Source organism: Pseudomonadota bacterium (assembly GCA_016711215.1).
Classification (GTDB): Bacteria; Myxococcota_A; Polyangia.
Window position 1 is genome coordinate 57672 of sequence record JADJTL010000004.1, and the last position, 57671, is coordinate 115342.

The 57671-nt window shown below is 70.0% G+C and carries 47 protein-coding genes, 10 tRNA genes, 1 other RNA gene and 1 pseudogene (2 of these 59 cut by a window edge); 17 read left to right on the forward strand and 42 right to left on the reverse strand.

The features are described 5' to 3' along the window. From rpoC to ccoS, 16 genes are all read right to left on the reverse strand, one after another. On the reverse strand, positions 1–881 hold the start of the coding sequence (gene rpoC / locus IPL40_12225; GenBank protein ID MBK8481927.1) for a DNA-directed RNA polymerase subunit beta'. The gene continues 3340 nt to the left of window position 1, outside the view; 881 of the gene's 4221 nt are visible here — the first part of the coding sequence; its start codon is at positions 879–881; the stop codon falls past the left edge of the window. A gap of 49 nt (positions 882–930) precedes the next feature. Further along, on the reverse strand, positions 931–5124 hold the full coding sequence (gene rpoB, locus IPL40_12230) for a DNA-directed RNA polymerase subunit beta (GenBank protein ID MBK8481928.1): 4194 nt from the start codon (positions 5122–5124) through the stop codon (positions 931–933). Positions 5125–5278: 154 nt separating this feature from the next. Then, positions 5279–5659, reverse strand: coding sequence for a 50S ribosomal protein L7/L12 (gene rplL / locus IPL40_12235; protein ID MBK8481929.1), 381 nt, complete (start codon positions 5657–5659; stop codon positions 5279–5281). A gap of 170 nt (positions 5660–5829) precedes the next feature. Beyond that, positions 5830–6381 (reverse strand): 50S ribosomal protein L10, encoded by a 552-nt coding sequence (locus IPL40_12240; protein ID MBK8481930.1) that lies wholly within the window; start codon positions 6379–6381, stop codon positions 5830–5832. 9 nt (positions 6382–6390) lie between these two features. Further along, complete coding sequence (locus IPL40_12245) at positions 6391–7101, reverse strand: 50S ribosomal protein L1 (GenBank protein MBK8481931.1); 711 nt, start codon at positions 7099–7101, stop codon at positions 6391–6393. Positions 7102–7159: 58 nt separating this feature from the next. Further along, entirely contained in the window at positions 7160–7564 is a 405-nt protein-coding gene (rplK, locus tag IPL40_12250) for a 50S ribosomal protein L11 (protein MBK8481932.1), read from the reverse strand. A 42-nt stretch (positions 7565–7606) separates the two neighbouring features. Continuing rightward, positions 7607–8290 carry a transcription termination/antitermination protein NusG gene (gene nusG, locus IPL40_12255; protein ID MBK8481933.1) on the reverse strand — a complete coding sequence of 228 codons (684 nt, stop codon included), beginning with the start codon at positions 8288–8290 and terminating at the stop codon, positions 7607–7609. Positions 8291–8393: 103 nt separating this feature from the next. Beyond that, complete coding sequence (secE, locus tag IPL40_12260; GenBank protein MBK8481934.1) at positions 8394–8726, reverse strand: preprotein translocase subunit SecE; 333 nt, start codon at positions 8724–8726, stop codon at positions 8394–8396. Between the two features lie 48 nt (positions 8727–8774). After that, a tRNA-Trp gene (locus tag IPL40_12265) sits at positions 8775–8847 on the reverse strand. Between the two features lie 156 nt (positions 8848–9003). Further along, positions 9004–10209: an elongation factor Tu gene (gene tuf, locus IPL40_12270; GenBank protein ID MBK8481935.1), complete on the reverse strand. Its 1206-nt coding sequence runs from the start codon at positions 10207–10209 to the stop codon at positions 9004–9006. Positions 10210–10293: 84 nt separating this feature from the next. After that, a tRNA-Thr gene (locus IPL40_12275) sits at positions 10294–10366 on the reverse strand. Positions 10367–10488: 122 nt separating this feature from the next. Then, positions 10489–10564: transfer RNA gene (locus IPL40_12280), tRNA-Gly, on the reverse strand. A gap of 32 nt (positions 10565–10596) precedes the next feature. Next, a tRNA-Tyr gene (locus IPL40_12285) sits at positions 10597–10681 on the reverse strand. A 34-nt stretch (positions 10682–10715) separates the two neighbouring features. After that, positions 10716–10787, reverse strand: a tRNA-Thr gene (locus IPL40_12290). Between the two features lie 335 nt (positions 10788–11122). Then, positions 11123–11863 (reverse strand): hypothetical protein, encoded by a 741-nt coding sequence (locus IPL40_12295; protein ID MBK8481936.1) that lies wholly within the window; start codon positions 11861–11863, stop codon positions 11123–11125. Then, positions 11860–12075, reverse strand: coding sequence for a cbb3-type cytochrome oxidase assembly protein CcoS (ccoS, locus tag IPL40_12300; GenBank protein MBK8481937.1), 216 nt, complete (start codon positions 12073–12075; stop codon positions 11860–11862). The genes IPL40_12295 and ccoS overlap by 4 nt, the downstream gene beginning before the upstream one ends. Before the next feature lie 157 nt (positions 12076–12232). On the opposite strand from ccoS, the gene IPL40_12305 reads away from it, so the two are divergent. Beyond that, positions 12233–13423 (forward strand): alkaline phosphatase family protein, encoded by a 1191-nt coding sequence (locus tag IPL40_12305; GenBank protein MBK8481938.1) that lies wholly within the window; start codon positions 12233–12235, stop codon positions 13421–13423. 10 nt (positions 13424–13433) lie between these two features. Here IPL40_12305 and IPL40_12310 read toward each other — a convergent pair whose 3' ends face one another. Further along, a complete protein-coding gene (locus IPL40_12310; GenBank protein ID MBK8481939.1) occupies positions 13434–15959 on the reverse strand; it encodes a heavy metal translocating P-type ATPase in 2526 nt (841 codons plus the stop codon). A 733-nt stretch (positions 15960–16692) separates the two neighbouring features. Further along, complete coding sequence (locus tag IPL40_12315; GenBank protein MBK8481940.1) at positions 16693–17451, reverse strand: TSUP family transporter; 759 nt, start codon at positions 17449–17451, stop codon at positions 16693–16695. A 238-nt stretch (positions 17452–17689) separates the two neighbouring features. Here IPL40_12315 and IPL40_12320 point away from each other — a divergent pair, with 238 nt between their 5' ends. The 3 genes and pseudogenes from IPL40_12320 (at position 17690) to IPL40_12330 (ending at position 20048) form a co-directional block, all read left to right on the forward strand. Continuing rightward, complete coding sequence (locus tag IPL40_12320) at positions 17690–18697, forward strand: hypothetical protein (GenBank protein ID MBK8481941.1); 1008 nt, start codon at positions 17690–17692, stop codon at positions 18695–18697. Positions 18698–18700: 3 nt separating this feature from the next. Continuing rightward, positions 18701–19363, forward strand: a complete 663-nt coding sequence (locus tag IPL40_12325; GenBank protein ID MBK8481942.1) for a hypothetical protein — start codon at positions 18701–18703, stop codon at positions 19361–19363. A 61-nt stretch (positions 19364–19424) separates the two neighbouring features. Next, positions 19425–20048: pseudogene (locus IPL40_12330) on the forward strand (glutathione S-transferase family protein). Positions 20049–20145: 97 nt separating this feature from the next. Here the strand turns inward: IPL40_12330 and IPL40_12335 are convergent. The 3 genes from IPL40_12335 to IPL40_12345 form a co-directional block, all read right to left on the reverse strand. After that, positions 20146–20775: a hypothetical protein gene (locus IPL40_12335; GenBank protein MBK8481943.1), complete on the reverse strand. Its 630-nt coding sequence runs from the start codon at positions 20773–20775 to the stop codon at positions 20146–20148. Between the two features lie 146 nt (positions 20776–20921). Next, positions 20922–21848, reverse strand: coding sequence for a hypothetical protein (locus IPL40_12340; protein MBK8481944.1), 927 nt, complete (start codon positions 21846–21848; stop codon positions 20922–20924). A 175-nt stretch (positions 21849–22023) separates the two neighbouring features. Next, on the reverse strand, positions 22024–22965 hold the full coding sequence (locus IPL40_12345; protein MBK8481945.1) for a mechanosensitive ion channel: 942 nt from the start codon (positions 22963–22965) through the stop codon (positions 22024–22026). Between the two features lie 290 nt (positions 22966–23255). Between IPL40_12345 and IPL40_12350 the strand changes: the two genes are divergently transcribed. Next, positions 23256–23897, forward strand: a complete 642-nt coding sequence (locus IPL40_12350; protein ID MBK8481946.1) for a LysE family transporter — start codon at positions 23256–23258, stop codon at positions 23895–23897. Positions 23898–23914: 17 nt separating this feature from the next. Here IPL40_12350 and IPL40_12355 read toward each other — a convergent pair whose 3' ends face one another. The 5 genes from IPL40_12355 to mce all read right to left on the reverse strand — a co-directional run bounded on the left by IPL40_12355 (position 23915) and on the right by mce (position 31522). Beyond that, positions 23915–25216, reverse strand: a complete 1302-nt coding sequence (locus tag IPL40_12355; protein MBK8481947.1) for an outer membrane protein transport protein — start codon at positions 25214–25216, stop codon at positions 23915–23917. A gap of 42 nt (positions 25217–25258) precedes the next feature. Then, positions 25259–28465 (reverse strand): hypothetical protein, encoded by a 3207-nt coding sequence (locus IPL40_12360; GenBank protein MBK8481948.1) that lies wholly within the window; start codon positions 28463–28465, stop codon positions 25259–25261. A gap of 414 nt (positions 28466–28879) precedes the next feature. Next, positions 28880–30274 (reverse strand): 8-oxoguanine deaminase, encoded by a 1395-nt coding sequence (locus IPL40_12365; GenBank protein ID MBK8481949.1) that lies wholly within the window; start codon positions 30272–30274, stop codon positions 28880–28882. Positions 30275–30345: 71 nt separating this feature from the next. Then, positions 30346–31047, reverse strand: a complete 702-nt coding sequence (locus tag IPL40_12370) for a hypothetical protein (GenBank protein MBK8481950.1) — start codon at positions 31045–31047, stop codon at positions 30346–30348. Positions 31048–31063: 16 nt separating this feature from the next. After that, on the reverse strand, positions 31064–31522 hold the full coding sequence (mce, locus tag IPL40_12375) for a methylmalonyl-CoA epimerase (protein MBK8481951.1): 459 nt from the start codon (positions 31520–31522) through the stop codon (positions 31064–31066). 194 nt (positions 31523–31716) lie between these two features. Here mce and IPL40_12380 point away from each other — a divergent pair, with 194 nt between their 5' ends. From IPL40_12380 to IPL40_12400, 5 genes are all read left to right on the forward strand, one after another. After that, positions 31717–32721: a PilZ domain-containing protein gene (locus IPL40_12380; protein MBK8481952.1), complete on the forward strand. Its 1005-nt coding sequence runs from the start codon at positions 31717–31719 to the stop codon at positions 32719–32721. Between the two features lie 151 nt (positions 32722–32872). After that, a complete protein-coding gene (locus IPL40_12385) occupies positions 32873–33778 on the forward strand; it encodes an NYN domain-containing protein (protein MBK8481953.1) in 906 nt (301 codons plus the stop codon). A gap of 58 nt (positions 33779–33836) precedes the next feature. Continuing rightward, positions 33837–34817, forward strand: coding sequence for an NAD-dependent epimerase/dehydratase family protein (locus IPL40_12390; GenBank protein MBK8481954.1), 981 nt, complete (start codon positions 33837–33839; stop codon positions 34815–34817). Between the two features lie 13 nt (positions 34818–34830). Continuing rightward, entirely contained in the window at positions 34831–35949 is a 1119-nt protein-coding gene (locus tag IPL40_12395; protein ID MBK8481955.1) for a DegT/DnrJ/EryC1/StrS family aminotransferase, read from the forward strand. A gap of 116 nt (positions 35950–36065) precedes the next feature. Then, entirely contained in the window at positions 36066–38411 is a 2346-nt protein-coding gene (locus IPL40_12400) for a zinc-ribbon domain-containing protein (protein ID MBK8481956.1), read from the forward strand. Positions 38412–38465: 54 nt separating this feature from the next. On the opposite strand, the gene IPL40_12405 is transcribed toward IPL40_12400, so the two are convergent. After that, positions 38466–39464: a hypothetical protein gene (locus IPL40_12405; GenBank protein MBK8481957.1), complete on the reverse strand. Its 999-nt coding sequence runs from the start codon at positions 39462–39464 to the stop codon at positions 38466–38468. Positions 39465–39600: 136 nt separating this feature from the next. On the opposite strand from IPL40_12405, the gene IPL40_12410 reads away from it, so the two are divergent. The 7 genes from IPL40_12410 to IPL40_12440 all read left to right on the forward strand — a co-directional run bounded on the left by IPL40_12410 (position 39601) and on the right by IPL40_12440 (position 45234). Then, positions 39601–40422 (forward strand): N-acetylmuramoyl-L-alanine amidase, encoded by an 822-nt coding sequence (locus tag IPL40_12410; protein MBK8481958.1) that lies wholly within the window; start codon positions 39601–39603, stop codon positions 40420–40422. A 93-nt stretch (positions 40423–40515) separates the two neighbouring features. Continuing rightward, positions 40516–41337 carry a ribonuclease PH gene (gene rph / locus IPL40_12415; protein ID MBK8481959.1) on the forward strand — a complete coding sequence of 274 codons (822 nt, stop codon included), beginning with the start codon at positions 40516–40518 and terminating at the stop codon, positions 41335–41337. Then, positions 41337–41969 (forward strand): XTP/dITP diphosphatase, encoded by a 633-nt coding sequence (locus IPL40_12420; protein MBK8481960.1) that lies wholly within the window; start codon positions 41337–41339, stop codon positions 41967–41969. The genes rph and IPL40_12420 overlap by 1 nt, the downstream gene beginning before the upstream one ends. 70 nt (positions 41970–42039) lie before the next feature. Further along, positions 42040–42114, forward strand: a tRNA-Pro gene (locus IPL40_12425). A gap of 312 nt (positions 42115–42426) precedes the next feature. Next, a tRNA-Arg gene (locus tag IPL40_12430) sits at positions 42427–42500 on the forward strand. 80 nt (positions 42501–42580) lie between these two features. After that, positions 42581–42653: transfer RNA gene (locus IPL40_12435), tRNA-His, on the forward strand. Positions 42654–42954: 301 nt separating this feature from the next. Continuing rightward, positions 42955–45234, forward strand: coding sequence for a hypothetical protein (locus tag IPL40_12440; GenBank protein MBK8481961.1), 2280 nt, complete (start codon positions 42955–42957; stop codon positions 45232–45234). 32 nt (positions 45235–45266) lie between these two features. Here the strand turns inward: IPL40_12440 and IPL40_12445 are convergent, their stop codons facing one another. From IPL40_12445 to IPL40_12515, 15 genes are all read right to left on the reverse strand, one after another. Then, positions 45267–45854 (reverse strand): GTPase domain-containing protein, encoded by a 588-nt coding sequence (locus IPL40_12445; protein MBK8481962.1) that lies wholly within the window; start codon positions 45852–45854, stop codon positions 45267–45269. Positions 45855–45910: 56 nt separating this feature from the next. Continuing rightward, positions 45911–46390, reverse strand: coding sequence for a roadblock/LC7 domain-containing protein (locus IPL40_12450; protein MBK8481963.1), 480 nt, complete (start codon positions 46388–46390; stop codon positions 45911–45913). Between the two features lie 81 nt (positions 46391–46471). Continuing rightward, on the reverse strand, positions 46472–48832 hold the full coding sequence (locus IPL40_12455) for a hypothetical protein (protein MBK8481964.1): 2361 nt from the start codon (positions 48830–48832) through the stop codon (positions 46472–46474). Positions 48833–48839: 7 nt separating this feature from the next. Next, positions 48840–49334 carry an acyl-CoA thioesterase gene (locus IPL40_12460; protein MBK8481965.1) on the reverse strand — a complete coding sequence of 165 codons (495 nt, stop codon included), beginning with the start codon at positions 49332–49334 and terminating at the stop codon, positions 48840–48842. 45 nt (positions 49335–49379) lie between these two features. After that, the gene (locus tag IPL40_12465; protein ID MBK8481966.1) at positions 49380–49643 is read right to left on the reverse strand and encodes a hypothetical protein; all 264 of its coding nucleotides are present in this window, start codon (positions 49641–49643) and stop codon (positions 49380–49382) included. A 139-nt stretch (positions 49644–49782) separates the two neighbouring features. Continuing rightward, positions 49783–50394 carry a recombination protein RecR gene (gene recR / locus IPL40_12470; protein ID MBK8481967.1) on the reverse strand — a complete coding sequence of 204 codons (612 nt, stop codon included), beginning with the start codon at positions 50392–50394 and terminating at the stop codon, positions 49783–49785. A gap of 9 nt (positions 50395–50403) precedes the next feature. After that, the gene (locus IPL40_12475) at positions 50404–50736 is read right to left on the reverse strand and encodes a YbaB/EbfC family nucleoid-associated protein (protein MBK8481968.1); all 333 of its coding nucleotides are present in this window, start codon (positions 50734–50736) and stop codon (positions 50404–50406) included. Beyond that, positions 50733–52667: a DNA polymerase III subunit gamma/tau gene (gene dnaX / locus IPL40_12480; protein ID MBK8481969.1), complete on the reverse strand. Its 1935-nt coding sequence runs from the start codon at positions 52665–52667 to the stop codon at positions 50733–50735. The genes IPL40_12475 and dnaX overlap by 4 nt, the downstream gene beginning before the upstream one ends. A 143-nt stretch (positions 52668–52810) precedes the next feature. Continuing rightward, positions 52811–52905, reverse strand: an RNA gene (gene ffs, locus IPL40_12485) — signal recognition particle sRNA small type. A 102-nt stretch (positions 52906–53007) separates the two neighbouring features. After that, positions 53008–53092 (reverse strand) — tRNA-Ser (locus IPL40_12490). A 58-nt stretch (positions 53093–53150) separates the two neighbouring features. Then, positions 53151–53236, reverse strand: a tRNA-Ser gene (locus IPL40_12495). Positions 53237–53397: 161 nt separating this feature from the next. Further along, a complete protein-coding gene (locus IPL40_12500) occupies positions 53398–54204 on the reverse strand; it encodes a hypothetical protein (GenBank protein ID MBK8481970.1) in 807 nt (268 codons plus the stop codon). A gap of 195 nt (positions 54205–54399) precedes the next feature. Further along, positions 54400–54846: a nucleoside deaminase gene (locus IPL40_12505; protein ID MBK8481971.1), complete on the reverse strand. Its 447-nt coding sequence runs from the start codon at positions 54844–54846 to the stop codon at positions 54400–54402. A 794-nt stretch (positions 54847–55640) separates the two neighbouring features. Beyond that, on the reverse strand, positions 55641–57077 hold the full coding sequence (locus tag IPL40_12510) for a UTP--glucose-1-phosphate uridylyltransferase (GenBank protein MBK8481972.1): 1437 nt from the start codon (positions 57075–57077) through the stop codon (positions 55641–55643). A gap of 128 nt (positions 57078–57205) precedes the next feature. After that, positions 57206–57671, reverse strand: partial view of a 6-phosphofructokinase gene (locus tag IPL40_12515; protein ID MBK8481973.1) — the final stretch only. 794 nt of this gene lie beyond the right edge of the window; only the last 466 of its 1260 coding nucleotides appear in the window; its start codon lies beyond the right edge, outside the window; the stop codon is at positions 57206–57208.

Consider the following 57671-nt stretch of genomic DNA (forward strand, 5'->3'; position numbering starts at 1 on the left):
CGAATGATGATCTCCGGGGCGTTGAGCTCCTGCAGCCGCTTGAGTCGGTTGTTGCGGTTGATCACCCGGCGATAGAGGTCATTCAGGTCGGAGCTGGCGAAGCGACCGCCGTCGAGCGGCACCAAGGGTCGGAGGTCCGGAGGGATGACGGGCACGACCTCGAGCATCATCCACTCGGGCCGGTTGCCCGAGGCGCGGAAGGCCTCGAGGACCTTGAGGCGCTTCGCGATCTTCTTGCGCTTCGCCTCGGAGCTCGTGTCGCGCATCTCGATCCGCAGCTCGTCAGCGAGGCCCACGACGTCCAGCCCCGCCAAGAGCGCGCGGATCGCCTCTGCCCCCATACCGGCGGAGAAGGCGTCGGCACCGAGTTCCTCGGTCAGCTGCGAGAGGCGATCCTCGCTCAGCAGCTCACAGCGCGCGAGCCCGCTGTCCTTCGGATCGATGACGATGTAGGCCTCGCAGTAGAGCACCTTCTCGAGGTCTTTGAGAGCGATGTCGAGCACATTACCGATGCGCGAGGGAAGGCTCTTGAGGAACCAGATATGCGCCACCGGCGTGGCCAAATTGATGTGCCCGAGCCGCTCGCGCCTGACCTTCGACTGGATGACCTCGACGCCGCACTTCTCGCAGACGACACCGCGGTGCTTCATCCGCTTGTACTTGCCGCAAAGACACTCGTAGTCCTTCACCGGTCCGAAGATCTTGGCGCAGAACAAACCATCGCGCTCGGGCTTGAAGGTCCGATAGTTAATCGTCTCGGGCTTCTTGACCTCGCCGTGCGACCACTCGCGGATCTTGTCCGGGCTCGCCAACGAGATCCGGATCGCGGCGAAGCTCAGCGGGTCGCGCGGCTTGTCGAAAAAGTCGAAAATGCCTTTCACGGACAACTCCCTTGCAGCGGCGGCACAGGCCCACCGTCATCCAACGTGATCAGAAGCCAGGCAGGCTGAGACGCGGCGCCGAACCGGGCGACGGGACGACCGAGGGCTCGGCCGTCGGCTCACGAACGGTTCCGTCCTCTTCGATCAGCTCGACGTTCAGGCAGAGGCTCTGCAACTCCTTGAGCAGGACGTTGAAGGACTCGGGCAGCCCCGCCTCGAGCACGTGCTCACCCTTGACGATGCTCTCGTACATTCGCGTCCGACCGACAACGTCGTCGCTCTTGACCGTCAGGAACTCCTGCAGCCCATGCGCCGCGCCGTAGGCCTCGAGCGCCCAGACCTCCATTTCGCCCAAGCGCTGGCCGCCGAACTGAGCCTTTCCGCCGAGCGGTTGCTGCGTCACTAGCGAGTAGGGTCCGATCGACCGGGCGTGGATCTTGTCGTCGACGAGATGGTGCAGCTTGAGCATGTACATCACGCCGACCGTCACGTCGTGGTCGAAGGGCACTCCCGTCAGCCCGTCGAAGAGCACGGCTTGCCCGCTCCGTGGCAGGCCCGCCATCGACAGCGCCTCCTTGATCTCAGCCTCACGCGGGCCGTCGAAGACGGGCGTGGCGACGAAGATCCCGTTGCGCACCTTGGCGGCGAAGCGCCCGACGTCCTCATCGGCGAGCGAACCGATGAACTGATGCGCCTGCTCAGTCGTATAGAGCTTGCGGAGCTTTTCACGTAGCACCGCCGGGCTCCACTCGCTCCGCAGATAGCGGTCGATTTGTTGCCCGAGCTCGCGCGCCGCCCAGCCCAGATGGGTCTCGAGGATCTGTCCGACGTTCATGCGCGAGGGCACGCCGAGCGGATTGAGGACGATGTCTACCGGGGTGCCGTCGGGCAGGTAGGGCATATCCTCCTCGGGCATGATCCGGCTGATCACCCCCTTGTTACCGTGCCGGCCGGCCATCTTGTCGCCGACCGCCATCTTGCGCTTGATCGCGACGTAGACCTTGACCATCTTGATCACGCCGGGCGGCAGCTCGTCGCCCTTCGTCAGCTTGGCGATCTTCTCGTTGTAGAGCGTCTCAATCGCCGCGACGTCCGCCTCGCGTTGCGCGGCCAGGCGCTCGAGCTGCTCCTCGACCTCGCCCGCCTCGGCGACGGGAATCGTCGCCCAGTACTTGCGCGGGACCTCGGCGAGCACCTGCTCGTCGAGCGCCGCGCCACGCTGCAGCAGCACTTTCCCGCGATCGTCGACGACCCGAGCCGCGGTGCTGCGACCGCTGAGGAGACCAGCCATGCGCTGATAGTAGGAGTCGCTGATGATCTTGATCTCATCACGCTGGTCGGCCAGCAGCTTCTCCTTCTCTTGGTCGAGAATATCGCGCGAGCGATCGTCCATCTCCGTCCCCTTGCGGGCGAAGACGCGCGCGTTAATCACGATCCCCTGCACACCGGGAGGGACCTTCAGCGAGCTGTCACGGACGTCTCCAGCCTTCTCGCCGAAGATCGCGCGCAGCAGCTTCTCTTCCGGCGAGAGCTGCGTCTCGCCCTTGGGCGTGATCTTCCCCACCAACACGTCACCGGGCTGAACCTCGGCGCCGATGCGCACAATCCCGCTCTCGTCGAGATCGGCCAGCGCCTCCTCGCCGATGTTCGGGATGTCGCGCGTGATCTCCTCTTTGCCCAGCTTCGTATCGCGGGCGATGCACTCGAACTCCTCGATGTGAATCGAGGTAAAGACGTCTTCCTTGACCAGCCGCTCGCTGACGAGGATCGAATCCTCGAAGTTGTAGCCACCCCAGGGCATGAAGGCGACGAGCACGTTCTGCCCGAGGGCCAGCTCGCCCGACTCGGTCGCCGGACCATCCGCCAGCACGTCCTGCGTCCGCACGACGTCACCCTTACGGACGATCGGCTTCTGGTTCATGCAGGTGTTCTGGTTGCTGCGTTGGAACTTCGTCAGACTGTAGATGTCTGGCTTGGCAGCGAGCGGATCGCTCCCCTCGGTGACCATCGGCCGCACCACGATTCGAGCAGCATCGACCGACGCCACGACGCCGTCGCGACGCGCCACCACCGTCACGCCGGAATCCCGAGCGACGATGCCCTCCATCCCGGTGCCCACCAGCGGCGAACGCGAGCGGATCAACGGCACGGCCTGCCGCTGCATGTTCGAGCCCATCAACGCGCGGTTCGCGTCGTCGTTCTCGAGGAAGGGGATCAGCGACGCCGCCACTGACACCAGCTGATTGGGCGAAACGTCCATCAGCGTGACGTCCTCGGGGCGCACCATCACGAAGTCGCTGTCGTGCCGGCAGCTCACGAGGTCGGTAATGAAGCGATTGCCTTCGAGCTGGGCGTTCGCCTGAGCGATGTAATGGCCCTCCTCCTCCAGCGCGGAGAAGAAGCTGACCTCGGCCTCGACGCGACCGCCGACCGCCTTACGGTAGGGCGTCTCGATGAAGCCGTACTCGTTGACGCGGGCATAGGTCGAGAGCGAGGCGATCAGGCCGATGTTCGGCCCCTCCGGCGTCTCGATCGGACAGACCCGACCGTAGTGCGTCGGATGCACGTCGCGCACCTCGAAGCCCGCCCGCTCTCGCGTCAAGCCGCCCGGTCCGAGCGCCGACAAGCGGCGCTTATGCGTCACCTCGGAGAGCGGGTTGTTCTGGTCCATGAACTGCGAGAGCTGACTCGATCCGAAATACTCCTTGACCACCGCGCTGACCGGCTTGGCGTTGATCAGGTCATGCGGCATCAGATACTCGATCTCTTGCGACATGCTCATCCGCTCCCGGATGGCGCGCTCCATACGCACGAGACCGATACGATACTGGTTCTCCATCAGCTCGCCGACCGCACGCACGCGGCGGTTGCCGAGATGGTCGATGTCGTCGATCGTTCCGCGACCGTTCTTCAGCTCGACCAGGTAGCGGAGCGTCTCGGTGATGTCGCGCTTGGTCAGCACGCAGTTGTCGAGGGGCTCCTCGCTCTTGAACTTGTAGTTCAGCTTGAGCCGCCCGACCTTCGAGAGATCGTAGCGATCCGCGTTGAAGAAGAGGTTCTGAAACAGGTTGCGCGCCGTCTCGACCGTCGGTGGATCGCCGGGCCGCAGCCGCCGGTAGATCTCCATGATCGCCTCGTCGGGCGTGTTCAGCTTATCGGCGATTAGCGTGTCCCGCAGATAGCTCCCGACGTTGAGGTTATCGATGAAGAGCACCTTGAGCTCGCGGATCTTCTGATCGCGCAGGCGATCGAGGACCTCTTCGCTGACCTCCTCGTTGCACTGCAGCAGTACCTCGCCCGTCTCGGGGTCAACGATGTCGTGCGCCGCGACCTTGCCGATCAGCTCCTCCACCGCCATCGAGAGCCGGTCCATCCCGGACTCCTTGAGCTTGCGGATGGCGGCCTTGGTGAACTTGCGGTTCTTGCGAACGATGATCTCGCGCGTCTCTGGATGCCGGATGTCGCGCGTCGCCCGCTGGCCAGGGAGGATGTCGAACTCGATGCTCTTCGAGTACTTCTTGCCCTGCTCGAGGTGGATCGTCTCGGTGTCGTAGTACATGTTGAGCAGCTCCTCGGTGGAATAGCCGAGGGCGCGCAACAGTACCGTCGCATGCAGCTTGCGCCGGCGATCGATGCGTACATAAAGGAGATCCTTGGCGTCGAACTCGAGGTCGAGCCAGCTCCCGCGGTAGGGGATGACCCGCGCGCTGTAGAGCAGCTTGCCCGTCGCATGGGTCCGACCCTTGTCATGGTCGAAGAAGACGCCCGGGCTGCGGTGGAGCTGGCTGACGACGACGCGCTCCGTCCCGTTGATGATGAAGGTGCCGTGCTCCGTCATCAGCGGGATCTCGCCGAAGTAGACCTCCTGCTCCTTGACGTCGCGGACCGAATGCTCGCCGGTCTCCTCATTGACGTCGCGGAGCACGAGCTGCACGGTGACCTTGATCGGCGCGGCAAAGGTCATCCCGCGCTGACGGCACTCGTCGACGTCGTACTTCGGACGCTCGAGGTGATACTTGACGAAGTCCAGCGAAGCCGTCTCGGAGAAGTCCTTGATCGGAAAGACGCTGCGGAACACGCCCTGGAGGCCGATTTCCTCGCGCTCCTCGGGGGCCACGTCGACCTGCAGGAACTTCTGGTAGGAGCGCTTCTGGATGTCGATAAGGTTCGGGATATCGACGATTTTCGCGATCCGACCGTAGTTCTTGCGGACGCGGAAGTTGTTCTGAATCACGCTTCCCATGGATCCCCTCGGAGCGCCGCTGCTCCTCGCGCGAAGGCGTCAAGCGCGCCCGATCGTCGATCGGGGGCGTCGGTCCAACTATCAGCACAAAAAACACGGACGCGCGGCGCGAAGCCTGATGCTTCGCCCGCGGCCCGTTGCTGCGCGCTCTCGCTCAAGCCGGCTTGATTTCGGCGGTCCCGCCAGCGTCCGTCAGCTTCTTGGCGATCTCCTCGGCCTCGGCCTTGGCGACCGCTTCCTTGACGGCCTTCGGCACGCCCTCGACCAGATCCTTGGCCTCCTTGAGGCCGAGGCTCGTCAGCTCGCGGACGGCCTTGATCACCTGGATCTTGTTGGCTCCGCAGCCGGTGAGAATCACGTTGAACTCGGTGGGCTCCGCCGCCACGGCGGCCGCTGGTCCCGCGCCAGCCGCTGCGCCGGCGATGGCCACGGGCGCCGCGGAGACGCCCCACTTCTCCTCGAGGTCCTTCGTGAGCGCGGCGATATCCATCACGGATAGGTTGCTCAGGTAGTCGATAACCTGCTCTTTGCTGATCTCGGTCATGGTCCTCTCCCCTATCTTTCCCTTGCGGCGTGTCGCCCGCGTCTAAGCGGGACGTCGTGGAAACAGTCGCTCGCGTGCGATCGAGTGCGACTGCTTGATCATTTCTCGAGCGAATCGTTGCTCCGGCGTGCGAGCGCGGATTCGCGGACACTCGTCGTCGCTCAGCCCTCGCCTTCGCTCTTGCCCTCGGTCTCGCCACTGGTGAGCTTGCGCTCCCGTGCCTGAAACGCGTAGAGCAGGTTGAGCGGCGCGGCCGCCAGTAGGCGCACGAACTGCTGCGCTGGGGCAAGCAGCGTCGCGAGGAGCTCGCCACGCAGTTGGTCCTTGCCCTTCATCTCCGAGAGCTGCTTGACCCCCGCGGGGTCGAGGAGCTTCCCGTCGACGTAGCCACCCTTGATGGTCAGCTTCGGCAGGTCGCCCTCGAACTTCGCGATCACCTTGGCCGGAGCCACGGGGTCGAGATAGGAGAAGGCGATGGCGGTCGGGCCAGCCAGCAAGGGTCCCACGACGTCCATCGGCGTGTTGCCGATGGCGCGCTTCACCAGCGTGTTCTTGACCACTCGATAGTGGCAATCCGCGCCGCGCAGAGCACGTCGCAGGTCGCCGGTCTGCTGGGCGTTGAGCCCGCGGAAGTCGGCCATCACCAGCGACTGGGCCTGCGCCAGCGCTTGCTGAAGATCGGCCACCTCGGCGGCCTTTTGTTCGGTGTTCACGCTCTCCCCCTACGCCTTCGTGACCTGACCGACGACCTCGGCCGGATCGAGGCGCACGGAAGGTCCCTTGGTCGTCGAAAGCGCGATGCTCTTGACGTAGGTCCCCTTCGCCGACGCCGGCTTCAGCTTTACGAGCAATTCCATCACCGCCAGGACATTCGCCGAGAGCTTCTCCGCGGCGAAGGACGCTCTGCCGACCGGCGCATGCACGATCCCGGCCTTCTCCACGCGGAACTCGACGCGACCGGCCTTGAGCTCGCGTACGACCTTCGCCACATCGAAGGTGACCGTGCCAACCTTCGGGTTGGGCATCAGCCCGCGCGGTCCCAGCACGCGGCCGAGTCGGCCGACGACGCCCATCATGTCGGGCGTGGCCACCGCGGCGTCGAAGTCGAAGAAGCCGCCTTGAATCCGCTCGGCGAGATCCTCGGCTCCGACCACGTCGGCGCCGGCCTCACGCGCTTCATTCGCCTTATCGCCCTTGGCGAAGACGGCGATGCGGAGCGCCTTGCCCGTGCCGTGCGGCATCACCACAGCGCCGCGCACCATCTGGTCGGCATACTTCGGGTTGACGCCGAGCCGGACGGCAACGTCCACGGACTCGTCATACTTCGCGCAGGCGAGACCCGGCACCAGGGCACAGGCGTCCTGCAGTGAATAACGGCGCTGGCGGTCCACCTTGGCCGCCGCCTCGCGATATTTCTTCGATCTCTTCGCCATCGCCTGCTCCCTGCTAACCTCGGCCCCAAAAGCTGGCCGCTAGTCGATCACCTGGCTGCTAGTCGATCACGTCCAGGCCCATCGAACGTGCCGTGCCGGCGATGGTGCGCGCGGCCTGGTCCACATCCTGAGTGTTCAGATCGGGCAACTTCGTCCTGGCGATGTCGCGCACCTGCGCCATCGACACCTTGCCGATCTTGTTCTTGTTCGGCTCCCCCGAGCCCTTTTCCACCCCTGCCGCCTTCAGCAGCATGACGGCCGCCGGCGGGGTCTTGGTGATGAAGGTGAACGAGCGGTCCGAGAAGATCGTGATGACGACCGGCGTCACCGTGCCCTTGTCGCCCTGCGTGGCCGCGTTGAAGGCCTTGCAGAACTCCATGATGTTTACGCCGTGCTGCCCGAGCGCCGGACCCACGGGTGGCGAAGGATTGGCCATCCCGCCCGGGATCTGCAGCTTCACCATGCCGGTAATTTTTTTCACCTGCCGCTCCCTTTTGCCCTAGGCCTAGGCCTTCTCGACCTGCCCGAAATCGACCTCAACCGGCGTCGCACGGCCGAAGATGCTCACGAGGACCCTGATCTTCTGCTTCTCGGGCCGAACCTCTTCGACGATTCCCGTGAAGTTGGCAAAGGGTCCCTCGGTCACTCGGATGTTCTCGCCCTCGTCGAAGGTGATGCGGGGCTTCGGCTTGGTCGCCCCCTCTGTGATCTGCCGATTGATACCGGCGATCTCTTCGTCCTTGACCGGGACGGGCTTGTTACCGCCCAGGAAACCCGTGATCTTCGGCGTGTTCTTGACCAGATGGAACGCGCCCTCGTCCATCTCCATCTGCACGAACATATAGCCCGGATAAAACTTTCGGGTCATCGTGCGGCGCTGGCCACGGACCATCTCGACCACCGACTCGGTGGGGATCAGCACCTCACCAAAGCGCTCCTGCATTTCGGCGTTGCGAATACGATCGAGCAACGACAATCGGGCCTTGTTCTCGTGGCCCGAGTAAGTGTGTACGGCGTACCACTTGTGCCGTGACGGCACAGCCGGTGCGGCGGCCGCCACTTCGCCGCCGTCTGGCGCTTCGCCAGCCACCGGCTCGCCGCCAGCCACCGGCTCGCCGCCAGCCACCGGCTCGCCGCCCACTGCCGGCTCACCAGCTACTTGCTCTCCGTCCACCGCTGCGGCGGCCATCGGCGTCTCTTCGGATGCGTCGGATACCATGATTCGTTCTGCTTCGCCTTGCTGGAGCCTGCAGTCGGCTGCCGCTAGCTGAGCCTCAGGTGTAGATCGGCCCTCAGGTGTAGATGAGTGCCGTCGCCCAAGACCAAATCACATCGAAAAGGCTGAGCACCAGGGACGCCACCACCGCGGTCACGAGCACCACCAGCGTCGCCGCCTTGGTCTCCTTCCCGGTCGGCCAGGTCACCTTCGAGAGCTCACCCACAACTTCGTTGGCGCGCTCAAAGGTCTCCGCCTTGCGCCACTGGTGAACGGTGATTGCACCAGCAATCAGGCCGCCGCCCAAGATGACGACAATATCGACCGGCCGAGCGAAGAGCCCCCAGATCCAGTCGATCGTCTGCGCCAGCACAAAGGCCAGCAGCAGCCCACCGACGAGGAAGATCATGTGTACCCACTTCGAGCTTCCCATCCTGATCCTCGCTCACGTCACCGGCAGGGCAGGAGGGACTCGAACCCCCAACACGCGGATTTGGAGTCCGCTGCTCTACCATTAGAGCTACTGCCCTAGATTATGGGGGGTCCACCCGGGACCCCCCGCGGCGCCAAGACCGGGTCTCAGCGTCGGACCGACCGGCACGCGGGCCTGTTCACGCTCGCGTAGCCGCTTCCTCGCGTGGTCCCCTCCTCGTGGGCTCTGGTCCGCGCGAGCTCGTGCTGCTCCGCTACTCGATAATCTCGGTGACGACACCGGCACCGACGGTGCGGCCGCCTTCGCGAATCGCGAAGTGCAGGCCCTTCTCGCAGGCGATCGGCGCCAGCAACTCGATCACCAGGTTGATGTTGTCACCCGGCATCACCATCTCGGTACCCTCGGGCAGCAAGACCTCGCCGGTCACGTCCGTCGTGCGGAAGTAGAACTGCGGGCGGTACCCCTTGAAGAAGGGCGTGTGACGGCCGCCCTCTTCCTTCTTCAGCACGTAGACCTCAGCGCGGAACTTCTTATGCGGCAGAATCGACTTCGGCGCCGCGAGCACCATCCCGCGCTCCACCTCTTCGCGCTTGATCCCCCGCAGCAGCGCGCCGACGTTATCGCCCGCGCGACCCTCGTCCAGCAGCTTGCGGAACATCTCCACGCCGGTGCAGACCGTCTTGCGCGTGTCGCGGATGCCGACCAGCTCGACCTCTTCTCCGACCTTGAGGATGCCGCGGTCGATGCGCCCCGTGACCACCGTGCCGCGCCCCGAGATCGTGAACACGTCCTCGATCGACATCAGGAAGGGCAGGTCGATCTCTCGCTTCGGCTCCGGAATGTAGCTATCCACGGCCGCCATCAGCTCATAGATGCACTGATACTCCGGCGCCTTGACATCCTTGCTCTCGGACTCCAGCGCCTTCAACGCCGACCCGCGTACGATCGGGATGTCGTCGCCCGGGAACTCGTACTTCGACATCAGCTCCCGCAGCTCGAGCTCCACCAGGTCCAGCAGCTCCGCGTCCTCCGCGGCCATCATGTCCACTTTGTTCAAGAACACCACCAGCGCCGGCACTTCCACCTGCCGCGCCAGCAGCACGTGCTCGCGCGTCTGCGGCATCGGCCCGTCCGGTGCGCTGACCACCAGGATCGCGCCATCCATCTGCGCTGCTCCGGTGATCATGTTCTTGATGTAGTCAGCGTGGCCCGGGCAGTCGACGTGCGCGTAGTGCCGCTTGTCCGTCCGGTACTCCACGTGCGCCGTCGCGATCGTGATCCCGCGCTCGCGCTCCTCCGGCGCCTTGTCGATCTGGTCGAAGGCGATAAAGCTCGCCCCGCCCTTCAGCGCCAGCGCCTTCGTGATCGCTGCGGTCAGCGTCGTCTTCCCGTGGTCGATGTGCCCGATCGTGCCCACGTTGACGTGCGGCTTGTCTCGGACGAATTTTTCCTTCGCCATCGCTAACGGTCCTTTCTAGCTGCTCGCGTCACTACGGGCATCTCTCGTGGCCGGCGCTGGGCGCCAGGCGACCGGTAGAGGGTGAGCCCACGACCGGATTTGAACCGGTGACCTCTTCCTTACCAAGGAAGTGCTCTGCCACCTGAGCTACGTGGGCACAGACAGTCTTGCAAAACACCCCGTTCAAACCGTCTGCAGTGCTCCGCACTGCAGACGACCAAATCTTGCAGAATCTTGCAGGCGTTCCTGCCTGCCGCCGTCTCTGCGGACACGGCACCTTGGAGCGGGAAACGAGGCTCGAACTCGCGACCCTCAGCTTGGAAGGCTGATGCTCTACCAACTGAGCTATTCCCGCCTGAGCAATGCGATTGGCTTGATCACTCCGTCTGGTGGAGGGGGAAGGATTCGAACCTTCGAAGTCGTTGACAGCAGATTTACAGTCTGCCCCCTTTGGCCGCTCGGGAACCCCTCCTCGCGCTTCGAGAGGCTACGAACCCTCTGCGGAGAGCTGGCGATGGGAATCGAACCCGCAACCTGCTGCTTACAAGGCAGCTGCTCTGCCATTGAGCTACGCCAGCATAGCGTGCCGCGGATCCCGTTTTCCTCAGCCCCGCGCCTGCGCCTGATGTCAGCGGGTCGCGCGCGCGCCACCGCAGACAAAATGGCCGAACGCAGGGCACCGCCCCCGCCGAGCGCACAAGCGCCCGAAGCGCCGAGGGTGTGCCACAAGACGCTCGCCCGATCAAGATCAAAAGCATGCACGGCGGGATCCAACCCGCGGCGGTAGGCCGCACAAACCCATCCAATGCGGCGCGCAGGGTAGCCGCGGCGGGCGCCTCGGGTCAAGGCCGCCCCCAGCGACGCCCCCAGCAGCGCCCCCAGGGAAGGGGTCAGCCGGCGGGTGCGGGCACGGTCAGGGTGCGCCCGAGAGGATCGCGTCGAGCGTCGCGCTCCGCTCGCCACCCGCGGCTCGGACGCGCTGCTCGAGCTCAAAGATCCGATGCACCCGATGGGCCCGAGCGGCCGGGTCGCGGTCCTGCGCGGCGCTGTAGCGCTCGGGGCGACAGGCGTCGGCCGCGCCGCGGAGCTCGCCGAGGGTGCGATTCGCCTTGACGGCAGCGCTGCTGATCAGCGCCAAGACGGCGAGCGCGGGCAAGGCCACCAGCAAGACCTTGCTCCATTGCGGGCCGCCGATGGTGCGCAGGAGCCAGGGGCTGGCCAGCAGCAGCAGCGCCAGCGCGCCCCCGACGAGCACGAGATGACCATGGTCATGCCAAAGGGTGCCCCACCAGCCCCGGGCTGCGCCCCTCCGCGCGCCCGTGCAGTAACCCGAGCCGAGCAGCGCGGCGACCTGCTGGCTCGCGGCAGCTTGGAGCTCCGTGCCCAGGGCCTCGTTCAGCGAGACGCGAGAGAGATCGACGACGCGCGCGCGCTGACGTCGCGCGGGCGGGACCCGCTCGAGCCCGTTGACGTAGACGCTCCTCCCGGCGCGGTTCTTGTACCGATAAATCGTCTGCGCGGCCTGGTCGTCGGCGCGCGCTGGCAGCGGTCGGACGAAGAGGGCCAACAGGACCAACAGGGCGAGCAGCGCCACGCTCGCAGCAGCGCAGAGGAAGGGCCGGCAACGCGGCAAGGGCGACCCGCGGGTGGTCATCGCGCACCCTCGTCGGTGGTGGCACGGGAGACCGCTGGTGGCGGGGCGATCGGCCGCGGCTCATCGTCGATCAACTCATCGTCGATCAAGATGCGCCGCGGTGGCGTTTCCAGATCGTCGAACTGGCCCCGGCGCACGGCCACGACGAAGACCACTACCGCGCTCGCAACGAGCAGCAGCGCCAGCGGCAGCAGCAGATAGAGCACGCTCATCGGCCAGACATTTGGCATCGGACCGGCAACCCGCGCAACTGCTCGCATCAACTGGGGCGCGCAGAGCGCCTGCGGCGGCCCGGCCATCGAGCACGGCACGGGCGGGCGAAAAGCGACGCCCTGTGAAATGCGAGCACCCTGTGGAATGATGGGGGCCATGGCTCAGGCGGCGTCCCACTTTCCGCAGCAACCCGACTACTTGGGCGGTGGCCTGGTCAACCTGATGCAGTCGCTGGTCCTCGGTCGCGGCGGCACCGCGGTCGAGCCCTACGTACCGACCCCCCTCTTGCCCGTCGCCGAGGTTGCGGCCGCTCGGCACGTGGTGCTGATCGTGCTTGATGGGCTCGGCTCGCATTACCTGGCGCAGCACGGCGCGCAAGGGCCGCTGGCCGCCCATTTGCGAGGAGAGCTGACGACGGTCTTTCCGTCGACGACGGCGGCGACCATTACCACCCTCGTCACGGCGACCGCGCCGCAGCAGCATGCGGTCACTGGCTGGTTCATGTACCTGCGCGAGCTCGGCACCGTGGCCGCGATCTTGCCCTTCAGGCCGCGCTGGAGCGACGTGCCCTTCGATAAAAGCGGGGTCTCGGCAGAGGGGCTGATCGCTGCGCCCTCGCTCTTTCCGCGGCTGGCTGTGAGCAGCTATTTCCTCGTGCCGCAGGCGATCGTCGACTCGTCCTTCAGCCGGGCGGCGGCGCGCGGCGCGCAACGCGTCGGCTACCAGGGCATGGGCGGCTGCTGCCAGACGGTCTCGAACCTGATCGGCGCCTCCGGAGCCGATCGTTGCTTCATCTACGTCTACTGGCCGGAGTTTGACGCGCTCTCGCATAAATACGGCAACGCCAGCGCCGAGGCGCTCGAGCAGTTCCGCGCGATCGAGAGCACCTTCGCCCAGCTCCAGGAGCGGCTGCGCGGGAGCGGCACGATGGTCGTCGCCATCGCTGATCACGGGTTTATCGACACCAGCCCGGCCGAGACCGTACAGCTCGCGGACCATCCCGCCCTCCACGAGGCGCTGGTGCTGCCGCTCTGCGGCGAGCCGCGAGCCGCCTACTGCTATGTGCGCCCCGACCGCGCGCGCGCCTTCGAGCACTACGTGCAGACGCAGCTCTCTGCGGTCTGCGAGCTGATTCCCAGCGCCGAGTTGGTACGCCGTGGCTTCTTCGGGCTGGGGCCGCCAGCGCCCGCGCTCGGCGACCGCATCGGCGACTACGTGCTGCTGCTCAAGGACCACTACACACTGCGCGACAGGGTGTTGGGCGAGAGGCCCTACGATCCAATCGGCGTGCATGGCGGCGCCAGCACCGACGAGATGTTCGTCCCGCTGCTGGTCGCTGGTCCCTGAGGCGCGCGTTTCAGCGTGCGTGCGCCTCGCCGAAGGTCCGCGCGCGATAGGAAACGATCACGACCGTCAGCGAGCTGAGGGGCATCAGCACGGCGGCGAGCAGAGGGCTGATCCGGCCGCTCATCGCCAGGGCCGCGGCGACCGCGTTGTAGCCGAGCGAGAGCGCCAGATTGAGCCGGATGACGCGCAGCGTGGCGCGCGCGCCGGCGAGCAGCTCGCCCAGCGCGGCGAGGCCCGGCCGGCCGAGGTAGGCGTCGGCAGCCTCGAGGCTGGCCTCGGCCCCGCCCTGCACGGCCACGCCCGCCGTCGCCGCCACGAGCGCCGCCGCGTCGTTGACGCCGTCGCCGACCATCACCACCGGTTGCCCGCTGGCGCGCTCACGCTGCACATGCGCCAGCTTCTCCTCGGGCGAGGCCGCTCCATGACATGCCGTGTCGGCGAGGCCGAGCGCGCGGCCGATCGCGACCACGGCGCGCGCGTCGTCGCCCGAGAGCAACTCCACCCGCCAGCCGGCCCGGCGCGCCGCGTCGACCACCGCGCGAGCCTCGGGCCGAAGCGCATCGCCGAGCGCGGCCACCGCGACTACCCGGCCCTCACGGGCCACCCAGACGGGCGTGAGTCCCTGCTGGCCGGCCTCCTGCGCGGCTGCGCTGGCCCAGGCCGGGAGCGCGGCGCCGCAGCGCCCGGCGACGAAGCGCGCGGCCCCAACGACCAACACCGCACCGTCGACGCGCCCCTCGATGCCAGCGCCACGCGTTTCGCGCACGTCGCTCACCTGCGACGCCGCGGCCACCGCAAGCGGCGCGGCGTCGACCGCGACCGGCGTGGAGGCGAAGGCCGCCGCTGCGGGAAGAGGTTGATCAGCCTTCGCCAGCGCGCGCGCCAGCACGTGCGCGCTTTGGGCCTCGAGCGCCGCCACGGGGCCGCGCAGCGCCTCGTCGCCGACCCAGCGCACGAGGGCCATGCGACCCGTCGTCACGGTGCCGGTCTTGTCCAGCAGCAGCAGCCCCGGGCGCGCCAGCCGCTCGAGCGCGTCGCCACCCTTGATCAGCATGCCCCTGCGCGCGGCGCGGCCGATCGCCGCGCTGACGGCGAGCGGCGTGGCCAGGCCGAGCGCACAGGGGCAGGTGACGACCAGGAGCGCCAGCGCGTGGTCGATCGCGCTGCGAGCATCGACGCGCCACCAGTAGGCCAACGTGATCAGCGCGAGCACCAGGGCGGCCGCGACGAAGTAGCCGGCGACGCGATCCGCGGCCTCGACGATCGGCGCGCGGCGCCGCGCCTGCGCCTCGACTTGCCGCATCAGCTGCGCGACGCGGGTCTGCTCGCCGGCGGCGATGACCTCGATCAGCAGGCGCGCGTCGAGATTGAGCGTGCCAGCGTGCACCAGGGCCCCCGGGGCGACGGCGATCGGGCGCGCCTCGCCGCTGAGCAAGGCCGTGTCGAGCGACGAGGTGCCGACACGGATGCGGCCATCGACCGGCACCGCCTCACCCGCGCGCAGCTCGACGACCATGCCGGGCAGGACCGCCTCGATCGGCACCTCGCGTAGCCGCTCGCCCTCGACCAAGCGCGCGCTGCGCGGCGTCAGGGCGAAGAGCAGCTCGGCGGCGTCGGCGGCGCGGCGGTATTGGCGCCGGTGCAACCAGCGCCCGACGAGCAGGAGGAAGATCAACACCGTCAGCGAATCGAAGTAGATCGGGCCGCGACCGCGCAGCGTGTTGGCTGCACCCCAGGCGAAGCCCACCACGAGGCCGAGCGCGACGGGCAGATCGATATGAAGCGCCCGCGCGCGCAGCCCCCCGAGCGCGCTACGAAAGAAGGGCGCTGCGCACCAAGCGACCGCGGGCACCGTCAGCAGCAGCGAGGCCCAACGAAAGAGCGCCTGATAGCCTGGCTCCATGCCGGCGGGTAGCCCGGCGTAGAGCGCCGCCGCGAGCAACATCACGTTGCCGGCGACGGCGCCGGCGACGGCGATGCGGACCAGCATCGCGCGGTCGTCCCGGCGTCGCAGGCGCTCGGCCGCGGCTGCGCGGTAGGGATGGGGCGTGTAGCCGAGCCGATCGAGCGCGCGGGCGACGCGCGAAAGGGCGGTCCGCGCGGGATCCCAGACCACCCGCACGACGGAGCGGCCGAGCTCGAGCCGCGCCTCGATCACCCCGGGCTCGAGACGTGGCAGGCGCTCGACCAACCAGAGGCAGGCGGTGCAGTGCACCCCCTCCAGGTAGAGCTCGGCGGCCAGCAGACCGCGCTGCGTCAGCGGCCGCACATAGCGGGCGCTGAAGGCCGGATCGTCGAGCTCCGCAAACTGGCGACCGCTGACCTGGGCGGGGCCCCGCGGCGAACCCGCGGCGAGCCGATAGAACGCCTCGAGCCCCTCGGCGCGCAGGAGCGCCCAGACCGTACGGCAACCAGCGCAGCAGAACTGCTCGGTGGCAGCGGGATCGCGCAACCCGCGCGGCACGGGCAGGCCACAGTGGCTGCACGCCATCGCGGCGCCGTCAACGCGGCGCTCAGGCAGGTCTGCTGCGCTCATCGGCCATCGGCGCGAGTATGCCACAGGCGCAACCGACTACCGCTTTGCACCGCCCCCTGGGCTTCGGGCACTTCGGCCTCGACGGCGGCCCTCCCACCCGGCCCTCTCACCGGCCCCTCTCACCGGCCCCTCTCACCGGCCCCTCTCACCGGCCCCTCTCACCGGCCCCTCTCACCGGCCCCTCTCACCGGCCCGGCGTTGGCAGACAGCGGCGTTCTGGCTGGCGTCAGCCCCGACGACAAGGACCGCCAGCGGTCATGGACCTACGCCGCAGCTCGTGCCGGTCTCCCTCGGAGCCGGGCTGCCCGCCGATACTGCGCAAACGCTCCATCCCGCGCACCTGGAGTCAGCGGTGAACGGAGTGAGGGACCATGGGGAGAGGACGGGCGCCAGCGTTCTCGCTCGCCGAGGGCGAGGCCGTAGCGTGGCTGCGTGGCCTGCCGGAGGCCGCGGTGGATTTGTGGTCACCGACCCTACCTACGAGTCGCTGGAGCAGCATCGAGCCATCGGAACCACCACACGGCTCAAGCGCAGCAAGGCCTCCAGCAACGACTGGTTCGCGATCTTCATGGGCTCGGGCAGCACGGGTGTCCGCGGCGCTTCGACTCGGCCGCGAGTTTCGTCGATGCCCCCCGCGGGCCGTTGGGTTGAACCTCGACGGCTCCTGAACTCCGCCAGGTCGCCACCTCGGCACCGCGCAGGGTCGGTCGGCGACGCTTGGCGCTGCGTCCGCTCAGGCCCAGCGGGTGACGAGCAGCTTGAGCACGGTGGCAGCCACGATCAAGAGGAAGACCGGGCGCACCAGCGGTGCGCCGCGCCACAGCACGAGCCCGGAGCCGACGCGCGCTCCGCCGATCTGGCCGCAGGCCATCACGAGACCCACCGGCCAGGCGAGCTGGCCGCGCAGCCCGAACCAGATCAGCGCCGTGACGTTCGAGCTGAAGTTCATCAGCTTCGTGTAGCCGACGGCGCGGGTCATCTGCAGGCCCAGGCCCGCCATCAGCGCAACCATCCAAAACGACCCGGTCCCCGGTCCGAAGAAACCATCGTAGAAGCCGAGCCCGAGGCCAAAGAGCGTGTAGAACCACCGACGCGGCAGGCGCGGGCGCAGCGCGTCGAGGCCGATCTTCGGCGTGAAGAGCGCGTAGAGCAGGATCGCCAGCAGCGCGACGGGGATGAGCTGCTCGAGCAGGTGCGCCTGCACGCGCTGCACCGCCATCGCGCCGGCCGTTGCGCCACAGCAGGTCAGCGCGACACCCAGAGCGCCGTCACGGAGGTCGACCTGCCGCGCCCGGGCGTAGTTCCAGGTCGCCGTGAAGCTACCGAAGCTGGACTGCAGCTTATTCGTGCCGAGCGCCAGTTTGGGCGGCAGCCCGAGCGAGAGCAGGGCCGGCAGGGTCACCAGCCCACCGCCGCCCGCCACGGCGTCGACGAGCCCGGCGACGAAGCCGGTGAGCAGCAGCAGGAGCAAGCTGAGCGGCTGGATCGGCATCACCGCACACGGTAGCCCGGCGCGGCCCCGATTGCAGCCGCTCGCTGACCGGCGGCCGGCCCCGCCGCCGGCACAAGCGCAGCGGCGGCCGCCACCGGGGGGCGACGTGGTCCGCCGGGACTGTCTGTTCCGGTCGAGCATGGGGAAATCGCGTGGCGAGGGCGAGGCTCTTTGCCCTGACGGTGCTTTGTGATATGCGCGGCACGGCCGAGTGGGGAGCCAGACAAGGGGTAGGCGTATGCGGTGTCGCACGTTGGCGTTCTTCGCGGGTCTTTCGTCACTGGTCTTGGTCAATGCCGTCATCGCGCTGCCCGTCGGCGCCTCCGCGCACGGCGTCGGACGAGCCGGCGCGGAGCGGCCGCGGGCCACCGCTTGGAGTCCTGAGGCCTTCGACAAGGTGCAGCGTGGACTCCCGACCGTCCTGAGGGCCAACGGCAGCCCGCTCGTCCATGTCTTCGCCACCGGGATCACGCTCCCGCGCGCGGATCTCAAGCTCCTCGGCTCGAGCGCGTTTGGCCTCGAGCAGCGCCATCTCGGCCTGGCGATCGCGGCCCTCAAGCGGCGGCCGCAGGATCGGGTGCTTTGGGTCGGATCGAGCCCGCTTCCGGCGGGGATGATCGAGATCTACGGCAGCTCACTGATGGGCGAGCAGTGGTCGGCCGCGCAACCGCGCTTCGAGCAGTTCTACGTCAGCGACCCCAAACCCACGCGTTGGCTGCCCGAGAAGATCCTCGCCGACGCAACGCTGCTGAAGGGCCTGAAACAGGCCATCAATGGCGATCCGGCTCAGCTGCATGTCTATCGAATGACGCCGGCCGAGGCCGAGCTGGCCGTCGCGCTGGGCGCGCCCGCGGTGGCGATGTCCCCCGAGCACCAGGCGCTTGGTACCAAGAGCGGCAGCCGCGAGCTGGCAAAGCTGGTGATCGCGGCCCATCCCGACTACCACCAACAGCTCCTCCCGGGGCGTGAGCACCTGCGCTCGACGCGCGACCTTGCCGCGGCGATCGTGGAGCTGCTGCGCGCGCACGCTGTGAGCGTCGTCATGGTCAAGGCCAACGAGGGCAGCAGCGGCGAGGGCCAAGTAGCCCTCGCGCTGCCCGAGACCCTGCTTCAAGCGCTCGAGCCCCTCTCCAACCCCGAGGCCGAGGCGCTCGTCGCCCGCTGGCTGGCGCAGGGCCTCCCCGGCAGCCAGTTACGCTTTCGCCATCCGCGGATGAGCTGGCAACGCCTGCTGGGGATGGTGTGAGCGATGGGCGGCGTTGTGGAGCAGTTCATTCCTGAGGTGCTCGAGGCCCAGCGAACGAACCAGCGCGTGCCGGAGGCCAGCGTACAGTTCCTCGCCGATGGTCTGGGCTCGCCACGGATCATCGGCTCGGCGGATGTCGTTCAACACGGCGGCGCCGAGCTCTTCGCCGGGCCATCGAACCATCCCGAGCTCCCACGCCTGCAGCGCTTCGCGGGCGAGCTGCTGCGGGCGATGGAGGGGCGCCTGCTTGGTCCGGGGAGCTTCGACTTCACGGGCGGACCCATCCCGCGCTTCACCGAGACCAACGTACGAGAAACCGCAGTGACCTGCCGATTGCGAGGCGTCTTCCAGAGCGTCACGGGCGCGTCCTACGACCCGACCACCGGCCAATTCCTCGATGCAGGGGGTCGGAGCTGGCATTGGGTCGGCGCTGATTATGTGCCCGTCCCAAAACCCGTGAATCGAGCGAAGCGCGCCGGGGAGCCCATCGACGGCAGGCTGATCGCCGCGCTCGCGCCAGGAAGCTTCCCCCAGGGAGCGAGCGTTCTCCCGACCCGCATCGATGGACGGGGCGGATACGGCCTGGTCGCCATGGCACCAGACGAGCGGGCCAACGCGCTGCGGGCCTTCGATGCGGCCTGCGAGCGGCTGCAACAACGGGAGTGAGGGAGTGCTTCCCTCGCCACGACCCTCGCGATGGGAGTGCAACGCGGGGGGATTATAGGAGAGCGAGCTGATCTTCTACACCAACCCACAATCGCGCGGGCGGATCGCGCACTGGATGCTGGAGGAGGTCGGTGAGCCCTACCGGACCGTCTGGCTCGACTACGGCGCGACGATGAGGGACGCCGCCTATCTGGCCGTCAATCCGATGGGCAAGGTTCCCGCGCTGGTCCACGACGGGGCCGTGGTCACGGAGGCGGCGGCGATCTGCCTCTACCTCGCGGATCGCTTCGCCGCCAAGGGGCTGATGCCACCGGCGGGCGATCGCGCGCGCGCGGCGTATTTCCGGTGGACCTGCTTTGCGGCCGGCCCGCTGGAGCAGGCCGTCACGGCGAAGGCCCTCGGTTGGCAGGTGCCTGAGGGCAAGGCCTCGATGGTCGGCTTCGGCAGCTTCGAGCGGACGATCGACGCGCTCGAGCAGGCGCTCTCAACCGGGCCCTACCTCTGTGCTGAGCGCTTCAGCGCCGCGGATGTCTACGTCGGCGCCAGCCTCGGCTGGGGCATGCTCTTCGGCACGATCGAGAAGCGGCCAGCCTTCGAGGCCTACGTCGCCCGCCTCGACGCCCGACCCGCGGCGCAGCGAGCCAAGAAACTCAACGAAGCACGCCTCAAGGCCCGCGCTGGCTGAGCATCCCACGGATCTCACCGGAGCAAGCCCCGAGCGGGGAAGGGCCCGAGGACCTAGACGACGCGTGCGCTTCGTGGGTCGGGCGGTTCCGGCGCGCTCAGAAGATCGCATACCCGACGCTCGCGCCGACGACCGGCGTGAAGACGTACGAGGTGTAGATATCATCGAGGTAGGCCTCGCCGTAGGCAGCGAAGGCCTCGACGGCGCGCGGCGCCCGCGGCTTGAAGCGCGCCTCGATCCGGGTTCGCGAGGCCACCGTGAAGGCGCCGCCGACGGCCGCACGCAGGCGCCAACGCGGGCCCAACCGCCAGCTCCAGCCGAACTCGACGTCGAGCATGTGGAGGCGCGAGCTGACAGAGAAGCTCTGGCCGCCGGCTGCAGCCTCCTGCGGCGCGGGCTGGCCGGTGAGGCCCGCCACCAGCTCGGCCGCCGTGGCGCCGCCGCCGAGCGCGACGAGGCCATAGCCGCCCTCCAGATAGAACCCGGCCTTGCGAAAGGGGCGCCAGCCAAGGTGCGTGCGCCAGATCAGCGACGAGCCCAGCGACTGGGCGATGAGGTCGGCCGTGGGGCGATCGTAGGCCTTCACCCCCACGAGCAAGGCGTTGATCGCGTCGACGTAGGGCCGCGGCAGGCAGCCCAGCGAAACGGTCGCACGTAGCCGACCAGGCCCCTCCAGCGCCAACTGGCCACCGAGGCTGGCCGGAAAGTCGCTGCCAGCGGAGGCCACGAGCGCCCAGCGGGAGCGTTGGGGCTGCGGCCCGAACGCCTCCGCGCGCGCCGGCAGGGCGTGACCTGCGAGCGCGGCAGACGCGACTCCGCACGCCAGGTGCAGCGCGCAGCGGAGCCGGCGCGGGCGCCGCCGGTGAGGGCGGGTCAGGGCAGCCTGCACCTGCGCTCCGCGGGGTTCCAGAGGCCACCGACGACCTGAGCGCACTGCTCGGGCTCGTCAAAGACCCGGTTGAAGATCTTCAGCTCGTCGAGCGCAAAGCCGCTCTTCTGACCGAGGAGCATGCTCTGCTGCTGGCGCGTGGAGAAGATGACCCCGCGCGAGGGATTGGGCAGGGTGACCCTCCGCGCCCCGTCGACGTAGACCTCGACATCGGCGCCCTGCCCATCGACTGCGCCGTCGTGGCGAAAGACGAGATGGTGCCACTCGGCGTCGAGCTTGAGGACCTCGACGCAGTCGCTGACCACCGGCGCGGCGTCATAGCAGAGCTGCAACGCCCCGCCACCCGCCTCCACGAAGCACTCCAGGCCTCCACCCGGTTTTCCCTCCGCGGCCGCGCTGCGAAAGCTGAAGAGCTCTTGCCGGAAAGCCAGCGCGTCGGCTGCCGGCTCGCGGGCCAGCACCCAAAGCGCGATGGTGTAGTCGCTGCCTTCGCTGAGCGGCCCGACGGTGTTGGGCAGCACCAGGTAGCTCCACGCGACGGCGGTGTCAAAGGCTACCGCCTGGTTGAACCTGCCCGGCACGTAGAGGACGGCGACCCCCTGCGCGTTGTAGGGCGTCGCCAGCACGCCCGTGTTCCTGGCGTCGCCATCGAAGGGGTAGTGCAGGATCGGGCGCGCCGGCAGGGGCGGCCCGGCGTCGCTGGCAGGCGGCAACCGATTGCCGTCCGCGCGAAGAGCGCCGCCATCGCGAAGAGCGCCGCCATCGCGAAGAGCGCCGCCATCGCGAAGAGCGCCGCCATCGCGAAGAGCGCCGCCATCGCGAAGCTGCAGCGCCGGCAAGCGACTGCCACACGCGAGGGGCGCGCCGCCGAGCAAGAGCAAGCAAAGGCCGAGGGATAGTCGCCGTCGCACTTTCGAACTCCGTGGCGCCGCCACCCGATCAAGGCCGACCGGGCGACCTCCACCGCAACCCCATCAGGCAGCTCATTCGGCCGTCGTTATCTGGCCATCTCATCGGCATCTGGCCATCTCATCGGCGGAATTCTCATAAAGGTAAGGGACCGGCCGGCCTGCGTCGAAAACCGCCTCAGGAGAGACTGCTCCCCGCCCCTGCGTCGACGGCAGGAAGGGTACGGATTTCTAGCGGGGCCTTGGGGAAGAGCTCGATCGCCGAGGAGGCGACCGAAACCGCGCCCTTGGTGGCCTCGACCTGCTCGAGGATGCTCAGAAACAAGGTGTGCTTGGTGATCCGGCGCTTGTCGAAGCGGACGGTGTAGCGCACCGTGAAGGTCACCCAGTTGTGATCGAAGACGAGGGTCACGAGCGTCTTCGTCGTCGCATCCTCGAGCGGAAAGCGGAGCTGGATCTCCTTCCAGATGCGGCCCGCTTCCTCCTGGTAGCCCTCCGTGATCCGTTGCGCAGCGCCCTCGAGGATCGCCTGTGCGCGAGGCAGGTCACTGCCGAAGCGGATGGGGACCGCGATCTCGTCCCAGAGGAAGGGGAAGTCGCCCGAGTAGTTCAGCACCGGCTCCTTGAAGATGAAGCTGTTGGCGACGCGCACGACCCGGCCGTTGTAGAGGTCGCCGTCGACCCAGGCGCCCACCTCCATCAGCGTCGTCCGCAGCAGCCCGATGTCGATCACATCGCCCTTGATGCCCCCCAGCTGCACGCGGTCGCCGATCTTGTAGAACCCGCCGAAGGAGACGGCAGCCCAGCCGGCGATGCTCGCGATGACCTCCTGGAGGGCAAAGGCGATGCCGGCGCCGGCGACGCCAAAGACGACGGTCAAGCGTCCCAGTCGCTCACTGAAGACGGCGGCGAGGATCAGCGTGGCGGTGAGGTAGCCGATTACGCCGATCGCCTTGCGCGCCCGATAGCGCGCGTTCTTGTTGGCGATGTAGCGCGTGGCGACGCGCTGCACGAGGCGCACGGCGACCACCCCGGCGACGACGGCGACGAGCCCGGCGACGATCTTTCCCAGGACCGGATCGGAGAGCCACGCAAGGGTCTGGTCGATGACGCTGCTCATTGCTGCTCCTCGGCGAAGGTCGCCTCCAGGTGCGGTTTCTGCGGCCCGATGTTCAGCTTCGACGTTTGGCTGACGCCCCGCTCCGAGCCGAGGGGCCTGAGAGGGTCCCCGAACGCAGCGCTGCAACAACCCTTGTAGTAGCGTTCCAGCGCGCCGGCAATCTCGCCCCGGCTGCGACACACCCCTGGCGGCTAGCGCCCCTCGCGCGCCCATGGCGCGCACGCGCGACGCGCGCTAGGTTGCCCGGCTCCACGCTAGGTTGGCAGGCTCGTTGCGTGACGGTCACCACCATGCCCCTCCACGTCTGGATCGCCTTCTTCATCGCTTCCTGGCTGATCAGCCTCTCGCCGGGCGTCGGAGCGATCTCCTGCATGGCCGCGGGTCTGCGCCACGGCTACCGGCGCGCCCTGTGGAACATCGTCGGGCTGCAGCTCGGGATTCTCGTCATCCTGGCCCTCGTCGCCCTCGGGCTGGGCGCCGCCATCGCCGCGTCGGCGACGCTCTTCGCAGCGATCAAGTGGTTCGGTGCCGCCTATCTCGTCGGGCTCGGCGTGCAGCAGATGCGCTCCCGCTCGGCGCCGGTCGGCGGCGGCGGTGCTAGCGCAGGCGCGGGCGATCCGCGCAAGGGAACGCCGCGGGCGCTGGTGCTCAGGGGTTTCCTCGTCAACGCGACCAACCCCAAGGGAATCGTCTTCCTGCTCGCCGTGCTGCCGCAGTTCATCGATCCCAGACGGCCCCAGCTGCTCCAGTACCTGATCTGCGCGGCCACGCTGACCTTCACCGACATCGTCGTGATGAGCGGCTACACCGGCCTGGCGGCCCAAGGGCTGCGGCTGCTCCGCGAGCCGCACCACCTGCGGGCGCTCAACCGCGTCTTCGGCGGGCTCTTCATCGCTGCAGGCCTCGCGCTCGCGGCCTTCCGGCGCGGCTGAGGTGAGCAGGGAGCCCCTCAGAGATCGAGGTTGAAGCCCAGGGAGAGCGACGCCAGGTGGGCTGACGCGTCGTGCTGGCCGACGATCGGCGCGGTGGCGGCGGTGTCGGTGCCGGGACCGACCATGAACTGGTAGGCGAAATCGGCCCGCACGCCGCGAAAAGTGTAGCCGGCACCGCAGGCGAGCAGGAAGCGGTTGACGTCGGGCAGGTCCGGCCCGACGGTTGCGGCCGGCACGGGGGTCTGGTCGAAGATGAAGCCCAGCCGCACCAGCAGCGCCTGCACCAGCTCGTATTGCACCCCGAGGCGCACAGCGTAGGTGCTATGCCAGCGCTTGCTCTCGACCGAGCTCAGCTCCGGGTGGTCGAGGAAGTTGATCCGGAGGTCCTTGATGCTGCTCCAGGCGGTCAGATCGACGTTGGCGCCGAGGCTCAGCCGCGGCAGCGGAAACACGGCCAGCCCAAAGTAGAGCGTATGCGGCAAGGTCATCGGCACCTCGACCGCCCCGTCGATGAGCTGTCCGCGCAAGGGCAGCGGCACGGCAGCCGAGCTTCCCTCCTTGGTGAACACGCCCTGGCCGGCGAAGGTCATGCGCACGGCGCTGCGGTAGCCAACCCCGAGATTGAGCCGCTGCGGTATCGCTGCGATCAGCAGCCCCGCCGTGGCGCCGAAGCCAAGGTCGTCGCCGGAGAGCTCGACGTCGACGTCATCGGCCGGATCAATCGAGTTGGCGATCGCCCGAGCCAGGCTCACCTTCGCCTGCGCCACGATCAGACCGGCCCCGAGCGCCAGGCGCTCGTGCAGCCGCACGGCCACCGTGGGATTGATGAAGACCGACTGGAGCTCGATCTTCGTCACCAGGTTGCGCCCCCACCATGGCACGTCGGCGGCGACCGTATCGTTCCACGCGACCCCCAGGCCATAGGGCGAGTAGATACCAAGGCCGAGCGCGACCTCTTCCCGCCAGCGATAGCTGGCAAAGAGGGTCGGCACCGCGAACACCTGGTTCTTGGCATTCGCGCGCACCGGCTCGCCGGTCGCCGGGATGTGCGTGTCGTAGCCGAAAGCGGGAATGATCAGCGAGAGGTTCGCCTCGACGCCGAGGCCGCGCTGAAAGGCGAGACCCGCCGGGTTGAAGACGACCGCGGAGGGTCGATCGGCGACGGCGGTGATCGCGTTCCCCATCCCCAGACCCGCCGTCGAGATCTCGTTGATCCCGAAGCCGGCGGCACGGGCGTGGCCCGCCAGCAGCAGGCCCACGAAGACGAGTCCCGCAGCAGCCCCACTCCTTGCGACCACCTCGATCGATGGGTTCTTCATCGCGTGCTCCTCACAGCTTGGTTGGGGGCTATCGGTTGGGGCCTAGTTGCAGCTCGGCGGGGCCGCGCTCAGCTCGGGCGTGCAGACCTCCCCCGACAGCAGGAAGTGCGCGAGCTGCTGCTGCGCCAGGGTGGTCGCCGCCGGCGCCGCCGCGTCGGGTAAGAGCAGGAAGCCATGCCCCACCGGGTAGCCGCTCTGCTGCGCCGGCCCCACGATCCAACCGGCCAGGGCCGCCTGCCGCTCGGGTGGGATCACCGCGTCCGCAGTGGCGAGCTGGGCGAGCACCTGCTTCGGTGCAAGGGCGATCGACCGCCCCTCCTGCTGGCTGGCCACGAGGTCAGGCAGGCTCGCCTGGGTCAGGTAGCGGGCGAAGTTCGCCGGGTCCGCGGGGTCGACAACCCACTGCAGGGTGTGGAAGAGACGCAGCGCCTCGACCGAGCCGCGGGTGATCCCGCGCTGCTGCAAGAGCCCGTCGACCACACCCCGGAAGTCGACATCGGGCGTGTCCTCGAAGATGCGCACGACCGGAGCGCCGCCGACGTTGAGCACCGCTCGCTGGGGGCCGGCGCCGACGCTGAGCGGCTCGGTGGCCAGCACCAGGACGCCAAGGATCGCGCCCAAAGAGTGCCCGACGTAATGCACGCGCGCGGGATCGAGCACGACTGGAGTCGCATTGGCGAGGCCAGCCGCGGCGCCGAGCCGCAGGCCGCGCAGCAGCGCAGCGGCGTCGATCACATGCTGGCGCAGATTGTCGCGCAGCGCGAAGGGGTTGCTCGGCGCCAGGAACGCGACGCCCGAGGCGTCGGGCGTCCCATCGCCGTCGCTGTCGGCGAGCTGCCCCGTGCTGCAGCGGCGGCGCTCGAGCGCGGTGGTCAGCGTGCAGGGCTCCGTCTCGCGCAGGCGCGTGCTGCAGGTGAAGGTCGGACCGCGCGGCGGGTCGGCCTGCGGTGCGCCCGTGACGTCGCAGCGGCCCGGCACGTCGCCCGCCTCGGCGACGCAGTCCGCATCCCGGGCGCAACCACATGCCTCATGCCGCGTGCAGACGCTGCGAGCGCCGTGGAAGCCGATGTCGAAGGCCAGCGTCGCCATTCCTGCCTGCGCCAGGGTGTTGGCCACGGTGAAGAACGACGTCTTGCTCTGGTTCAGCCCGTGCTGAAAGAGCACGAAGGGCCAACCCGTGGCCGGCGCGGCGCCCTGCGGCACCGACAGGAAAAATGGCACCACGCTGGTCGCACCGGCGCTTGGATCGGGCCGCAGGGCCTCCGTCGCCGGATCGAGGGCATTCCAGCTCGTGAAGCTCCCCTGCGGCACCCATCCACCGATGGCCGAGCGCGGCGCCGCCGCGGGCCAGCCGTCGAAGCTGGTGACGAGCGTGCCCGACCAGCGGGGGCTTCCACCATCCGCTGCGGCCAGCGTCTGGTAGGGCAAGGCACGCAACGCCGTCAGCGCCGCGCTGATCGATTGCGTGGTGAAGGTCCAGAGCAACACCACGTCCTCGCGCTCGAGGTTCAGCGCGGGCAGCGCCTCGAGCGCGCTGAGGACCTGGTCATAGGCCACGCGCAGCGGCTCGAGCTGCGCCGCCGTCGCATCGTCGACGACATTGACCGTCGCCTTGCCGACAGCGTCGATCAAGGGGCTTGGGCTGCGCGCCAGCGCGAAGGCCGGCGAGGCCACCACCCGCCGCTCTTGCGCGTCGGCCAGGCCACCCCCCGAGGCGCTCGTCAGCGCCGCCGGCGAGGCGCCGCCGCTGGTTGCCGCCAGCTTGCGCCGCGAGCGCAAGACCACGGCGTAGCGGTGCCGCTCCGCCAGCGGAGCGCGTGGCGTCATCGCCAGCGCGCGACCGCCAGCCTCGAGACTGAAGGACGCGGAGGCGCTCTCATTGGCGAGGGCCGTCAGATCGAACAAGAGCAGCTCGCCTCCCGCGGCCACGCTGGCGGGCGCGAGCGGCGCCGAGAACTCGGCGAAGTAGGAGGCCGTGGTCGAGAAGCCGTCGAGGCCGTTGAGACCACGACGCAACGCCCAGTCCTGGGCGGCCTCCTCGACGTGGCGGCCGAGAAAGCCGCGCCAGTCGCCGGCGCCGCCGGCGGGGCGCGTCGAGCATTGGCGTTGGGGCGCGCCGCGGCGCACCTCCTCGGGCTGGCAGCTGCCGAGCGCGCAGTCGGCATTGCTCGTGCACGTCGGACCCGGCACGGCGACCCGCGGCGCAGGCTGCCCCTCTGCATCGATCCGGGCCCCATCGTAGATCAGGTCATTGCCCGGACCGGGCAGCACCCCAGCCGCGGGATCGAAGCGTGCCTCGGCCAGCCCAAGCGTGGTGAAGCCCCAGGCCAGCACCACCTCCGCCCGCGGGATCCCCGCTGCCTCGCCGAGCTGCAGCAGCCGGTCCGTGCCGCGGCGCAGGGACTCGAGCTGCGTCGCGAGCTGCAGCTCTAGCTCCGCGGCGTGCACGCGCTGGGCGTCGAGGGTCGCCTGCGGCATTGCCTGCGCCGCCTGTAGCCCTGCGGTCGAGGTGATCAGTCGGGCGTAGTTATAGGTGCAACGCCGCGCGTCGGGATCCCAGGCGCAGAGTCGGTGCGACTGCGCGACGAGCTCGAAGATCGGCGCGCGCAAGAGCGCCCGGCCGTCGCTGGCGGCCGTCGCCGCTCGCGTGAGCAGGACGGCGTAGCTCTGCGCGGGCTGCCAAGGCGCGGAGGCCTTGACGATCACGCGATAGCCCGCGTCAGCGCAGCGTCCCACGGTGGGCGCGGCTGCGTTGGTGGCCACGCAGCGCTGCGACGCGGCGCAGCCAGAGGACGCGGCGCGGGGATCGCAGCTTCGCGCGGTCAAGACGGGGCAGTCCAAGGTCGAGGTGGGCTCGGTCGCCCGCAGTCCCTCGACGAGCGTCGCAGCGACGCCGGCCTCGCGGGGCAGCGCCAACACCCTCAGGCCCTCGGCGACGCTGGCGGCGTCAGGCGGCCCAGAGAGGCAGAGCGCCAGCGCCGTCGCCAGCGGAACCCCGTCGAGCGTGTTGAGGTAGCGGTCGAAGGCGGCCTGCGCTGGGCGCGTCGCGGCGTCGGCCACCGGCACGCGCAACAACCCCGTCTCGGCGTCGCGCACCAGGTCGGTTGGCGAGGGGACGACCTGCAACGCCGGGTCGAAGAGCGCCACGACCCGCCCCGTCGGGGCCGGCTGCGGATCCAGCTCCTTGGCGCACGCCAGCGCGCCAAGCAGGCCCAGGGCGAGCAGCGCCGGGCATCCGCACGACGACATCGACCGCAGGGGCGTGAGGGGGCCGATCGGCGCTGCTCCGCGCGGGCGCTCACGGTCAAGCCGGCCGGTCCGCGGCTGCGAAGGCCCCTGCGAAGGCCCCTGCGAAGGCCCCTGCTGCTGTGACGACCACGCCCGCCTCTGGCTCGCGTTCATCCTGGCGTCCTCCCTTGCGCTGCGCCGATCGACCGCCCGTGCCGCGCGGCGGTGCGTGGTGCGCGCCTGCCGCGATCGGGACGCCGCCTGCGCGGGTGGTCCCTCAGTCGAGAACTCCGATCACGATTGGCGACGCGGCGCATGATCCCGCAATTTCGTGGAGGGCGCTAGCCCGCGCCAAGAGCCCGCGGCGACGGCTCGCGGCGACGAAAGGCCCGGGGCTCGCGCCGGGCTGGCCCAGCGCGAGCCGCGCGCGGGCGCTCAAAGCATCCAGCGCGTATCGTGGCCGGCGCGCTCGAGCATCTGCCGCGCGAGCCGCTGCGCCTTGCGCCGCAGCTCCACCTCGTCGATCGTCACCAGCTGCCCCGCCCGCACGACGACCTTGCCGTTGACGATCGTCGTATGCGCCTGGTGCGAGCTACCGCAAAGCATCAGGGCGCCCAAGGGGTCGCTCAGGGCGCCGGCATAGTCCAGCCGGTCCATCTCGAAGATGGCGAGGTCAGCGGCCCAATCGGCGGCCAATCGCCCGATCGTCTCCCAGCCGAGCAGACTGGCGCCGCCACGGGTCGCCAGCGCGAGCACCTGCGGCACCGTGATCGCCCCAGCGCCGCCGCAGACGCGGTGCAGGAGCAGGCAATTGCGAAGCTCGCCGACCATGTCCGAGCTGTCGTTCGAGGCGCTGCCGTCGACGCCGAGCCCGACGCGCACCCCCTGGGCGAGCAGCTCGGGCACGCGGCAGATCCCCGAGCCGAGGCGCATGTTCGAGCTCGCGCAATGCACCACCCCGGTGCGCGTCCGGGCGAGCAGCGCGAGCTCGGCGTCGTCGAGATGCACGGCATGCGCAAACCACACGTCCTCGCCGAGCCAACCGCAGCGCTCCATCAGCGCCAGGGGGCGACAGCCAAAGCGCTCGCGACAGTAGCGCTCCTCGTCGACGGTCTCGGCCAGATGCGTGTGCAGCCGCAGCCCGTGACGCCGCGCCAGCTCGGCGCTACGCGTCAGCAACTGCGGCGAGACCGAGAAGGGCGCGCAGGGCGCCAGCGCAACGCGCCGCATCGACAAGGGGGACGGATCGTGGAGCGCCGCCGCGCGCTCAGAGCTGCGGAGGATCGTCTCCTCATCCTGCACGACCGCATCGGGCGGAAGGCCGCCCTTGCTCTGCCCAACAGACATGCTGCCGCGGCTGGCGCAGAAGCGCATGCCGAGCTCGCGCGCGGCATCGAACTGGACCGCAACGAGGTCCGCATCGAAGGCCGGCGGGAAGAGGTAGTGATGGTCGCTCGTCGTCGTGCAGCCGGTCTGCAGCAACTCAGCGCACGCGAGCTGGGTCCCGACCCGCACGATCTCGGGCGTGAGGTGCTGCCAAATCGGATAGAGCCCCGTCAGCCAGGCGAAGAGCCCCGCGTTTTGCACCGCCGGTAGCGCGCGCTGCAGCGACTGGTGCATGTGGTGGTGTGCGTTGACCAGGCCCGGCAAGACCAACTTGGTCGAGCAGTCGATGGACTCGGCCTCGCCGCGGGGCAGGTTGTTGCCGACATCGACGATACGCGGGCCATCGATCAAGACATCGACGTCGCGCAGGCGCGTATCGGCGACATCACCGACCACGAGGTGATAGATATTGCGCAGCAGTAGCCGGCCGCCCGCGGTGCTCATGGGCTGCGGCTAGCTCGTCCGCCAGCCGCGGTCGGGGAGCGCACGGTCATCGGAGCGCGGCATGATCGCGTTCAGCTCGCGCCGAAGGAGTTCTCGAAGAGGCTCTGCCCCTCGGCCGTTAGCTTGTAGAAGTGCGAGCTGCCCTCGCTGTGGTCGACGGCGATCGACGTCGGATGGCTGCGGCGAATATATCGCGCCACGTTCGGCGGCTCGAGGCTGACCGGCGACCGGGCCATGATGATGCGGGCCATGTCGGCGGGACGGAGCGGCCCGAGCCCCTCGAGCCGCGCGACGCCGAGCGACCAGATGATGCGGGCAAGGTAGGTGCTGCCGTTGATCGCGTCCTCGGCGTGCAGCATGCGAACCTGGCTGGAGCGCCCACGGTCGCCCTCCAAGGCTACCTTGCGGCTCGGGCGTCGAGCAGGCGCCCGAGCGGCCTCCGGAGCGCCGGTGGCGGCCGAGGCGCGCTGCGCCGAGCTGGAGCCGCTTGGACCGATCACGCTCGGCGCGCTTGGACTCGCTGCAGCAGCGACTGCACTGCCCCGCGGCCGCCATGCCGGCGGCGCGGCGTTCGGCGCGGCGCCATCCTTCGGTGGGACACTGTCCTTCGGTGGGACACAGGGTCTTCTGGCGGGCTCGCTCGCCTCGCCCGTCAGCATCGCGGTCAGCCCGGGGGGGACGCCCAGTGACTGCGCCAGATCGACCACAACGCGCAGCGTCGTGCGCACCTGCGCCCTGACCTGCTCCACTAACGACTGGGCTCGTTGCAGCATCCGCACCTCCCTCAGGCTACGACCGATCGCTCGGCGTTGTAACGCAAGTGGCGGACGAATCCAACGGTATCGCGTGCTCCTCGCAGAGTTCGGTCAGCACCCCGCCGGTGGACTTCGGGTGGACAAAGGCAATGCGGGCACCGTGGGCACCCGCGCGCGGCGCTTCGTCGATCAGCCGGCAGCCGTGCTCCTGCAGCCGCTGGAGCACAGAGCCGACCTCGTCGACCTGATAGGCCAGATGGTGCAGGCCCGGGCCGCGCCGCTCGAGGAAGCGGGCGATCGGGCTGTCGGGGCGCGTGGGCTCGAGCAGCTCGATCCGCGTATCGCCGGCCTGGAAGATGGCCACTCGCACGCCCTGGTCGGCGACCTCCTCCTCGGCGATCAAGGGCAAGCCGAGCTCATCGCGATAGAAGGGCACCTGCGCCGCCAAGCGCTCGACGGCGATCCCGATGTGTGAAACCTTGCGAACCGTCATTTGCGGGGTCTCCTTACTGACGCGGCCCCGTCGGCCGCGTCGACGCGGCCCTTATATCCCTGACCTACACGCCGCGCAAAAGCGCACATTGACAGGTCGCGGGGTTCGGCTCCCAATAGTCCGAGCAGGCTCTGCTCGCAGCCTTCGCGTGCGCGCGATCGGCGGGGCCTCACCACGTCGCCCCGAGGTGTTGTTTGGAAGCTCTTCCCCAGGCAGCGGACCGCCGCGCCGCCCCGCGTGCTCCCTGGTATGGCCAGGCGTTGCTGCACATCCAGCAGCGGCGCCTGGGCTGCACCGTCGTCGATGTCAGCGCCAGCGGGCTCCTCGTCGTGCCGCCGGCCCGCGCCGCCAAGGGCGCGTCCCTCCTGATCGACCTGATGCTGCCGCCCCAGCTCGCGCCGGTCCGGCTCAGCGCCGTGGTGGCCCGTGAGGGCAACGTCCATGGTCACTATGCCTGGGGCCTGCAGTTCGTTGATCCGCCGGTCGACGTTCAGACCGTGATCAGCGCCTTCGTCTCGACTACCCGACGACGCCTCGGCGCCGAGCAGGCGGCGCGCGCCGGAGCGCCAAGCGCGGAGCGTGCGCCGGTCAGTGCACCCTACAGCCAGGTCCGCGGCCCTCAGTTCCGCAGTGATCCAGCGGCCCGCGTGGGGTCCCCAGGCCAGCCGGGCCGCTATTCAGCCGCCCATGCGGGCGGCGCCTCGGCCAGCGCCCCGGGCGCTGCGGCCCGCGACGGGTCCGCGGGCAGCGCGTCGAGCGGCACCTCGGCGAGGAGCAGCAGCAGTGGCACCTATCGGCGGGTCTTCGCCACCCCCGTCAGCACCCCCGTGCCGCCCTCTAGGCCAGGTGCTTCGGCCTCCTCCGAGGCGATACCGCAGCTCGCCGGCATCACCACGACCGCCGCCCAGCCGCGGACCCAGGCCCAGCGCCCCTACCCCGAGGCCACACCCAATCTCGGTGTGCGCGTGGCCCCCCGGAGCTCGTCAACGACGGCGGCCTCGCCCACGCAGCAGCGCCCGCCGCTGACCTCGGCCGCGACTCGACGCAGCAGCATGTCGCCGACCGCGTCGCAGCGAGCAGCGGCCCGCGAGACGAAGGACTGGGATGAGAACGCGCACTGCACGCCGCTCGAGGTGCGCGAGCTCTACCAGGCGGCCCTTTCCGACATCAGCGGTCAACGCAAGCCGCGCAAGCCCTGATCCCCGACGCGCTGTCCGGAGGGGCCCGCGCCGACGTGCGGCGGCGCTGCTGAAGCGCGGCACCACCGGCGGCGACCGCACCAAGCTGGCGCAGGAGCGCGTTGCTGGTTAGGCTGCCGCCACGGTTTCGCCTGATTCCGACGGAGCATCGATGGAAGACGCGCTGCGGCTCGCCGTATTCTGTGACTACGAAAACATCGCGATCGGCGTGCGCGAGGCGCGCCTGCAGTCCTTTGCCGTGCAGCTCGTGCTCGAGCGGCTGCTGGCGAAGGGGATGGTGCTGGTCAAGAAGGCCTACGCCGATTGGGATCGCTACAAGGGCCAGAAGCGCGAGCTGCACGAGGCCGGCTTCGAGCTGATCGAGATCCCCAAGACATCTTACGCCGGCAAGAACTCCGCCGACATCCGGCTCGTCGTCGACGCCCTCGACCTCTGCTACACGAAGTCGCACGTCGAGGCCTTCGCGATCCTCTCCGGCGATAGCGACTTCTCGCCGCTGGTCAGCAAGCTGCGAGAGAACAACAAGCGGGTCATCGGCCTCGGGGTCAAGAGCTCGACCAGCAACCTGCTGGTCGAGTCCTGCGATGACTTTATCTACTACGACGATCTGGTGCGCCGTCGCGACGCCCCGGCGGCCAAGCCCGGCACACGGGGTGCGCGCGGCGTCGACCGCGCGCCGCGGCGCGTGGAGAGCAGCAGCAGCAGCAAGGGGCCGGAGAGCGAGGGCGATGCCCTGGCGCCGACGGGCACGCTCGTCGCCACGCCGACCGCGCCAGCGGGCGACGACGATGCCGAGGCTCGCCGACGCCGTGACGAGGCGATGGAGCTGCTGCTCGATACCGTCGAGGCGCTGTTTCAGGAGCGCGAGGACAGCCTCTGGGGCTCGATGGTCAAGCAGACGATCAAGCGCAAGCGACCGAACTTCGCCGAGAGCGGCCACGGCTACCGCACCTTCACCCAACTGCTCGAGGATGCGCAGCGACGCGGGCTGCTCGAGATGCGCAAGGACGAGAAGTCGGGCGGGTACGTCATTATTGGCTTCGGGCCGCAGGCCTGACCCACGCGCCCGGCGGCGCCCGCCGCGCCGGCAAGACCACGAGACCAGGGGAGCATTGATGCTGAGCGGCAAGCGGGTGTTGATCACGGGCGGAGCGGGCTTCATCGGCACCCACCTCAGCCGGGTTCTGCTCGAGGACAACGAGGTCGTCGTCTTCGACACGCTGCGGCGCAATGCGCTGCAACCGAGCGGGCTCGATCGGCATCCGCGCCTGACGCTCCTGCGCGGGGACGTGTTGGACGCGGCGGCGGTCGCGGCGGCGATGGACGGCTGCTCGCACGTGGTCCACCTGGCGTCGATCGCCGGCGTGGATACGGTGATCCAAAACCCGGTGCCGACGATGCAAGTGGCGCTGCTCGGCACGAACAACGTGCTCGAGGCCGCGCGCGCCTGCAGGGGCATCGAGCGCCTGATTCACTTCTCGACCTCGGAGGTCTTCGGGCGCTTTGCCTTCAATGCCCGCGAGGGCGACGTGACCAGCCTCGGCGCCGTGGGCGAGGCGCGTTGGACCTATGCCGTAAGCAAGCTCGCGACCGAGCACCTGGCCTACACCTACTTCAAGCAGTACGGCCTGCCGACGCTCTCGGTGCGCCCCTTCAATATCTACGGCCCGATGCAGATCGGCGAGGGCGCCGTCCACCATTTCATCCTGCGCGCGCTGCGCGGCGAGGCGCTCCGTGTGCATAACGACGGCAGCCAGATCCGCTCGTGGTGCTTCATCGACGACGTCCTGCGGGTGTTGAAGGTGGCGCTGACGCGGCCGAGCGCGGTCGGCCACTCCTTCAACATCGGCAACCCGCGCTCGACCGTAACGATCTACAACCTGGCGCGAGAGATCGTGCGCCTGGTCGGCTCCGCCTCGCCGATCGAGTTCGTCCCCTGGCCCCACCCCGACATCGAGCTGCGGGTGCCAAACATCGACAAGGCGCGCGAGGTGCTCGACTTCCGACCCGAGGTCGACCTCGAGGACGGCATCCGCCGCACGATCGATTGGTACCGCGCTCAGCAGGAGCGCGGCGCGCTACCGGGCGGGCACTGAGGCGCAGGTGGCGATGCAGCAGGCAGGCGCGAGCGAGCTGCGGCTCAGCGCACCCGACGTCGGGGAAGGCGAGCGCGCGGCGGTCGATGCGGTGCTGCGCCGCGATCAGCTCAGCCTCGGCCCCGAGCTCGGCGCCTTCGAGGCTGCCCTGGCCGGCTGGGTCGGGGCGCGGCATGCCGTGGCCGTCGCCAGCGGAACCGCAGCCCTCGTGCTGGCGCTCCAGGCCTGCGAGCTCGGCCCCGGCGATGAGGTCATCGTCCCCTCCTTCACCTTCCCGGCGACGGTGAACGCGGTGGCCTTGGTGGGGGCGCAGCCGGTGATCGTCGATGTCGACGCTGAGAGCTGGAACCTCGACCTCGACGCCGCGGCCGCCGCGATCACAGCCAAGACGCGCGCGCTGCTGCCGGTCGACGTGCTCGGGCTGCCGGCGCCGCGCGCGCCGCTCCGCGCGCTGACGCAACGCCCCGACCGGCCGCTCGCGCTGATCGAGGACGCCGCCTGCGCGCTCGGCGCGAGCGCTGAGGGGGTGCGCTGCGGCGGCGACTCGCGGCTGGCGTGCTTCAGCTTTCATCCGCGGAAGATCATCACCACCGGCGAAGGTGGCGCCATCCTGACCGATGACGCCGTGCTGGCCGCGCGGCTGCGCCGACTGCGCAACCACGGGCGTGACGACCAGGGCGCCTTCGTCGACCTGGGGGGCAATGCGCGCCTCTCGGAGCTGGGTGCTGCGCTCGGCCGCGTGCAGCTCAGCCGACTCGACGTGATGCTGGCCGGGCGTCTGGCCCTGGCCGCACGCTACCGCCAGCGGCTGGGGTCGAGCGAGGCGCTGGCGCTGCAGCACGTTCCGCCCGGCATCAGCCACAACTACCAGACCTTTGCGGTTTTCCTGCGAAGGCCGGGGTCGCGCCAGGCGGTCATCGCCGGCCTCGCCGCCCGCGGGATCCAGAGCGGCCCCGCCACCTACGCCGTTCATCGGCAGCCGCCCTACGCCGGCCAGCGCGCCGCCGTGCGCGGACCTCTCCCTGTCGCCGACCGCCTGGCGGAGCAAGCCTTGGCCCTGCCGCTGCACCACCGCCTCGCGATGGACGACGTGGACCGCGTATGCGACGCGCTCTTGGCGCTCGTCGGCTAGCGGCGCTGCGGCGGCGCCGGCTCGGGCGCCACCCGCGGAAATGCGGCCTTGCTCAACCCGGTTAGGCATGGTGTTGTGCGCGCGCTCGGTCTTGCGTGCGGGGCAAGGGCGCCATCATGAACTTCATCTGTCCCGATTGCGGCAGCCAGTACCTGGTCGACGAAAGCAAGGTCGGCACCGACGGGGTCGCGCTCCAGTGCAGCCAATGCGGTGCGAGCTTCCGCGTGCGCCGCCGGCCGACCACGCGCGTCGGCGCCGTCTCGCCGACGCAGCCGCCCCCAGCCCCGCCGCTCCCGCCACCGCCACCCGCGCTGGCGCGAACCGCCACCAACGGCCCGCGCTCGGCCTCTGGGGCACAGCTCAGCCCACCCGCCACCCCCCGCGGCTGGCGCTTGCGCACCCAGAGCGGCGTGGTGCAGCTCGACGGGCTCGAGACGCTGCAGCGCTGGGTCAGCGAGGGACGCATCACCCGCGACGCGGAGATCTCCCGCAACGGTGAGAGCTGGCGACGCCTGGGCGAGCTCAGTGACCTCCAGCCGATCTTTCTCGTCGCCGAGGCCGCACGGACACGCCGCCCCAGCGGTGCGGCAGCCAGCGGGCCGGAGCGTGACAGCCTGCTGCGCGCGGAGCCGAGTGGACCCCGCGCGCTCGGGGCGATGCCAGCGCTGCGGGACGAGCCAGCCTTCGCCCAGCAGAGCGCCAGTCGTACGCTGCCGCCGACGGTCGGTGGAGGGGCCGCCTGGGAGCGTCAGGGAGCGCGCGCTTCGGCCTTCGAGGACGACGCCAGGCCGCCGCCCCGTCGCGTGCCGCGGCGCGGAAAGCTGCTGCGCGTCGCGGGCCTGCTCGCTGCGGCACTGCTCCTCCTGACCGTGGGGCTGACGGTGGCGTTGCAGTCGGATCGGCTCCGCGACGCCTGGCAGCGCGTGTTCTCCGGAGCCGATCGGGTCGCGGACGCGCGCGCAGCGCTGCGGCGGCGCCTGGGACAGGACGACGAGTCGAGCCTCTCGGCGCTCGACCGCGAGCTGGCGGCCGATCCACGACCCGCCGCACGCGTCTTGCGCGCCGAGGCGCTGACGATCTGGGCGCAGCATCTGCGCGACCAGGCCGAGCTGCTGGAGCGCCGCGCCCGTCAGCTGATCACGGCCCTTCGTCGCGAGCTCGCTGCGAGCGCGGAGGCCGCGCCCGGCCAGGCTCCGGGTCGTGGCGACGAGGCGGCGACACGGCGTGAAGCCCGCGCCCTGCGCCTACAGGCGGCCAACCTGCGCGACGGCGCCGCCCGGCAGCTGGCGACCGCCGAGGGCCAGCTCCGCGTGGCGGCGGGCGCAACACCCGCTCCGGTCGATCTCCCGCGCGCCCAGGCGGACCTCAACCGCATGCTCGGGCGGACTGATGTCGCCGCGCTGATCCAGCAGGCACGGAGTGCGCTGCCCGATGATCCCGAGCTCGCCTATGTCGAGGGGCTCTACTGGCAGGAGCATAGCGACATCGCGCGAGCGGTGGGTCTGCTCGAGACGACGGTCGCGCGCAGCCGGGCCGCGGGCGGACCCTTGTTGCTGCGGGCGGCGATGGCGCTGAGCATGATCCACCTCCGGTCGGGTTGGTACGCCGATGCCAAGCGCTACGCCGAGCTGGTGCGCGCGCTGAATCCGCAGCATGCGTGGGCGGAGGCGCTGCTGCAGCAGATCGCTGCCGAGCTGAGCCAGCCCCGCCGCGAGGAGGCGAGCGCATCGCCCGCCCCGAGCGCCCCGCCGCAGGCGCTCCCCACCGCGCCAAGCGCTGAGCTGAGCGCGACCAGCACGGCCGGAGCTGAAGCGGCGCCGGCAGACCCCAACAGCCCCGCTGCTGGCGACACGACCGCCGCCGGGAGCGCCTCGAGCGCAGGTACCGGCGCGAGCAGCGCGGCGCCCGCAGACGTGGGGGCTGCGCGATCGGCCGGCGGCAGCTACGAGGCGCTGCTGCGCCAGGCCGACCAGGCCAGCGAGCATGGGCGCACGATGCAGGCCTTGAGCACCTACGAGCGCGCGCTGAGGATCCGACCGGACGGGGTCGAAGCGATCACGGGGCTGGGCTACTGCGCGCTCGACCTGCAACAGCTCGGGCTGGCGATTCAGCGCTTCACGCAGGCGCTGAGCATGAGGCCGAGCCACGGTGACGCGCTCGTCGGCCTCGCCGAGGCCTACCAGGCGATGGGCGACAAGACGCGCGCGCTCGACAGCTACCGCGCCTACCTGAGGCTCAATCCGAACGGCGCCAAGGCGTTGATGGCCCAGCAGAACGCCAAGGAGCTGAGCGACGCGCTCGCCCCGACGGCAGCGCCGGCTCCGGGCGCGGGTGGCCCGGCCCCTGCCGATGGCACCGAGAGCCCCGCCAGCCGCGCCGCGCCAGAGGCCGCGCCAGAGACCGCGCCAGAGGCCGCGCCAACATCCCCGACAGAGCCGAGCGGGCCGCCCCCGCAGAGCTGAGCGCTCCGCGCGACCGGCCCAGCGTGCCCCTCGCGCGTGAACCCTGCTCGGCGCTCAGCCCACCGCCGCGACCTCTTCCGGGGTCACCACGCGGCGCAAGGGGCAACACGCGGTGACCTCGAGCAGACCGACCAGCGCGCAGAGGACGGGAATGGGGCCGACCCAGCGCACCCCCGCGGCCAGCACGAGCGCGAGCCCTGCCGCCAGCGCGCGACCCTGCGGACCCTCGCGCAGCAAGGAAGCGAAGCCCAGCAGCGAGAGCGCGCCCACCAACCCGTAGAGCACGCGCGCGGGCTGCGCCCCGCCGAGCGGCAGCACGACACCGAGGCCCTGATAGGCCGCCTGCGCCACCAGGCCGTAGCGACCGAGCAGGAGCAGGAGCAGGGTCAGCACGGGTACGAGCGCCAGCGTCGAGGCCTGCCTGGCCAATCCGTGTCCGCGCCCTGACCGCCAAGCGAAGAGCGGCAGCACTGCCAACGCCTGCGCCACGACGAGCATGGTCGCCAGCCCTCCTGGTGCCCGCGCGGCGGCCTTGGCCAGCGCGTCGAGCAGCGGCCGGGGCGCGGTCAGCGGCTCGATCGCGGCCAGCGCGGACTGAAAGATCAGGGGCGCGGCGACCACTACCAAGCCGATGCGCTGGCGCCAGGCGATGCGGGCGTTGACCAAGGCGCTGCCGACCAACACGAGCGCCGTCAACGCCGCCGCGGGGGCCACCAACGAGGACAGACGCCCGCGCAAGGGCTCGACGAGACCCACCAGCGCCAGCGGCAACAACAACCCGGCCGTGCCCGCCAAGAGCAGGCGAGCGCCGCGGGCGTGGCCGTGGCGGCCACAGATCACGGCCCAAAGGCCCGCCGCGGCGACGAGGATCGCCAGCGTCGCGGTGAAGTACCCGAACAAGAGGCCGCACCAATCCAACACGGCGAGCGTGGGCGGGAAGTGCCCGCCGTCGAGCACACCGTCCGGGTCACTGCGGAGCAACAACAAGCGCTGCAGGGCGACCCGCCGCAGCAGCAGATCGCCCAGCGCGCTGAAGGCCAACAGGGCAACCAAGGAGAACGCCCTGGGTTGGCGAGGCTGAGGGTCGGTCGGCATGCGGCCGCATACTAGCGCAGACTGGCCAGATGTGGCGCATACCGCACGCACCGGCAGCTCGACGCCTGGCGTAACGGCTGGTAGCTTGGCGCGCATGCGCAGAAGGATGGCCCAGCCGCGCGTGGCAGCGATGGCGCTCTTGCTGGCGTCACTGCCCCTGCCGCTAGGACGCAGCCGCGCCGCGGCGGCGACGCCAGTGGTCGTGATCGATGCGGGCCACGGCGGAAGTAACCTCGGGGCTTTCGCCCCGGCGCTGCAACGCCACGAGAAGGGGCTGACCCTTGAGCTGGCCATCGCCACGGCGCGGGCGCTGCGTCGGGAGGTGCCGGCGGCGCGCGTGCTGCTGACGCGCCAACGCGACGAGTACCTGACGCTGCAGCAGCGGGTGCGAATCGCCAACCGCGCCAAGGCCACGGTCTTCATCAGCCTGCACTTCAACGCCAGCCCCACGCGCACCGAGAGCGGCTTCGAGTGCTACGTCGTCAGCGCCGCGGCCTCCGAGCGCGAGGCCGCGCTGATCGCCGCGCGCGCGAGCGGCGTCACCAGCACCACGGGCGGGACGGCGAGACCGGGCGGCGACGTCGCGGCGATTCTCCAAGATCTCGGACAACGCGCCACGCGCACCGATGCCTGGCAGCTCGCGCAGGTGCTGCGGCGGGCTCTGGCGCGCGCGCGTCCTGGGGCGCGGGACCGCGGCGTGCGGCAGGCCGCCTTCGATGTGCTGCTTGGCCTGCGCATGCCCGGCGTGCTGGTCGAGGTCGGCTTCGTCGACCACGCGATCGAGGGGGTCGAGCTCGGTCGCTCCGCGACGCGACAGGCGCTGGCCGAGGCCCTGGCCTCGGCGATCGCGACCCAGCTCGGTGGAAGCTCCGCACCGGCGCCCACCCTCGCCGGCGCGCGCGGGCGCGGAAGGTGAGCCCTGGTCCCCGGACCTCGTCCTTCGCCCTTGTTGCTAGCCCTTGTTGCTAGCCCTTTGACAAGCCTGGTCTGGACCGGCACCATCCCGCGCATGCGCGCCGACGGTCGACGAAACGATGAGCTGCGCCCCGTGCACCTGACGCTGGGCACGCAACCCGCGAGCGACGGCTCGGTGTTGCTCGAGTGGGGCGGCACCGCGGTGCTCTGCGCGGCCTCCGTGCAGCCGGGCGTTCCGCCCTTCCGAGCGGCCAGCGCCGGGGGCTGGCTCACCGCCGAGTACAACATGCTCCCCGGCGCCACGCGCCCCCGCAAGGCTCGCCGGAGCGGTGGCCGTGAGGCCGAGATTCAGCGGCTGATCGGGCGCGCCTTGCGCATGGCCGTCGACCTCGATGCGCTCGGCCCGCATACGATCACCATCGACTGTGACGTGCTGCGGGCCGACGGCGGCACGCGCGTGGCCTCGGTCACCGCCGGTTACGTCGCCCTGGCGCTCGCGCTGCAGGCGTTGCAAGAGCGCAGCCCGCTGCCACGCAGCCCGCTGCGGCACCAGATCGCGGCGGTCAGCGTCGGCCTCGTGGACGGCGAGGCCGTGCTCGATCTTCCCTACGAGGAGGATCACCGCGCGCTGGTCGATCTCAACTGCGTCATGACGGCCGAGGGCGAGCTGATCGAGCTCCAGGGCACGGCCGAGAGCGCGCCCTTCTCCCGCGCGCAGCTCGACCGCCTCTGTGACCTCGCATCGGGCGGTATCCACGCGCTCTGCGCACTCCAGCGAGAGGTGCTCGAGGCGCAAGACCGCAGCGCGGCCAACGGGGCCACCGCGGCCACCGCCGCCACCACCGCCACCACCACGGGTTCCGACGCGAGCACGAGCGCCGCAGGGTCGGCCCCAGACGCCCGCATCGCGCGCTGATGCGGCTCGTCTTCGCCACGCGCAACGCGGGCAAGCTGCGCGAGCTGCGCGAGCTGCTGGTCACGCTGCCGGCGATCGAGATCTTCAGCCTCGACGATTTCCCGAAGGCGCCGGAGGCGCTGCCGGAGACCGGCGAGACCTTCGCCGAGAACGCCCAGCAGAAGGCCGTGGCGGCCCTGCACGCGACGGGGCTCGCGGCGCTCGCGGACGATAGCGGCCTCGAGGTCGCGGCGCTTGGAGGGCGCCCCGGAATTCACTCCGCCCGCTACGCCGGACCGGCTGCGACGGACGCCGACCGCGTGGCCAAGCTGCTCCGCGAGCTCGCCGACGTGCCCGAGGCGGAGCGCGTCGCGCGCTTTCGCTGCGTCATCGCGCTGGTCACGCCAGAGCGACCGGACGTGGCCGAGCTGCGCGAGGGCTGCTGCGAGGGCACGATCCTCCGAGCGCCCCGCGGAGACCAGGGCTTCGGCTACGACCCCGTGTTCTTTGTCCCCGCGCTGGGCAGGACCTTCGCTGAGGTCAGCGGCGCCGAGAAGCACCGGCACAGTCATCGTGGCCACGCCATGCAGGCGATTGCAGCGCTGCTGCGCCAGCGCTGCGGCCGAAGGCCGGAGCCTCCCGCGGGGGGCTGACCCCTTCTCGGCGATCGTCCCACGCTCTCCGCTTGCGGTGGCGCCCCATGCTGGCATAATGCGCGCCGACCGGGGTGTAGCGCAGTCTGGTCAGCGCGCCTGCTTTGGGAGCAGGATGTCGGAGGTTCAAATCCTCTCACCCCGACCCGAAGGGCAGGTCGCAGGGGCTGGGCCCGCTGCCCGGCATCACGACCCGGCCCGAGGCTGCGATCGGGCCCGGCGCGGACGCACCAGCGCGCGCATGAGCCGCATCGGTGGCGCGTGCCAGTCCCGCGGGGCCCCTATGGCGGCGATCGGTCGCCTCCGCGCCCGATCGCTGAAGGGCTGCTACGGGACTTGACGGTTTCGCGCGGCGACGTTCATACTCCGGCCCCGTGATGCGTGGCAGCGCAGCGCGTGGCGCCGCGCTGAGTGGCGGGGCAGCTTCGGGGGCGCCGACCGACCTGGGGCAGTTCTTGCGCCTGTAGCTCAGCTGGATAGAGCATCGGCCTTCTAAGCCGGTGGTCGCAGGTTCGAGTCCTGCCAGGCGTATCGAGTGGGTAGGGCCGCGGGCCGCGGATGGTCCGGAAAGCAACAGGACTCGGGCTGCAGTGGCCGCGCAGCCTCTAGTGGTGGGCGTAGCTCAATCGGTAGAGCACTGGGTTGTGGTCCCAGCGGTCGTGGGTTCGAATCCCATCGCCCACCCCGCAGTTTCGCCCTCCCCCGACGTTGCCCCTCCCGACGTTGCCCCTCCCGACGTTGCCCCTCCCGACGTTGCCCCTCCCGACGCCCTCGCGACCTGCGGCGTGCCTAGGGTCGCCTGACCCCACACGGCCGGGGGATCGATCCCCTTTTTCGCCGGCAGCGAGCGCCAAGCCTGAGCTGGGTCGACCTCTAGTCCGCTGAGATCAATTCATTCTTCGCATTTTTCCGGGCCTCTGTCCTGGGGGCATACACCTTGCTTGGCTTTAGGCCTAGGCTCTAAAGGCGGGGCCAGGGACCTCTGATGATTGCTCGACGTCAATGCCACCTCCTTGTCGCCTCGACGACCGCCGCGCTCCTCAGCGCGCTGATCGGCGTCGCTAGACCGGCGCTGGCCGCCGACGTCACGGCCGCGCTCTCCATCGATGGGTTTCGCTTCCTCGAGCGTGAGCTGGTGCAGCTGATCCCCACCTCCATACCGATCACGCCCTCGACCCAAGTTGCCCGTGAATGCCGCACGGGTGATACCGAGCTCACGATCAAGAGCGGCACGATCCGCATCGGCAAGACCAGCTTCTCGCTCAGTCCTCGCGACGGGCTGCTCCGCATCGAGCTGATCACCCAGGTCGAGGGCGAGACGGAGTTCTCGGTCGCGCACCCGGTGCCCTGCCTTCCGGGCTCGATGAGCTGCGGCGCGGGCATCACGCTGGGCGCCCACGTGATCGCGGAGCTGGGCGTCGAGGTCGAGAACGGCCGTCCGAAGCTCGGCCGCGCGGTGGTGCGCGCCGACGTTCCCGGCAGCGATCTGCGGGTCGTGCCCAAGGGCTGCAGCTCGCTCGAGGGCTGGTTGATCAACATGGCGGGCAGCTACTTCCGTGATCGCGGGCTCGAGCAGCTCTCGGAGCGCATCGAAAAGGCGGTGCTCGAAGAGCTGGTCCCCAAGATCCAGGCCACCCTGGCGGGGGCTACCGCCTACACCTCAAAGCACAAGACCTCGGTCGGCGAGTTCGCCTTGGCGGTCACGCCCTCCTCGCTGACGATCACGCCCGAGGGCCTGACCGCTGGCCTCGACGTCGCCGTCACAGCGCTGAGCCCCCCGCCCTGCACCCTCCCCGACGTGCCCGCACCGACCGGCGGCGAAGCAGCGCCACCGCGATTCGACTGGCGTGGCGAGGAGCTCGCCGTGGCCATCAGCGGAACGCTCCTCAACCGCACGCTCCACGAGATCTGGCGCGGCGGCGCGGGCTGCTTCGGGTCGGTGGGTGGAGCCTCGTCGCTCGCCGTGCTCGGTGGCGCCGCGGTCACCGCGCTGCGGCCCCCGACCGTAACGCTGCTGCCCGGCGACGGCGCTCGGCTGCACCTCGCGGTGCCGGAGGTGCAGCTCACCTTCGGTAGCGGAGCGACCGCGACGACCGCGATCGCCGCACTGCAGGGCGAGGCCCGCGTGGTGCTCGATCAGGATACGCGGACCGCGGTGCTCGACATCGAGTCGCTCGAGGTCAGCGACTTCGGCTTCACCGATGTGCTGGCGGCGACGAACTCGCCCCTCCCCGCCGATCGGCTGATGGGCATTCTCAATGGCCTGCTGACGACGGTGCGCGCCCAATACGACGAGCGCCTCGCGTTTCCGCTCGAGGCGCTCAACCAGCCGGACAGCGCCTTCAGCGGGCTCTACCTCTATGTCGATCACGCGCTCACCACGGATCAGCACATTCTGCTCTACCTGCGCGCCTTCGCCAAACCGGCGCGTGACCTCAGCGGGCCCCAGACGACGTGGGCCAGCGAGCCGCCGCCGACCGCGCGCCCGGAGTCGCTGCGCCTGGTCGCCTCGGGCCACGACGACTTGGTTCCGCCCGCGCTGCTGCGTTATCAGTGGCGCATCGACGGCGGGGCCTGGTCGCCTACCGCACCGCAGTACGCGCGGGTCTTCAAGATGAGCGCCGAGGGCGCTCCCGCGCTTGGCGAGGGCAGTCACCTCTTCGAGGCGCGGGCGATCGATCTGCACGACAATCCCGACGCCAAGCCGGTCCGCGCCACAGTGCTGATCGACAGCGTGGCGCCGACCGTGACGATCGAGGGAGCGCCGGTGATCAGCGCGGGCCGGCTCAAGGCGCGCTTTTCGGTCCGCGACAACACGACGAAGGCGGCCAACATCGAGCTCTCGGCGCAGATCGATCGCGATGGTCAGACGGTGCTCGATAAGCCCTACACGGCGGGACTGACAGCGCTGGATGAGGCGATGCCCTCTGCAGGGCCCTACCAGCTGACCGTGATCGCCCGCGACGCGGCGGGGAACGTCTCGGCACCCCAGACCGTGAGCTTCGATGAGGCCGGCAGTGGCGCGGCGATCGGGATCGGCCCGGCCAGCGCCGTCGCGGGATCGGCCGACGGCGCCGCCGTGATCCAGGGCGTCGGCTGCGCCTGCGGGGTTGGCGCGCCTGGGCGGCGCAGCGGCCTGCCCAGTTCGGAGGCTTGGTCGGAGGCTTGGTCGGGGGCTTGGTCGGGGGCTTGGTCGGGGCCCGTCGGGTTGGCGCTGGGGCTCCTGCTGCTCCGGCGCCGCAGGACGCGGCGAGGCCGCGGCTAGCGCGGAGGACGCCGCGCCGCGCTCTGCTTCGGTTACTTCCCTCGCCTGAGCTCGGTCAGCACCTGCTTGGCCACGAGCTTGAGCGTGTCGAAGACGCCGAAGCCCGTCGTCGCGACCGCCTCGAAGTCAGGAACGCCCTTCGGATTGCAGAGCCCGCGCAGCTCGTCCAGCGGCGCAATGTTGGGCAGGTCGCGCTTGTTGTACTGGACGACGTAGGGGATCTTCTCGAGCTCGTAGCCCTGCTCGATCAGGTTCAGCTCGAGGTTCTCGAAGCTCTCGATATTGGCCTCGGTGCGCTCGATCTGCGAGTCGGCGACGAAGACGATGCCATCGACGCCCTTCAAGATCAGCCGGCGGCTCGCGTCATAGAAGACCTGGCCCGGCACCGTGTAGAGGTGAAAGCGCGTCTTGAAGCCGCGAATCTCGCCCAACGAAAGGGGTAAGAAGTCGAAGAAGAGCGTGCGCTCGGTTTCGGTGGCGAGCGAGATCATCTTGCCCTTCGCCGCCGGTGCGGTGCGGGCGTAGATGTACTGCAGGTTGGTCGTCTTCCCGCACAGACCGGGCCCGTAGTACACGATCTTGCAGTTGATCTCGCGTGCGGAGTAGTTGATGAACGACATGCCATCCCACTGCGGCCAGGCCCTTGGCCGTTCGATGAAGCGCCAGTCCTGGAACGCTAGTCCTTGAACAGGTTGTCGATGTCCTCGTCTGTGATCTCCGAGAAGATCGACGGAGCCGAGGGCTCCGCGACTTTGGCCATCATCGCTTCGAAAATCTTGGCTATCTCGTCGCCTGCCTTGCGCACCCGCAAGCGCACGAGTCCGAGTGACGTACGCTCGTCGAACAAGATCACGAGGATCACGCGCTGGGCGACCAGCGTCATGTGCACGCTCGTCTCTTCGCCCTCGTGATACTGGCCGGTGAACTCTTTCTCCTTGAGCAACTTGGCGATGCCACCCGTGGCGGCCACGTTTCCAGCGGTCAAAGAGGACAACGAAACAGTGTCGAGATTAGCCACGTCGCCCGCATCGGCGATGAGCTGGCCATTCTTGTCGATCAGCAGCACGGCCTTGGCGCTGGCATCGCGATGGAGTCGCGAGCAGACCGCCTGGATCTGCTGGAACTCCTCTTCGTACATGACCAAGTCAGGGTTCATACCGAGCGCTCCTTGCGCAAAACAGAGCCGAAAAGACAAGGGTCAAAACGTTGATAACAAACCAATTTGCTCAGTTCAAGTTCATTCTGGCGCGGCGCCCTCCGGCCCCGACACGGCGGCCCCGACAGGCAGGACACTCAAGGCTGCCTCGATTCGCGCCCGGGCGAAGCGCTGCGACAGTCCGGCCCGCAGCAGCTCCAGGTCGTCGGCGTGCCACCTTAGCACCGCTTGCCACGCCTCGCGCGTTGCAGCCTCGCAGCGGCCCGGCAGCACGGCCAGCAGTAGCTGGCGGCGGGAGGCTGCGTCAAGTCTGGGGCCGAGCGTGATGAGGGCCGGGGCCTGCAGCTCGCACGGCCCCTCGCGCGCCAGTACGCCCAAGGCCAACAGAGCCGCGGGCTTGCCGCGCTGAGCCAGACCGATCACGGCAGCGCCCCGGAGCAAGGGGTCCGCTTCGCTTGCCAAGCGCTCGAGCGCGACCTGAAGTCGATCGCCCGGTCGCGCCCGGGCGGCCAGAGCGAGTGCTGCCGCCCGCCGCGGGGCGAGCTCGGCCCGCGTGTCCAAGGCCTGCCGCAGGGTTTCACCCTCGCGAGCTGCGGGTCGCGGCGCGGGTGCGTTGTCCGCCGGCACGGGTGCGTTGTCCGCCGGCACGGGTGCGTTGTCCGCCGGCACGGGTGCGCTCTCCGCCGGCACGGGTGCCTGCGCCAGGATCGGCGATGTCGTGGGCGCGGCGAGGGCGAGTTGTATCCGCCGCACGAGCTCGGCCTCGGCACCCGACGGCCCGCGCACGAGCAGGCCGCGCATGAGCAGGCGCCGGGCTACGGCGCGCAGGGCCTCGAGCGTCGCGGCCCCGCTCGCCTGCTGGCGCCAATAGCGCGCGGCCTGGTCGACGTGGCTCACCTCGGTCGGCTGCACGGGCAGGCCAGCGTGTACCCACCCGGCGCCCACGCCTCTACGCGCCACGGCCGTCAGCCGCTCGCTCGTCGCGGCCCCAGGTGCCGCCGGCCCGTGGAGCAACAGCTCCTGCTCGCTGACCTGCTCCTCGAGCGCGGCATCCTCGACGTCCATCGGCGCCGCCGCCGACGCCACCGCGGCGCGGCGCCAGGGGCGCAAGCCAAGCTGCGCCAGGGCTACGCGACGACCGGCCTCGACCCGCGCCAAGCGCCCAAGCGCGCGGTCGACGGGCCCACGCGGCAGCAGCGCGATCAGCGCAGGTTCGGCCTGCGCAGACGGCTGCGGCGGAGCGGCGGCGAAGGCGGCGATCAGGGCCTCCGCCAACCGCGCGTCGAAGCGCTGCAGCGCGGCTGCGGCCGTCTCCGACGCTCGCCCCAGCAGCGCCGTTGGCGCCGCAGGCGCGGGCCGCGGCTGCAACGCGCTTGCCACCTCGCGCAGGAGGTCCTGGAGCGACCGATACGCCTCCGCCGACAACAAACGGCGCTGTACTGCCGGCAGCAGCTCGCGCGCCACCAGCAGTCGCAGCGCCCAGGCCCGACCCAGTCGCCCGAGCGGCGTCGCGGCTGCCGCCAGGCGGTCGGGCGGCCCGATGGCCTCGCGCCGGACCCGCGAGAGCGTGGCGGCGACGGCGCGGCGCAGGGCGATCACCTCGGGGCTCTGATCGCAGCCCAGCGAGCGCGAGAGCATGGCGTTCGCGCCCTCTCGATCACCGCGCAGCAGTTGCGCCTGAACGAGCCGCAGCAGGCGGAGTCGCGCCCAGCTGGCGAGGGCCGGCGCGCGATCGAGGGCCGCGAGCGCGCGTGGGGCCAGCGCCCACTGGGCGCGCAAGGAGGAGCGCTGATCGGCAGCGTCGCCAGTGGGAGCGTCGCCAGTGGGAGCGTCGCCACGGCCATCGGAGCGCGGCCTGAGCTCCAGCATCACGCGAAAGAGCGAAGCTGGCTGCAGCGGCCCCACCTCCGGCACTGCCAGCGGACCGACCAGGGGAAGGCGATAGCTGAAGCCACCGGCGACGGCACGGCGGGTGTGGTAGGGCACACGGTAGCGGCGCCCGCCTTCATCGCTGACGAGGACGTCGACCGCAGCCTCGTCCAGCGCCGGCAGCGGCCGCGCCGCGACGAGCTCGATGAAGGGCGCCGACACGCGCGCCGCGCCCCAGCGCGCGTCCGGGGCCCTCACCTGCTGCGGAGCCGCCAGCAGGGCCTCCATCAATGCGAGTCGCTCGTGATGCAAGGTGAGGAGCAGGCGTTGACCGCGCCAGCTGAGCGAATGCAGCGCGTTCGCGCGCATCTCGCGCACCTGCTGCCCCAGCCACGCCAGCGACTGGCTCGCCGTCCACCGCTCGGCAGTCGCGGCGCACGCCTCGTCGCGACTCGCCCCCGACCCCACGGCTTCCGCGGCTGGCGCGCGCGCACCCGCACGCGCCATGGGAACGGGCGCCGCGGGCAAGAGGAAGAGGAGCAGCGCCAGGCGGCGCCAGCGACGATCGCGCACGATGCAGCTACCCTGCAACGCTTCTGCGGGGGCGGCGCGCGGCGAGGCGGGCCAGCCGCCGCTCATCCGCAGCAGCGAAGCGACGCTGCTCTTCCTTCGTCTCGGGGACCACGATCGGCACCGCCCGCGGGCGGCCCTGCTCGTCGATCGCCACGAAGGTCAGATAGGCCCGCACGGCGTGGCGGCGCGCGCCACTGTCCGACTCGGACTCGACCCGCACACCGACCTCCATCGAGCTGCGCCAGGCCCGGTTGACCGAGGCGCGCAGCACGACGATATCCCCCAAATACACAGGCTGATCGAACTGGACGCTGTCGATCGAGGCCGTGACGGCCACACCGCCAGCGTGCCGACGCGAGGCCACCGCCGCGGCGATATCGATCCACTGCATGATCCGGCCGCCGAAGGCCGTGCCGAGCGCATTGGCGTCGCTGGGCAGCACGAGCTGCGTCATCTCGACGCGAGAGGCGCGCGGCGATCGGCGAGCTGACACTTGGGTCATCGTGCTCTACTTCCGGCGCGCGGCGCGGAGGGCACGGGATCCCATCTAGCGGCAACGCGTGACGTGGCGGCGGCAGAACTGCTCATTGCGACAGGATTCTCGGTAGCTGGCGCAGATACCGTTGCGCCAGATGCGACAGCGGCGCTGACAGACGCGGCGCTGCCCTTGGCCGGCGCAGGCGGTCGTGCAGCGCCGTGGCTGGCTGCGACGCTGTTGGTGGGTGACCCTGTAGCCGGGCGCCGGCACGATGCAGCCGGACATCCCGGACGAGCCGAGCAGCAACGCCACCGCGAGTAGCAGAGCACGCATCTTCAACCTCCCTCTGACAAATCGCGCTATCCAGCGCGCGCGAACTGTAGCAGGAGGCTAGCGCGCGCGGCCAGCTTCTGCGCTTCGGATCGCGGGGCGGCGCCGGGCCTCAGCCCAGCTCAGCCCAGCTCAGCTCAGCTCAGCTCAGCTCGCGCCGGTCCTCGATCGCGCGGTGCAGCGTCACCCCATCGGCAAGCTCAATCTCGCCGCCGATCGGCACACCAGCGGCGATCCGCGTCGTGCGGATGCCGAGCGGCCCGAGCAGCCGCGCCACATAGAGCGCGGTCGCATCGCCTTCGACGCTGGGCCGGGTCGCCAGGATCACCTCGCGCAACGCGGCAGTGGGCACCGTCCCCGAAACGCAGCGCGCCAGCAGCGCCTTGATCCGCAGCGCATCGGGACCCACACCGTCAAGCGGCGAGAGCAGCCCGTGAAGGACATGGTAGGTCCCCCGGAAGCTCGCGGTGCGCTCGATCGCCAGGAGGTCCTGGGGCGTCGCTACCACCATCACCAGCGCGGCGTCACGGCGGCCATCGCCGCAGACGCGGCAGCGCTCGGCCTCGGTCAGCATGCAGCAGACCTCGCACTCGTGCAGGCGCGCCTTGAGCTCGGTGATCGCCTGCGCCAGCTGTTGGGCGTAGCTCGCGGGCGCTCGCAGGATATGGAAGGCCAGTCGAGCCGCGGTGCGCTCGCCGATACCGGGCAGCTTGGCCAGCTCCTGCACCAGGCGACTGAGCGGGTCGGCCTGCACCGCAGCCGCTCAGACCAGGCCGGGCAAACGAAGCGGGAGGCCACCCGCCACCCGCGACAGCGCCTGCTGCGCGAGCTCGGCGGCGCGCGCAAAGGCCTGGTTGGTCGCGGCCACGATCAGGTCTTGCAGCATCGCCGCCTCGTCGGGGACGAGCAGCTGTGGATCGATCGTCACGGAGAGCACCTGGTGGCGACCGTTCGCGCGCACGACGACCAGACCACCGCCCGCGGAGCCTTCGACCGTCTGACCAGCGAGCTCCTGCTGCACCCGCTGAACCTCCTGCTGCATCCGCTGGGCAGCCTCCACCAGCTCACCGAAGTTCGGCCGCTCTGCGTCGCTCATGACTCGACTCCCTCAGGCCCGGTGCTCACGCTCTTGACGGTCGCGCCGAAGCGCGCAACGAGCGCCCGCGTGGCTGGATGATCGATGGCTTCGTCGGTCAGGCGTCGCGCTCGCTCGCGCGCTTCCTGCTCCTGCACCTCGACCGCCGACTGCTGCGCGAGCTGCGGCGACCCCTGCTCCTCGGGCCGCAACGCACGGACCCGCAACTCGACCTCGTAGCCGAGCTTGGCCGCACAGAGGCCGGCAAACGAGCTGCAGCGTTCGCGCTTCTCCGCGCGCTGCAGCTCGAAGGAACCCGCGGGGTAGCCGAGCTCGATCCGGCGTTCGTGCCAGCCCAGCAGGCGCCCGCAGGAGAACACCCCGACGGCCGGTCCGTCGAGCTGCCGCAGCAAGGCGCGCCAGCGCTCGAGCGGTGGAGCGACCAACCAGGCCGGCGGCTCGTCGCCGGCGGAGTCCTGCTCTGACGGCCCCTCCGCTTCCTCCCCCGCCGATCCGGCGCCGCCTGCCGGAGGCGCGGCAGCGCTCGGAGCGGGGGAGGCCTCCGCGGCGACGGTGCTCGCCTCCTCGATCGTCCGCGGTCTCGTCGGCACCCTGGCCGTCGACGCCGACGCGCCGACCGGGTCGGGCTCGGCTGCGGACGGCGCGGCGGCTCGGCGCTTGGGCGCGGGGCGCGCGCCCGCAGAGCTCGGTCGGCCCCCGGCGCCACCCGACGGGGCGGGAGCCGCCGCTGCGCCCGCGGCGCCGAGCCGACGCTCCATCGCCTCGAGGCGCTCCACGAGCTCCCCCAGCGGCAGCATCGGCACGGCCTCAGCCATCTCGATCAGCGCCATCTCAAGCTGAAGCCGCGGAAAGGACGAGCGCGCGATCTGCTCGGCCGCGCGCACGCTTCGCTCGAAGAGCTGCTGGAGCTGCGGTGGCGCCACGGCGGCACCCTGCGCACGCAGCTCCGTTAGCTCGGCCTCCGTGGCCTCGACCAACGCGCCCGGATCGGCGCAGGTGCGCACGACGACCAGGTCTCGCAGGTGACCGACGAAGTCCTGGGCGGCCCGCGCCAAATCATGGCCGTCGGCGAACAGGCGATCGACCACCGAGAGCGCCGCGGCGGCGTCACGCGCCAACAACGCCGCGGAGAGCGTGAAGAGCACGCGGCGATCGGCCACACCGAGGACCTCGGCGACGAGCGCTGCATCGATGCGGTCGCGGCCCGCGGCATAGGCGATTACTTGGTCGAGCAGGCTGAGCGCGTCGCGCACGCCACCTTCGGCAGCGCGGGCGATCAGCCCCAAGGCGCCAGGATCGCCGACGAGCTGCTCCTGGGTCAGCAGGTGCTGCAGGTGCTCGACGAGCAGCGCCGTCGGCACGCGCTTGAAATCGAAGCGCTGGCAACGCGAGAGAATCGTCGCGGGGATCTTATGCGGCTCGGTGGTGGCAAAGACGAAGACGACGTGCGGAGGAGGTTCCTCGAGCGTCTTGAGCAGCGCGTTGAAGGCGCTGGTCGAGAGCATGTGGACCTCGTCGATGATGTAGATCTTGTGGCGCGAATGGGCCGGCAGGTAGCGCACGGCCTCGCGCAGCTCACGCACATCATCGACACCCGTGTGGCTCGCGCCATCGATCTCGATCACATCGACGGCGAAGCGTGCCTCCTGCTCCGGATCGGCGCTGGCGGGCGGATCCGGGGTCGGCCCACCGGGCTGATTCAATGCCCGGGCGAGGATTCGCGCCACGGTGGTCTTGCCGACGCCGCGCGAGCCGGTGAAGAGGTAGGCGTGATGGACCCGCCCGACACGGATCGCGTTCTGCAGGGTGCGGGTGACGTGCTGCTGCCCGATCACCTGCTCAAAGCGCGTGGGACGATGGCGCCGCGCCAGCACGACGTAACCGCCGCCCGAGGCGGACACAGACTCCTGCGCTGGCTTTGCCTCTGCCATGGCCTCTGACTTGTCGTCTGTCACCCTCCGCGCGTGAGGCTCCGCGCGTCAGGCTCGGAGGTCAGGTCGGCAGAGGTGAGATCATCGACGTGGAAAAACCGCGGCCCCGCACCGCGCTCGCGAAACCCCGCACGATGCTCGAAAAAAAAGCGGCTCCGGGTACCCGGGCGACCCACTACCGTTGCTCCCTTCCGGGCCTGGCGGGGTTCACAGGTCTTCCGTCACCCGGAGCCACAAGACACTCACGCGTTACGCACACTCACGCTTTACGCGGCGCGTCACGCGTCATCATCGAATGCGCCGTACAAACCACACCGAGCCGCAGGCCACCCGATGCCGGCGGAGAGAGAGGGATTCGAACCCTCGGTACCTTGCGGTACACACGATTTCCAGTCGTGCACCTTCGACCACTCGGCCATCTCTCCAGCGACCGCTCCAGCGACGTCGCCCACTCACGCAGCGCTGAACCAGATCTCGTCTTCGCGGAGAGAGAGGGATTCGAACCCCCGGTACGGAAACCGTACACCTGATTTCGAGTCAGGCGCCTTCGACCTCTCGGCCATCTCTCCCGGGCCGCGCAGCCCCTCGGCCGTGCGAAGTCGGCGCAGCATAGTGGGTCGCCCCCCGCACGTCAACGCCATCGGCGAGCCAATTGCAGCGGGCCAAGTCGACCTTCAGCGCTGCTGTCTGCCTCATGTCGTCCTGGTCGCCGCGACGCGACCTGGCGCGCTCAGAGGCTGTGAATCGCCTGCGCGCGACTACGCCAGGTGGCGCCACCGATCTGCGCCCGCAGCAGGGCCCTGGCGCCGCCCGAAGCGCCGGCCAAGCTGTTGTCGGCGGGCTGTTGGTCGACGAAGAGCGCCGACAACAAGCCGGGTGCCGAGCCGTCCACCGTGGTGGGGTCCGACTCTGCACGCTCGCCCCAAGGCCCGGCGGACGGGCGGTGAGGAAGCGCGCGGCGCGCGGACGCGCCACCGATAGCAATTTGGGCATCGATTCCACCGTCGATTCCACCGTCGAGTGGGCGGCGCAGGTGCCGCAGCAGGCAGCCTGGCAACCCACAGCTCGGCGGAAGCCCGGTCACGCCCGCCATCGCGGCCCGCAGCAGGGGGTCGCCCGTCGGCAGCAGCGGCGGGAGGACCGGCGCGGGCGGGGCCGCATCCAGCGGTCGTTGCTCCGGGGCGCCCTCGAGACGGCCCTCGTCCCAGGGGCGCAGCGAGGGCATCAGGTGCCGAGAAGGGAGTGCCACCAAGACCGGCTGCCCGGACCGGGCCCGCTCGGCCGACACCGCCGACGGAGCGCTGGAGGCGTGGCGCCGCAGGGGTCGCCAGCCCCGCATGCCCCGTGACAGCAGCGCGTACCAGGGCGATCGGGGCGCTTCGGCGAGGGCGCTCGGCATGGTCAGCGAGCGCCACTCCACCCTCGGCACGAAGGCCGGTCGCAGCGCGGTCGATCGCAGGCCGACGGCGGTCAGGAGCGCCATACCGAGCAGAAGGATCAGCGATCTCGCAAGCGTGACGATAGTGCAGTAGGCCATGCCGAATTCCTCGATTGGGCCTCGGCAATAGCAATCGGCGAGCCAAGCTGGCCCTTGGGACTTTTTCCATTGATTAAAAGAGCATAGGCGGTCTCTTCGATCGCCGGGAAGCTCCAGACGCCGCCTCGCGCAATTGCGCCTACCACCCGGCGCCCGCGCCCGGGGCCTGGCCTGCCACCGATCGCGCGCGCCCCGCTAGCCTTCCTTCTTGGCGCGCAGCTGCGCGAAGAAGGCCGACAGCCGCTGCCCGCAGCGCTCCGCCAGCACGCCGGAGACGATCTCGACGCGATGGTTGAGCCGCGCATCGGAGCAGAGCGAAAAGAGGGTTCGCACCGCCCCCGCCTTGGGGTCGGCACAGCCGTAGACCAGGCGACCGACGCGAGCGTTGACCAGTGCCCCCGCGCACATCGGGCAGGGCTCGAGGGTGACATAGAGCGAGGTGCCGGCCAGCCGCCAGTCGCCGCGCCGGCGGGCGGCCTCACGCAGCACCAGGACCTCTGCGTGGGCGGTCGGGTCTCGGTCGCATTGGCGCCGGTTATGCCCCGCGGCGAGGACCTCGCCGGCGGCGTCGACCACCACCGCCCCGACGGGCACCTCCCCCAGGGCCCCGGCCCGATCCGCCTCGAGCAGGGCCAACGCCATGTATTCACCGTCGGTCATCCTGTCGGTCATCGCGCCTCCGGTCCCAGGCTCTTCTCTCCCACGACCTCCGCCTCGACGGCCACTTCCGACCGATGAAATGCCCCTGAGGGCCGGCGGCCCCGGCACTGTGGGGCTTGCAGACCCCGCCCGACGGCGCCGCCCGCAGGGGATCCTTAGTTGTGTGGTGTCGCGGATCTTCCCCTCAAAGCGCGGCCGGCAGGCGGTCCGGATCCCGGTCGTTCTCCGACCGCCTTTCGCAAAATCAGAGAATCGCCCCCACTTGCTCGCCCGTAGTGCACCCGCCGCTGGGCGAGCCCCTCGAGTTAGCGCGCTGCAAGAGGCTACTGCGACGAAGGCGCCGGGACTCCAGGGCGTCGCCGAAGCTGCGCATTAATTATCAATGAAAGCAATACTCTGCAGATCTCGATTGGAGGACGAGGGGGAGGATTTCAACGCAATGGGGCCCTCGCTCAGGCGGCGGTGGCCGAGCAGGCAGCCCCGAAAGGGACCCCCGAGAGGCGTGGCACGGTATGTGCTCTAGGGTGATGCACTGTGGAAATGACGCACACATCGTCGATGGCTTTCGTGTCGCGCGACTGTGCGTTGATCTGTTTTTCAGGGTGCGCATCAAATCCCACCCAAGCTGTGACCCGAGCCAGCGCACCGGTTACCGGGTTCTCTCCAAGTTAACCCCCGACCGATCCCATCCCAACTCTGCCACCACCGGGGCCTCGCAATGCGGGGCCCCGCGTCGTTTCTGGGGTCCGCGGGCGGGCGCGGAAGCAGCCATTTCCTCAGGCCGGCCACTCCACCGTTTGGTCGGCGAGCAGGGCGCCACCGGCGATCCGCTGCGGACGCCCGCTGCGATTGCGCAGCACCACCCGACCACGCAACTCGATGTCGGGCCCGAAGTGCACGTCGCCCTCGATCTCCAGGCTGGCGCAACGAACCAGGCTCGGGGTCGAGCCGAAGCGCTGCTCGAGCTGGTCGACGCCCCGATAGTACGCCTCGTCGAGACGCACGATCACGGGCCCGAGCTCCGGATCGCGCGCCGGGTTGGGGCGCAATCCGCCGTCCTCGGGATCGATGACGAAGGCGTCGGAGCGCACGACGAGCAGGTCATCGGTGGCCTTGACCGGCGCGAAGCGCTCACGCCCGACACGGATGGCTGCCGCCCGCTCGAAGCAGCCGACCGCCGCGCCCATTGCGGTCTCGAGCTGCACGATGTCCGCGCCGGCGACCTGCTTATGGTTCACGATCAGCGGCAGGTCGAGCGGCCCCGCCGCCAAGCGGCGCTGCAGCGCGGGTAGGTTCCACCAGACGCTGTTGGTGTTGAACAAGGGCGGCGACGCCGCGTCGTCGAAGGCCACGGCCTGCTCCGCGGGCAGCTGCGCTTGCTCGAGCAGTGCGAGACGCCCCCCCCGCCGCACGATCACCCCACCCTTGCGGTCGGCCGCGGTCTTCTCGGTCACCTCGAGGGCAAACTCGATGCCCTCACGATCGAGGTAGCCCAGGAGGCTGGGGTCGACCGTCGCCGCCAGGTTGTCGACGTTGCTGACAAAGGCCCAGCGATAGCCGCAGGCCAAGAGCGCGTCGAGCAGTCCTCCCTCGCGCAGCGAGAGATAGCAGTCGCCATGACCGGCGGGCGCCCAGCTCGATTCCGACTCAGGCAGGCATGCCGCCTGCCCGCTCTGCCCGTCGAGGCGCGGATAGACCGGCTGCAGGAAGTCCCAGGGCAACCGATCGGGCTGCGTCGCGCCGGCCTGCTCGATCACCGGCAGACTATCGGCGCGCGTGCGCTCGCTGTTGAGCAGCAGGAGCGCCGGACGTCCCCCTCGCGCGGTACGTCGCGACTCGACCTGTGCCAGGCTGAGCTCGAGAAAGGAGCGACCGCCGCGCACGGCGATCAGCGACTTGGCGCGATCGAGGTTCATCGTCGTGCCAAGGCCGCCATTGAGCTTGATACAGACCAGCGCGCCGAGCAGCGCGCGCCCACGTTGCTCGTTCGGTCCATCGCGCAGCGCGCGGTGGTCGACGACGTCACCGACCCCGACCGGCGCCACCTCGGACCAGCTCACTGTGCCGAGATCGCCCCCGCGGTAGCGCCGGTAGAGGCGACAGAAACCACCGATGGACGCCGGGCTGAGGCCCGCCGCGCGCATCAGCTCGACGAGGGCGGGTAGCTGGGGCCAGTCCCCCTGCCCCGGTATCGCGTCGCCCCGCTCTGGCATCGCGCCGCCGCGCTCTGGCATCGCGCCGCCCCCTCGCCCGCTCCCCCGGCAGACCCATCGAGCCGGTCGGACCGCCCCGACGGCGCGGCACTCCCCTCGGGAGACGCCCCAGCCGACCCGAGCCGCTGCTACCAGGGGCGCGCCTGCTCGCCGTAGCGCGCCTTGAAGGCCTCAGGCGCCAGCCCGCTGGCCGCCGCGAGCTGCAGCAGCGCCTCGCCCTCGAAGTCGTCGGGCCCCAGGCGCACCATGAAGCGGCGCGCGTTGGCGTAGGCGTTGGAATCGACGTCGACGCGACGCACGCGCATCTTGCCGGTCTGCGGGTCGAGCATGTCCTTGAGCCGCAGCGGCAGCAGGTCGGCCCCCTGCACGCAGATCAGCACGCCGGTGTTGCCGCTGAGCAGCGAGCGCACCGCGGCGCTGCCGAGGTCCTGCGTGTACTCGAGGTCGAAGGCCACCGGTGCCGCGCTGCGCAGCTCATAGCCGATGTTCTTGTCGACCGTCGTGACCTTATGCCCGAGCGCGGCCAGCTCGGTGCGCGCGAGCACGCTGATCAGGCGCCCGAAGGGCAGCTCGGCCAGCCGCACATGCCCGTGG

Bases quoted from the DNA above. Each gene is read 5' to 3' on its own strand.
- rpoB (MBK8481928.1), bottom strand. From the start codon at position 5,124: ATGGGAAGCGTGATTCAGAACAACTTCCGCGTCCGCAAGAACTACGGT.
- IPL40_12245 (MBK8481931.1), bottom strand. From the start codon at position 7,101: ATGGCGAAGAGATCGAAGAAATATCGCGAGGCGGCGGCCAAGGTGGAC.
- rplK (MBK8481932.1), bottom strand. From the start codon at position 7,564: ATGGTGAAGCTGCAGATCCCGGGCGGGATGGCCAATCCTTCGCCACCC.
- nusG (MBK8481933.1), bottom strand. From the start codon at position 8,290: ATGGCCGCCGCAGCGGTGGACGGAGAGCAAGTAGCTGGTGAGCCGGCA.
- secE (MBK8481934.1), bottom strand. From the start codon at position 8,726: ATGATCTTCCTCGTCGGTGGGCTGCTGCTGGCCTTTGTGCTGGCGCAG.
- tuf (MBK8481935.1), bottom strand. From the start codon at position 10,209: ATGGCGAAGGAAAAATTCGTCCGAGACAAGCCGCACGTCAACGTGGGC.
- IPL40_12295 (MBK8481936.1), bottom strand. From the start codon at position 11,863: ATGACCACCCGCGGGTCGCCCTTGCCGCGTTGCCGGCCCTTCCTCTGC.
- ccoS (MBK8481937.1), bottom strand. From the start codon at position 12,075: ATGAGCGTGCTCTATCTGCTGCTGCCGCTGGCGCTGCTGCTCGTTGCG.
- IPL40_12305 (MBK8481938.1), top strand. From the start codon at position 12,233: ATGGCTCAGGCGGCGTCCCACTTTCCGCAGCAACCCGACTACTTGGGC.
- IPL40_12310 (MBK8481939.1), bottom strand. From the start codon at position 15,959: ATGAGCGCAGCAGACCTGCCTGAGCGCCGCGTTGACGGCGCCGCGATG.
- IPL40_12315 (MBK8481940.1), bottom strand. From the start codon at position 17,451: ATGCCGATCCAGCCGCTCAGCTTGCTCCTGCTGCTGCTCACCGGCTTC.
- IPL40_12320 (MBK8481941.1), top strand. From the start codon at position 17,690: ATGCGGTGTCGCACGTTGGCGTTCTTCGCGGGTCTTTCGTCACTGGTC.
- IPL40_12325 (MBK8481942.1), top strand. From the start codon at position 18,701: ATGGGCGGCGTTGTGGAGCAGTTCATTCCTGAGGTGCTCGAGGCCCAG.
- IPL40_12345 (MBK8481945.1), bottom strand. From the start codon at position 22,965: ATGAGCAGCGTCATCGACCAGACCCTTGCGTGGCTCTCCGATCCGGTC.
- IPL40_12350 (MBK8481946.1), top strand. From the start codon at position 23,256: ATGCCCCTCCACGTCTGGATCGCCTTCTTCATCGCTTCCTGGCTGATC.
- IPL40_12355 (MBK8481947.1), bottom strand. From the start codon at position 25,216: ATGAAGAACCCATCGATCGAGGTGGTCGCAAGGAGTGGGGCTGCTGCG.
- IPL40_12360 (MBK8481948.1), bottom strand. From the start codon at position 28,465: ATGTCGTCGTGCGGATGCCCGGCGCTGCTCGCCCTGGGCCTGCTTGGC.
- IPL40_12365 (MBK8481949.1), bottom strand. From the start codon at position 30,274: ATGAGCACCGCGGGCGGCCGGCTACTGCTGCGCAATATCTATCACCTC.
- IPL40_12370 (MBK8481950.1), bottom strand. From the start codon at position 31,047: ATGCTGCAACGAGCCCAGTCGTTAGTGGAGCAGGTCAGGGCGCAGGTG.
- mce (MBK8481951.1), bottom strand. From the start codon at position 31,522: ATGACGGTTCGCAAGGTTTCACACATCGGGATCGCCGTCGAGCGCTTG.
- IPL40_12385 (MBK8481953.1), top strand. From the start codon at position 32,873: ATGGAAGACGCGCTGCGGCTCGCCGTATTCTGTGACTACGAAAACATC.
- IPL40_12390 (MBK8481954.1), top strand. From the start codon at position 33,837: ATGCTGAGCGGCAAGCGGGTGTTGATCACGGGCGGAGCGGGCTTCATC.
- IPL40_12395 (MBK8481955.1), top strand. From the start codon at position 34,831: ATGCAGCAGGCAGGCGCGAGCGAGCTGCGGCTCAGCGCACCCGACGTC.
- IPL40_12400 (MBK8481956.1), top strand. From the start codon at position 36,066: ATGAACTTCATCTGTCCCGATTGCGGCAGCCAGTACCTGGTCGACGAA.
- IPL40_12410 (MBK8481958.1), top strand. From the start codon at position 39,601: ATGCGCAGAAGGATGGCCCAGCCGCGCGTGGCAGCGATGGCGCTCTTG.
- rph (MBK8481959.1), top strand. From the start codon at position 40,516: ATGCGCGCCGACGGTCGACGAAACGATGAGCTGCGCCCCGTGCACCTG.
- IPL40_12420 (MBK8481960.1), top strand. From the start codon at position 41,337: ATGCGGCTCGTCTTCGCCACGCGCAACGCGGGCAAGCTGCGCGAGCTG.
- IPL40_12440 (MBK8481961.1), top strand. From the start codon at position 42,955: ATGATTGCTCGACGTCAATGCCACCTCCTTGTCGCCTCGACGACCGCC.
- IPL40_12445 (MBK8481962.1), bottom strand. From the start codon at position 45,854: ATGTCGTTCATCAACTACTCCGCACGCGAGATCAACTGCAAGATCGTG.
- IPL40_12450 (MBK8481963.1), bottom strand. From the start codon at position 46,390: ATGAACCCTGACTTGGTCATGTACGAAGAGGAGTTCCAGCAGATCCAG.
- IPL40_12460 (MBK8481965.1), bottom strand. From the start codon at position 49,334: ATGACCCAAGTGTCAGCTCGCCGATCGCCGCGCGCCTCTCGCGTCGAG.
- IPL40_12465 (MBK8481966.1), bottom strand. From the start codon at position 49,643: ATGCGTGCTCTGCTACTCGCGGTGGCGTTGCTGCTCGGCTCGTCCGGG.
- IPL40_12475 (MBK8481968.1), bottom strand. From the start codon at position 50,736: ATGAGCGACGCAGAGCGGCCGAACTTCGGTGAGCTGGTGGAGGCTGCC.
- dnaX (MBK8481969.1), bottom strand. From the start codon at position 52,667: ATGGCAGAGGCAAAGCCAGCGCAGGAGTCTGTGTCCGCCTCGGGCGGC.
- IPL40_12500 (MBK8481970.1), bottom strand. From the start codon at position 54,204: ATGGCCTACTGCACTATCGTCACGCTTGCGAGATCGCTGATCCTTCTG.
- IPL40_12505 (MBK8481971.1), bottom strand. From the start codon at position 54,846: ATGGCGTTGGCCCTGCTCGAGGCGGATCGGGCCGGGGCCCTGGGGGAG.
- IPL40_12510 (MBK8481972.1), bottom strand. From the start codon at position 57,077: ATGCCAGAGCGGGGCGACGCGATACCGGGGCAGGGGGACTGGCCCCAG.